This window comes from Paenibacillus sp. LHD-117, from assembly GCF_030929555.1.
In the GTDB taxonomy this organism is placed as follows: domain Bacteria; phylum Bacillota; class Bacilli; order Paenibacillales; family Paenibacillaceae; genus Pristimantibacillus.
In genome coordinates, this window is the sequence record NZ_JAVFVT010000010.1 from 57,672 (window position 1) to 115,342 (window position 57,671).

General features: G+C 52.9%; 50 protein-coding genes and 2 pseudogenes (1 of these 52 only partly in view). 7 read left to right on the forward strand and 45 right to left on the reverse strand.

The window, feature by feature from the left end; translation table 11 throughout:
- Positions 1–539: 539 nt before the first annotated feature.
- The 8 genes and pseudogenes from RB620_RS09675 to RB620_RS09710 form a co-directional block, all read right to left on the reverse strand.
- Positions 540–1,215: pseudogene (locus tag RB620_RS09675) on the reverse strand (Rpn family recombination-promoting nuclease/putative transposase).
- A 161-nt stretch (positions 1,216–1,376) separates the two neighbouring features.
- Complete coding sequence (locus tag RB620_RS09680; RefSeq protein ID WP_308093834.1) at positions 1,377–2,099, reverse strand: amino acid ABC transporter ATP-binding protein; 723 nt, start codon at positions 2,097–2,099, stop codon at positions 1,377–1,379.
- The gene (locus RB620_RS09685; protein ID WP_308093836.1) at positions 2,092–2,769 is read right to left on the reverse strand and encodes an amino acid ABC transporter permease; all 678 of its coding nucleotides are present in this window, start codon (positions 2,767–2,769) and stop codon (positions 2,092–2,094) included. The genes RB620_RS09680 and RB620_RS09685 overlap by 8 nt, the downstream gene beginning before the upstream one ends.
- Positions 2,770–2,794: 25 nt before the next feature.
- Positions 2,795–3,604 carry a transporter substrate-binding domain-containing protein gene (locus RB620_RS09690; protein ID WP_308093838.1) on the reverse strand — a complete coding sequence of 270 codons (810 nt, stop codon included), beginning with the start codon at positions 3,602–3,604 and terminating at the stop codon, positions 2,795–2,797.
- A 150-nt stretch (positions 3,605–3,754) separates the two neighbouring features.
- Positions 3,755–4,777, reverse strand: a complete 1,023-nt coding sequence (locus RB620_RS09695) for a glycoside hydrolase family 53 protein (RefSeq protein WP_374121391.1) — start codon at positions 4,775–4,777, stop codon at positions 3,755–3,757.
- Between the two features lie 240 nt (positions 4,778–5,017).
- Positions 5,018–5,257, reverse strand: coding sequence for a hypothetical protein (locus tag RB620_RS09700; protein WP_308093840.1), 240 nt, complete (start codon positions 5,255–5,257; stop codon positions 5,018–5,020).
- A gap of 141 nt (positions 5,258–5,398) precedes the next feature.
- Positions 5,399–6,256, reverse strand: coding sequence for a metallophosphoesterase (locus RB620_RS09705; protein ID WP_308093989.1), 858 nt, complete (start codon positions 6,254–6,256; stop codon positions 5,399–5,401).
- 19 nt (positions 6,257–6,275) lie between these two features.
- Positions 6,276–7,799, reverse strand: a complete 1,524-nt coding sequence (locus RB620_RS09710; protein ID WP_308093842.1) for a DUF4153 domain-containing protein — start codon at positions 7,797–7,799, stop codon at positions 6,276–6,278.
- Between the two features lie 376 nt (positions 7,800–8,175).
- Here RB620_RS09710 and RB620_RS09715 point away from each other — a divergent pair, with 376 nt between their 5' ends.
- The 3 genes and pseudogenes from RB620_RS09715 to RB620_RS09725 all read left to right on the forward strand — a co-directional run.
- Positions 8,176–10,014, forward strand: a complete 1,839-nt coding sequence (locus RB620_RS09715) for an ABC transporter substrate-binding protein (protein ID WP_308093844.1) — start codon at positions 8,176–8,178, stop codon at positions 10,012–10,014.
- 159 nt (positions 10,015–10,173) lie between these two features.
- On the forward strand, positions 10,174–10,575 hold the full coding sequence (locus tag RB620_RS09720; RefSeq protein WP_308093846.1) for a DUF2500 domain-containing protein: 402 nt from the start codon (positions 10,174–10,176) through the stop codon (positions 10,573–10,575).
- A 189-nt stretch (positions 10,576–10,764) separates the two neighbouring features.
- A pseudogene (locus RB620_RS09725) lies at positions 10,765–11,381 on the forward strand (IS256 family transposase); the annotation flags it as partial.
- A gap of 5 nt (positions 11,382–11,386) precedes the next feature.
- On the opposite strand, the gene RB620_RS09730 reads toward RB620_RS09725, so the two are convergent.
- The 20 genes from RB620_RS09730 to hisJ form a co-directional block, all read right to left on the reverse strand.
- On the reverse strand, positions 11,387–12,250 hold the full coding sequence (locus tag RB620_RS09730) for a fumarylacetoacetate hydrolase family protein (RefSeq protein ID WP_308093848.1): 864 nt from the start codon (positions 12,248–12,250) through the stop codon (positions 11,387–11,389).
- 29 nt (positions 12,251–12,279) lie between these two features.
- The gene (locus RB620_RS09735) at positions 12,280–13,608 is read right to left on the reverse strand and encodes a hypothetical protein (protein ID WP_308093850.1); all 1,329 of its coding nucleotides are present in this window, start codon (positions 13,606–13,608) and stop codon (positions 12,280–12,282) included.
- Between the two features lie 22 nt (positions 13,609–13,630).
- Positions 13,631–14,449 (reverse strand): sugar phosphate isomerase/epimerase family protein, encoded by an 819-nt coding sequence (locus tag RB620_RS09740; protein ID WP_308093853.1) that lies wholly within the window; start codon positions 14,447–14,449, stop codon positions 13,631–13,633.
- A gap of 96 nt (positions 14,450–14,545) precedes the next feature.
- The gene (locus tag RB620_RS09745) at positions 14,546–17,854 is read right to left on the reverse strand and encodes an Ig-like domain-containing protein (RefSeq protein WP_308093855.1); all 3,309 of its coding nucleotides are present in this window, start codon (positions 17,852–17,854) and stop codon (positions 14,546–14,548) included.
- A gap of 233 nt (positions 17,855–18,087) precedes the next feature.
- A complete protein-coding gene (locus RB620_RS09750) occupies positions 18,088–20,184 on the reverse strand; it encodes an alpha-L-fucosidase (protein WP_308093856.1) in 2,097 nt (698 codons plus the stop codon).
- Positions 20,185–20,218: 34 nt separating this feature from the next.
- Positions 20,219–21,286, reverse strand: a complete 1,068-nt coding sequence (locus RB620_RS09755) for a Gfo/Idh/MocA family protein (RefSeq protein ID WP_308093858.1) — start codon at positions 21,284–21,286, stop codon at positions 20,219–20,221.
- Between the two features lie 34 nt (positions 21,287–21,320).
- Complete coding sequence (locus RB620_RS09760) at positions 21,321–22,319, reverse strand: Gfo/Idh/MocA family protein (protein ID WP_308093859.1); 999 nt, start codon at positions 22,317–22,319, stop codon at positions 21,321–21,323.
- On the reverse strand, positions 22,312–23,355 hold the full coding sequence (locus RB620_RS09765; RefSeq protein WP_308093861.1) for a zinc-dependent alcohol dehydrogenase: 1,044 nt from the start codon (positions 23,353–23,355) through the stop codon (positions 22,312–22,314). Before RB620_RS09765 ends, RB620_RS09760 begins: the two co-directional genes overlap by 8 nt.
- Complete coding sequence (locus RB620_RS09770) at positions 23,352–24,500, reverse strand: aminotransferase class V-fold PLP-dependent enzyme (protein WP_308093862.1); 1,149 nt, start codon at positions 24,498–24,500, stop codon at positions 23,352–23,354. Before RB620_RS09770 ends, RB620_RS09765 begins: the two co-directional genes overlap by 4 nt.
- A 31-nt stretch (positions 24,501–24,531) precedes the next feature.
- Positions 24,532–25,272 carry an MBL fold metallo-hydrolase gene (locus RB620_RS09775; protein WP_308093864.1) on the reverse strand — a complete coding sequence of 247 codons (741 nt, stop codon included), beginning with the start codon at positions 25,270–25,272 and terminating at the stop codon, positions 24,532–24,534.
- A 12-nt stretch (positions 25,273–25,284) separates the two neighbouring features.
- Positions 25,285–25,671 (reverse strand): RidA family protein, encoded by a 387-nt coding sequence (locus tag RB620_RS09780; RefSeq protein WP_308093865.1) that lies wholly within the window; start codon positions 25,669–25,671, stop codon positions 25,285–25,287.
- A 33-nt stretch (positions 25,672–25,704) separates the two neighbouring features.
- Positions 25,705–26,880, reverse strand: a complete 1,176-nt coding sequence (locus tag RB620_RS09785; RefSeq protein ID WP_308093867.1) for a M20 family metallopeptidase — start codon at positions 26,878–26,880, stop codon at positions 25,705–25,707.
- Between the two features lie 21 nt (positions 26,881–26,901).
- The gene (locus RB620_RS09790; protein ID WP_308093869.1) at positions 26,902–27,783 is read right to left on the reverse strand and encodes a carbohydrate ABC transporter permease; all 882 of its coding nucleotides are present in this window, start codon (positions 27,781–27,783) and stop codon (positions 26,902–26,904) included.
- Positions 27,784–27,792: 9 nt separating this feature from the next.
- A complete protein-coding gene (locus RB620_RS09795; RefSeq protein WP_308093870.1) occupies positions 27,793–28,689 on the reverse strand; it encodes an ABC transporter permease in 897 nt (298 codons plus the stop codon).
- 86 nt (positions 28,690–28,775) lie between these two features.
- A complete protein-coding gene (locus tag RB620_RS09800) occupies positions 28,776–30,443 on the reverse strand; it encodes an extracellular solute-binding protein (protein ID WP_308093872.1) in 1,668 nt (555 codons plus the stop codon).
- 357 nt (positions 30,444–30,800) lie between these two features.
- Entirely contained in the window at positions 30,801–33,050 is a 2,250-nt protein-coding gene (locus tag RB620_RS09805; RefSeq protein ID WP_308093874.1) for a hypothetical protein, read from the reverse strand.
- Between the two features lie 28 nt (positions 33,051–33,078).
- Positions 33,079–33,774 (reverse strand): GntR family transcriptional regulator, encoded by a 696-nt coding sequence (locus RB620_RS09810; RefSeq protein WP_308093875.1) that lies wholly within the window; start codon positions 33,772–33,774, stop codon positions 33,079–33,081.
- Positions 33,775–33,855: 81 nt separating this feature from the next.
- Positions 33,856–33,999 (reverse strand): IS66 family insertion sequence element accessory protein TnpA, encoded by a 144-nt coding sequence (gene tnpA, locus RB620_RS09815; protein WP_308093877.1) that lies wholly within the window; start codon positions 33,997–33,999, stop codon positions 33,856–33,858.
- Between the two features lie 286 nt (positions 34,000–34,285).
- Positions 34,286–34,873, reverse strand: a complete 588-nt coding sequence (locus tag RB620_RS09820; protein WP_308093879.1) for a GNAT family N-acetyltransferase — start codon at positions 34,871–34,873, stop codon at positions 34,286–34,288.
- Positions 34,866–35,687, reverse strand: a complete 822-nt coding sequence (hisJ, locus tag RB620_RS09825; RefSeq protein ID WP_308093880.1) for a histidinol-phosphatase HisJ — start codon at positions 35,685–35,687, stop codon at positions 34,866–34,868. The genes RB620_RS09820 and hisJ overlap by 8 nt, the downstream gene beginning before the upstream one ends.
- Positions 35,688–35,957: 270 nt before the next feature.
- Here hisJ and RB620_RS09830 point away from each other — a divergent pair, with 270 nt between their 5' ends.
- Both RB620_RS09830 and RB620_RS09835 read left to right on the forward strand, forming a co-directional pair.
- Positions 35,958–36,947: a M23 family metallopeptidase gene (locus tag RB620_RS09830; RefSeq protein ID WP_308093881.1), complete on the forward strand. Its 990-nt coding sequence runs from the start codon at positions 35,958–35,960 to the stop codon at positions 36,945–36,947.
- A gap of 2 nt (positions 36,948–36,949) precedes the next feature.
- Positions 36,950–37,345 (forward strand): bactofilin family protein, encoded by a 396-nt coding sequence (locus RB620_RS09835; protein ID WP_308093883.1) that lies wholly within the window; start codon positions 36,950–36,952, stop codon positions 37,343–37,345.
- Between the two features lie 417 nt (positions 37,346–37,762).
- Here the strand turns inward: RB620_RS09835 and RB620_RS09840 are convergent, their stop codons facing one another.
- Positions 37,763–37,900: an RNA polymerase sigma factor gene (locus RB620_RS09840; RefSeq protein ID WP_308093885.1), complete on the reverse strand. Its 138-nt coding sequence runs from the start codon at positions 37,898–37,900 to the stop codon at positions 37,763–37,765.
- 159 nt (positions 37,901–38,059) lie between these two features.
- Positions 38,060–39,217 carry an RNA-guided endonuclease InsQ/TnpB family protein gene (locus RB620_RS09845; protein ID WP_308093886.1) on the reverse strand — a complete coding sequence of 386 codons (1,158 nt, stop codon included), beginning with the start codon at positions 39,215–39,217 and terminating at the stop codon, positions 38,060–38,062.
- A 363-nt stretch (positions 39,218–39,580) separates the two neighbouring features.
- Between RB620_RS09845 and RB620_RS09850 the strand changes: the two genes are divergently transcribed.
- The gene (locus RB620_RS09850) at positions 39,581–40,045 is read left to right on the forward strand and encodes a stalk domain-containing protein (protein WP_308093887.1); all 465 of its coding nucleotides are present in this window, start codon (positions 39,581–39,583) and stop codon (positions 40,043–40,045) included.
- Here RB620_RS09850 and RB620_RS09855 read toward each other — a convergent pair.
- The 12 genes from RB620_RS09855 to RB620_RS09910 all read right to left on the reverse strand — a co-directional run bounded on the left by RB620_RS09855 (position 40,042) and on the right by RB620_RS09910 (position 53,191).
- Entirely contained in the window at positions 40,042–40,848 is an 807-nt protein-coding gene (locus RB620_RS09855) for an AAC(3) family N-acetyltransferase (RefSeq protein WP_308093889.1), read from the reverse strand. The two genes, RB620_RS09850 and RB620_RS09855, sit on opposite strands and share 4 nt — an antisense overlap.
- 188 nt (positions 40,849–41,036) lie before the next feature.
- The gene (locus RB620_RS09860; RefSeq protein WP_308093890.1) at positions 41,037–41,210 is read right to left on the reverse strand and encodes a hypothetical protein; all 174 of its coding nucleotides are present in this window, start codon (positions 41,208–41,210) and stop codon (positions 41,037–41,039) included.
- Positions 41,211–41,346: 136 nt separating this feature from the next.
- On the reverse strand, positions 41,347–42,402 hold the full coding sequence (locus RB620_RS09865; protein WP_308093892.1) for a glycoside hydrolase family 76 protein: 1,056 nt from the start codon (positions 42,400–42,402) through the stop codon (positions 41,347–41,349).
- A gap of 251 nt (positions 42,403–42,653) precedes the next feature.
- Positions 42,654–43,814, reverse strand: a complete 1,161-nt coding sequence (locus tag RB620_RS09870) for a glycoside hydrolase family 76 protein (RefSeq protein ID WP_308093894.1) — start codon at positions 43,812–43,814, stop codon at positions 42,654–42,656.
- An 11-nt stretch (positions 43,815–43,825) separates the two neighbouring features.
- Entirely contained in the window at positions 43,826–45,364 is a 1,539-nt protein-coding gene (locus RB620_RS09875) for a glycoside hydrolase family 76 protein (RefSeq protein WP_308093896.1), read from the reverse strand.
- Positions 45,365–45,412: 48 nt separating this feature from the next.
- Complete coding sequence (locus RB620_RS09880; RefSeq protein ID WP_308093898.1) at positions 45,413–46,342, reverse strand: carbohydrate ABC transporter permease; 930 nt, start codon at positions 46,340–46,342, stop codon at positions 45,413–45,415.
- An 11-nt stretch (positions 46,343–46,353) separates the two neighbouring features.
- Entirely contained in the window at positions 46,354–47,202 is an 849-nt protein-coding gene (locus RB620_RS09885; RefSeq protein WP_308093990.1) for a carbohydrate ABC transporter permease, read from the reverse strand.
- A 126-nt stretch (positions 47,203–47,328) separates the two neighbouring features.
- Positions 47,329–48,663, reverse strand: coding sequence for an extracellular solute-binding protein (locus tag RB620_RS09890; RefSeq protein WP_308093991.1), 1,335 nt, complete (start codon positions 48,661–48,663; stop codon positions 47,329–47,331).
- Between the two features lie 357 nt (positions 48,664–49,020).
- Positions 49,021–50,184 carry a GntR family transcriptional regulator gene (locus RB620_RS09895; protein WP_308093900.1) on the reverse strand — a complete coding sequence of 388 codons (1,164 nt, stop codon included), beginning with the start codon at positions 50,182–50,184 and terminating at the stop codon, positions 49,021–49,023.
- A gap of 153 nt (positions 50,185–50,337) precedes the next feature.
- Positions 50,338–51,435 carry a mandelate racemase/muconate lactonizing enzyme family protein gene (locus RB620_RS09900; RefSeq protein ID WP_308093901.1) on the reverse strand — a complete coding sequence of 366 codons (1,098 nt, stop codon included), beginning with the start codon at positions 51,433–51,435 and terminating at the stop codon, positions 50,338–50,340.
- Between the two features lie 28 nt (positions 51,436–51,463).
- Entirely contained in the window at positions 51,464–52,225 is a 762-nt protein-coding gene (locus tag RB620_RS09905) for an SDR family NAD(P)-dependent oxidoreductase (RefSeq protein WP_308093903.1), read from the reverse strand.
- A 93-nt stretch (positions 52,226–52,318) separates the two neighbouring features.
- Positions 52,319–53,191, reverse strand: coding sequence for a helix-turn-helix domain-containing protein (locus RB620_RS09910; protein ID WP_308093905.1), 873 nt, complete (start codon positions 53,189–53,191; stop codon positions 52,319–52,321).
- Between the two features lie 141 nt (positions 53,192–53,332).
- Here RB620_RS09910 and RB620_RS09915 point away from each other — a divergent pair, with 141 nt between their 5' ends.
- Positions 53,333–54,826 (forward strand): HEAT repeat domain-containing protein, encoded by a 1,494-nt coding sequence (locus RB620_RS09915; RefSeq protein WP_308093907.1) that lies wholly within the window; start codon positions 53,333–53,335, stop codon positions 54,824–54,826.
- A gap of 100 nt (positions 54,827–54,926) precedes the next feature.
- Here RB620_RS09915 and RB620_RS09920 read toward each other — a convergent pair whose 3' ends face one another.
- The 3 genes from RB620_RS09920 to RB620_RS09930 form a co-directional block, all read right to left on the reverse strand.
- On the reverse strand, positions 54,927–55,628 hold the full coding sequence (locus tag RB620_RS09920; RefSeq protein ID WP_308093909.1) for a GntR family transcriptional regulator: 702 nt from the start codon (positions 55,626–55,628) through the stop codon (positions 54,927–54,929).
- Positions 55,629–55,765: 137 nt separating this feature from the next.
- Positions 55,766–57,199, reverse strand: coding sequence for an MBOAT family O-acyltransferase (locus RB620_RS09925; protein WP_308093910.1), 1,434 nt, complete (start codon positions 57,197–57,199; stop codon positions 55,766–55,768).
- A gap of 3 nt (positions 57,200–57,202) precedes the next feature.
- Positions 57,203–57,671 carry the 3' end of a hypothetical protein gene (locus tag RB620_RS09930; RefSeq protein ID WP_308093912.1) on the reverse strand. Its footprint extends 692 nt past the window's final position, so 469 of the gene's 1,161 nt are visible here — the last part of the coding sequence; its start codon lies beyond the right edge, outside the window; its stop codon occupies positions 57,203–57,205.

A 57,671-nucleotide genomic window follows, 5' to 3' on the forward strand; every position in this document is an offset into this window, starting at 1 on the left:
AGAAAGTGAATCAACGTTTCGTAAGAGCGGCTATTCAAAGCCAGATCAGCGATTTTATCCTTTCGTTGTGAGAGACTTAGGATACCATACAAATCGCCTGGCTGGGTTATTTTACTATGCAACTATGTTTCGACAAAAACTTTTGACTGTCCAGATTTTCAGTTAAAGAACTTTATTTTCTCTCACCAACAGTTTGCCGTTGGTAAAAAAAACCAATAATTTGTAATGGAACTGAAATATTTCTTTCATCCTTCTTTAATGAAGGCGGGCTATAATAGAACTCGACCCCCTTTTTAAATATAAACACTTTGACCCGTTGCCCGTTGCAACGGGTCCCTTTTTGTCCAAATAAAGAAAAACCCTCACGGCGTAAGGGTTCGCAGCGATTATGGACTTGGGAAAATGGTCGGCAAACCCGTTTTGGTCGGAATGAATATCCAAACTAAGTAGCAAGGATGCGCAAGGATGTCTAAGATCGATGTTTCGATGTGTAAACGAATTAAGGCAATGAGTCAATCCTCACGCAGCCTTGAGCCATTTTAATGTGTTCTACTCAGCGTTTCCAGTTGCTCGGCAGAAAGTCCAGTCAGCTCAGCTATGGTTGTTTTGTCCATGCCTTTAGCCAGCATGATTTGAGCCACTTCAATTTCCCCTTCTTCTCTTGCGCCTTCAAGCATCGAAGCCTCGTCATGAAGCGCCTTTTGCCGCATCTCATACTGACGCCTCGCTTCCGCATCCTGACTGAGGTATTCCAAAGCGGTCATTGCTTTGCCCAAAGCGGGTTCGTTCACTTTCAACACCTCCCAGTTGGTTGTATCTTCGCTTTTCAGGAACAACAGCCAGTTGAGTAAGCCGCTTTCATTTGGTATCTTCTGCGCATTCAACTTAGAGAGCTCCATGATGTGTATTTCAATGTCGTCAATCAGCGTAATGCCGCTGTGGTCTTCCCGCAAATGAATGACATTATGGTAACGGTCGTTAGACAGTATGGAGAAGTTAAGAATGTTGATCGTGACGCATTTCCTCAGCCGTTTGTAAGACTATGCGGCGAATCCTTATCCGTGTACGGATTCATGAGAATGATCTCGGTGAGCGGCGGCTCCCAGCCTCCAGAAAAGTTCTGTTTAGAAAGGCAAGCAATATATCCTTGCTCTCTTCGCTGCCGAAGATGGGCTTGAAGACGAAATCGTTCTTGGGATCAAGCAGATCATGCATCCGAATCAATTCCCATCCTTGTCAATATTATACCATAACAGGATCGTATTCCGCATACGCAAAAATGCCCGAAAATCCTGTATCCAGCAGGATTCCGAGCATTTAGTATGGATGGCCAATCTCGGCCTCGCGGACATTAACGTCGCGCGGGGCCGCCCTTGTTACAACACCTTGCTCAAAAAGTCTTTCGTGCGCGGATGCTGCGGGTTCGCGAGCACTTCTCGCGGCACGCCTTCCTCGACGATGACGCCGCCGTCCATGAACAGCAGCCGATCGCCGACCTCGCGGGCGAAGCCCATCTCGTGCGTGACGATAACCATCGTCATGCCTTGAGCGGCGAGCTTCTTCATAACGTCGAGCACCTCGCCGACCATCTCCGGATCGAGCGCCGAGGTCGGCTCGTCGAACAGCATGACCTCCGGCTCCATGGCCAGCGCCCGCGCGATGGCGATGCGCTGCTTCTGCCCGCCCGACAGCCTGTTCGGATAAGCATCGCGTTTATCTTCGAGTCCGACCGAACGCAGCAATTCCAGCGCGATTCGCTCAGATTCGACGCGACCGACATTCTTGAGCTTCGTCGGCGCCAGCAGCAGATTTTCCATGACCGTCATATGCGGGAACAGGTTGAACTGCTGGAACACCATGCCGAGCTTCTGCCGGATCCGGTTCAGCTCCGATTGCTTGCGCGTCACCTGCTTGTCCTTGAACCAGATTTCGCCGCCGGTCGGCTCCTCCAGCCTGTTCAAACAGCGCAGGAACGTGCTTTTGCCCGAGCCGCTCGGACCGATGACCACAACGACCTCACCCTGGCGGATGACGGTGTCGATGCCCTTCAAAATCTCGTTTTTGCCATACGCCTTGCGCAGACCCTGAACTTTAATCATCGGTACTCAGCTTCCTTTCCAATGCGCCCAGCAGCTTCGACAGCGTAAAGGTCATTACGAAATAGATCGCGGCCGCGACGAGCAAAGGCTCCAGCGGCTGGAACGTCACTCCGCGAATCGTCTGGGTGTTGTATAGAATCTCGGCGATCCCGATAGTGGATACGAGCGACGAATCCTTAATAATGACGATAAATTCGTTGCCGATGGCTGGCAGCATGTTGCGGAACGCCTGCGGAAGGACGACGTATCGCATCGCTTGCGCCCTGCTTAGTCCAAGCGATCGCGCCGCTTCCATCTGCCCCTTGTCGATCGCGGCGATCCCGGCGCGGAACACCTCCGCCATGTAAGCGGAGCTGTTGATGGTAAGCGCCAGAACCGCGGACATAAATGGCGGCAAGTTAATACCGAACTCGGTCAAGCCGTAGTAAATGATAATGATCTGCACCAGCATCGGCGTGCCCCGAATAATCTCGATGTAGGCCGACGCGATCACCCGCAGCAGCCAGAAATTCGAGATGCGCAGCAGCGCGAAAACGACGCCGAGGGCGGTGCCGAGAAGAACGCCGAAGAACGACAGCTGAAGCGTCATCCAGGCGCCTCTCAAGAAGGAAGGCCAGTGCTCCTCCAAGAAATTAAAATCCAATCCTAAGATCGTTAAATCCAAATCCATCCGCTAACTCCCGTCCGCTGTCGTCCTATTCGCCGACCAGCTCGTTGGCTTCGATGACGAAACGGTCGATGTCGCCGTTTGCTTTCAAACGCTCAAGCGTCGTATTGATGCTGTCCAGCAATTCCTGGTTGCCCTTCTTCACGGCAATGGCGGAACCTGCTTCTTCTTCGGATTGTTCGATCGTAATGCCTGTCATCACGACTTCTTCCTGCTTCGAATCGTATTGCTCGGCAACCGGCTTCTCGAGGATCAGCGCGTCGACGCGTCCGCTGTTCAGCTCAAGCACCAGCTCGGGAATTTTCGCCAAGGAAGTCAGCTTTGCGCCTTCGATCTCCTGCGCGATGCCTTCTTGGATCGAACCTTTCTGCACGCCGATCTTCTTGCCCTTCAAATCATCCAAGGACGAATAATTGCCTTCCTCGCCCGCTTTCACGAGCACGCCTTGTCCGGCCAGGTAATAAATATCGGTGAAATCGACCGCTTTTTTGCGCTCATCCGTAGGCGTCATGCCGGAGATGACAAAATCGACCTTGTCCGCGTTCAGCGCGAGCAGCAAGCCGTCGAAGTCCATGTCCTGGATTTCGAGCTCGGCGTTCATGTCTTTCGCGATTTCTTTGGCGATCTCGATGTCGAAGCCGACGATTTGGTCTTTGCCGTCGATCGTTTTGTGGAATTCGTATGGCGCGTAGTCCGCGCTTGTGCCAAGCACGATCTTCTTCTTCGGCGTGTCATCCCCCGCCGCCGCGCCGCCGTTCTCGTTTTTCGGATCCGCGCCACAAGCCGACAACGAAGCCGTCAAAAGGATAACCGCTAATGCCGTTACCATTTTTTTCATATTAAATTCCTCTCCTTTTCTGTATATGAACATGAACTATTATAATATGTAACTCGATAATAGCAATAGTATGCGTAAAGTAATGGATATTATTACCTATGAAAATGGAGAAAGGACTCGAATTCTCGAGTCCTCTGTCGTTTTAACACGTTAATTAATAAAACCATCAAGCGCAATTGTCGGACGGCCGTTCGATTGCCATGCTCCTTTGTTGTAGCCGCCGTTGTAACCTGGCGAAGCTTGCGGTTCCCAGTAAAATACGCCTAGTCCATTGCCGCCGGCAATATTGCGAATTTTCGTCTTAATATCCGTCACGAAGCTCTTCGCAGCGGTCGCCTGATTGTAGTCTAGCCCAATTTCGGTAATCATAACCTGCTTGCCGTAACGGGAGATCATATCGTTTGCGTTCGTGATCGTCTGGTTTACCTTCGTGGACCAATCCGATGCCGTCGGATACAACGACATGCCGATAATGTCGAACGTTGCTCCGTTCGCGATCAGCCCCCCGATATTCCATACGAATAACGCGTTGTCGTAACCGTTGGCCAGATGGACGATCGTCTTCGTGCCGCTGCTGACGGACTTGACCGCGTTGTTGCCCGTGTTCACGAGCCAAGCGTAATTTTTCATATTCACCGACGCCTTGCCATCTTCCCACAACATGCCGTTATTCGTTTCGTTGCCGATCTGCACCCAATCCGGCGTTACGCCTTTGGCTTGCATCGCGTACATGACGTCCCTGGTATGATTCCAGACGGCGTCCATCAGCTGCTGGAACGTATAGCTCTGCCAGGCGGCCGGCTTCGTTTGTTTCCCCGGATCCGCCCACGAATCGCTGTAATGCAGCGTCAGCATGATGCTCATCCCCGCGTTCTTGGCGCGCTGCGCGAGCGTGGCCGCGCGGTCTTTGTTCATATAGCCGTTGCCGTAATCATTCGAAGGATTCACGAATACCCGGATGCGCACGGAGTTGATCTGGTAGTCGTTTTTCAGAATATCGATGATGTCACGCGTGTTGCCGTTCTTATCCTTCCACGTATACCCCTGCGCCTCCATCCCTGGTACCCAGCTAATATCCGCCCCCTTTGCGAACGCCGGAGCCGCCTCCGCCTTCTCCGCACCGCTCCAAGGTCCGCCAAGTCCGAGGGTCAGAAGCATTGCGACAGCCAGCATTCCGCTAAACCATTTTCTCATCCTACCATCTCCCTTTTTCCGTTAAGCCTGACGAACATCTGCGCTATGGGATCGTTAGCGAGAATCGTTATGTATACGCTTTCAATTCGTGGCAACCTCATTATAGGCCCCCGCCAGCGTGCGGAAACAGGAGATTCTATCAACAAATCAGCAGTTTTGAAAAGGAGTTTGCTCACATTCATTCAAATCCGAATCAAAACGTACGTATTCCGCGCAGCCTTATTTCCGCTTCCGGCACTTCCCGGCCTTCTTCCTCCGCTTGCTTCTGGTCGAGCTGCTTTGGGCGCTTTCGGTTTCTTCTTCTTCTTCCGTGCTCTCGCCGGAGCCCGTATTCGATGTTTGATTGACGCTCGGCGAATTTTCCCAAATATGGCCGAATATAATCGTGCCATTATTTTTGACGATTATGACTTTGCCGTAATAACAGGGCATGGGATCATCATCCTTCGATTCAGTCATGTTCCATACCCTATTGTACGTGGCCTAGCTTGGCGGCGCATTGGCTCATCCATTAGGAACAAGCGCCTTTTGTTGACGCGCGCCGGATCCTAAGGCGAATTTCGGGATGTGTCTGCAGCCATGGCCGACCGCGAGCGGTTATCAGCCATTTGCCAAATCCACGGAGACGATCTCCGGACGATTGAACAATCGTTGCGGGAACGTGCTATTGCCAAGTCCACGGTTAATGATCAGCGTCGAACCGTCGTTTTCGTGTTTTCCTTCCGATAATTTCGGCCAGAAGCCTTGCTCTGGCGAATAGACGCCCCCCACGAACGGAATCCGAAATTGCCCGCCGTGCGCATGGCCGGCGAAGCTAAGGTCGATGCCATGCTCCGCGTACACCTCGAACAGCTCGGCCCTATGCGTGAGCAGGATCGTATACGCTTCCGGATGTCCGATGTTTTCGAACGCTTTCGCCAAGTGGTTGTTCATCTTATCGACGTCGCCATCCCCTGCCCGGTCGAAGATCGGGTCGTCTACCCCCGCAATGCGAATGAAGCCGTCCCCGAGCGGAATAACCTCATGTTCGTTGCGCAGTACGTGAATGCCAAGCTCCCGCAGCTCGTTCTCCAGCCCCGGATAACCTTCCGCCGCATACTCATGGTTCCCCGCCACAAAATAAACCGGGGCGATCTCGGCAATCCCCTTCATCATCGCCAAGCTGGCTTCGCCGTCGTAATGGTTGGCATCGACGAGATCTCCGGTAACGACGATGAGGTCCGGCTTCAGCTTCTCTACCTTGCTAACCAGCGGACGCTGATTGCGGCCGAAATCCTTGCTCTGCAGATCGGAAAGCTGGACGATCCGGTAACTGTCGAACCCTTGCGGCAGCTTCTCCGAGGATATCCGGTAGCTCGTCACCCCGATCGCGTTGTTCTCGAGATACAAAAACAAGAAAGCTGCTAGAATGATAGCGGGAATATAGATAAGAAACCACCGTTTCGTCCTGCTCAACATCACTTCCACCCTTCTCTCCCTACTCAGGCTTCAGCCGTTCGAACGCGGCGTTCCAGGATTGCCATTCTTTCCTGCCGGCCGCCTCCATGCGCATTTGCTTCAAAATGTCGCGAACTTCCGCAAGCTGCGGATGCCGCTCCTGCAGCTTCATGAGCGCCGGGGCCGCGTCCACGGACAACGTCGACAGGTAAGCCCAATCGATCCTGCCCGTTCGTTCGTACCGGTCCGCGTTGTTCTCGGCGATGCGCGCGTCAAGATTAGCATAGTTCATGATAACGTAGGCCACAATAGCGAGGGCGATGTTAACTTTGGCAAGCGAATATCTTCCGTACCAAATCCGGACGATCGCGGCCAGCATCATAACGGCAAGCAGCACCATGAAGCCGTGAACGAGCAACCGAAGCTCGGTGAAGCCATACGTTTCTTCATATAATGACAGGCGGCTGTAAGCGGATATCAGCATAATGACGGAACAGCCCATAAGCACCGTAAGCAACGTTTGCTTAAGCCTCTCGAGCAGCTTGCCCTCCAGCTTGACGAAATGCAGGCCTAAGAGCAGCAGCCCCATGTTGATGATCGCAATCGCGACGAGCTCGGCGAATCCCCTTCGAGCATATTCTGCATAAGCCGTGCCTTCCGGCAGCATTCCTTCCGCCGCTCCGAACAAATACGAGAATTGGATGGCCACGAATAAAACGTAGACGATATTGACGCAGACCAGAACGGTAGCGGCAATCGTCGGATCGATATAAGCGATCGACTGCCTCTTCTCTCCCGGGACGCCATGCGGTTCCTTCGGGAACGCGGCTTCCAGCGCATCGTCCGTCTTCGGCTTCCGGAAGAGCAGTCCCCATACATAACAGAAAACATAGAAGGCGATTCCCGCGCCGAACACGATTCTGCCGATGCCTTCCCCAATCGTCTCGTCGTCGATTAGATTCGGAATGCGTTCAATCCAAGATTCGAAGATTCCGTCCGCGGAAGCCAGAAGGGCGACGACGATCAGCATCAGCGGCGCGGCGACGAGCAGTCCGAGCGCCACCTTGCCGAGCTTGCCTCCCCGAGAGCGGAACGAGCCTTTCTCGAAGCCGAACCACCCGGCAAGGATCCCGAACGGGACGGTCAGATGGGTTAGCGGCGTTATCAGCCACTGAGCGAGCAGCTCGCCCAAGAAGCCCGGACGATGCCAAGGCTGCGAGCCGCCGCGCGTCAGCAGCATCGTCTGGGCGACCATCATGATCATGAGTGCCCCTAGATTCAGCACTCGGAACAGCTCGTTCGCAAACAGTCCGTATGTCAGCGCGATTGCGGCGATGGGACCGAATAACAGCCAACCCGTTTTGGATTGCCCCTTCCACTTATCAAAGCCGCCGAGCCGTCCTTGGACCGAATAAAAGAATAGGCTGTAGCAGCCGAGCACGAACAACGGAATGGAGATGCCGGGCTCGTTCTCCACGAATAAATATTGGCCCACGGCACCTAGAAGCAGAGCGATCATCCACATGCGGCTATATCGTTTTTGCCAAGGCGCAGGATCTCTCATACGCGTAATGCCCTCCCTTTGCTTTTTCCTCAGAGGTTGTTCATAAAGTCCACTTTTGATCACGGAGCATATCAGGATGCGTATTCGACTTCGAATCTTGAATTCAGCCGGAACAAGCGTATGCTTACGAAGTATGTTTCCTCCGGAAACATTTCAGGTGCTCACGTAGCTATCACTACGCTCCGCTCCTCATTTCCTAACTTCATCCAACCTTCTACAGCGTTTTTGAAAAAAACGCAGCATCGGAAGCATAAGCTCATGTGCTGAAAACTGGACTTTATGAACTTGCTATTTTTATTGTAACCTATAAAATAAGAACAAAAAGTGCAATTTCATTTCTCGTAATTTCATATTTTAGTGAGAAAGGTTGGCAGGCATGAAGATTCGACGCCATTATATCGCGCTAAGGCGTGCTTTTCCGTTCATAGCGGATGGCGAAGCGGCCATCGCGACAACATTCGAGTTGGCGGAAAAGCTCGATTGCACGACTCGCAACATGGTCATGATTTTGAAGCGGATGGTCGATGAAGGCTGGATCAGATGGGAGTCGAAGCGCGGCAGGGGCAACCGATCCGAGCTGATCTTCCTCGTGCCGCTCGACTTCATGCTGCTGGAAGAGGCCAAAGAGCTGGTCGGCCGGGGCGATCTGCAGGCCGGACTCGACACGCTGCAGTCGACGGACGGCGCTGCGGCAAGGGAAACCTTCCAAGACTGGCTCACTGGACAATTCGGCTTCCGCTCCCAGGTAGAAGGCAAACGCCGCACGGATACGCTTCGGTTCCCGCTGCCGGGCACGATCGCGAGTCTGGATCCTGCGAACATCCATTACTTCGGCGAATCCCATCTCGTCCACCAGCTCTTCGACGGCCTAGTCCGGATGGACAGCCGCGGAAGCGCGGTTCTCCCCCATCTCGCACATGCATGGGAGACGGACGAGACACGAGCCGAATGGACCTTCTATCTCCGCAAGGGCGTATTGTTCCACCATGGACGGGAGATGACCGCCGCGGATGCGGCTTATTCCATCGAACGTCTTCGACTTTGCGCGCCCGAGGGTTTGTATAGCTGGGCTTACCGCGACATCGCTTCGATCGAGACGCCCGACGACACGACGATCCGCTTCAAACTCAAGGAACGGAACGAGCTGTTCCTCCCGTTCCTGACGACGAACCGGGCTTCCATCGTGCCGCAGGATGTATGCGAAGCCGAAGGCGAACGGTTCGGCCGTGCCGCCCTGGGCGGGACCACCATCGGCACGGGCCCTTTCCTGCTGGCCTCCAGCGACCAGGGTATTCTGACCTTGGAGGCGAACCCGTCCTATTTTCAAGGCCGCGCGTTTCTCGACAGGGTCGAAGTATGGACGATGCCGCTGCCTGTCGACCAACCTTATCAGGATAGCCGCGAACTGAGGCAGTACCAAGTGATGCATAACGTTCGCATGGTCGAGGGCGAAGGCGGGCAATGGCAGCAAGTCAGGCAATCGGGCACGACCTGCAAATTTCTGACCGTGAACGAGTTGAAGGACGGGCCGCTGGCCGATCCTCGCCTCAGGAAGCTGTTGAATCTCGCGATCAACCGATCCGACCTGCTACGATTGTTGTCGGGCGACGTGATCGAAGGCGCATCGAGCTTCTGGCTGAGGGCGAGCGGCGGGGAGAAGCTTGAAGGTAACGGAAGGTCTCCTGCGACCGTGTTGGAGGAGCACGAACGACTTGAGCTGCTGACGAAGCTGAATCCGGCAACTGGCCGCTCAGGAGGAGGCGCGCTAACGCTTATGACCATCCCTCAATATGCCGCCGACGCTTCGTTGGTCGCGGAAGTGTTGAAGTCGCATGGCATCGCGCTCGACATCAAGCTGCTTCCGGCCGAACAGTTCAAGGGCGAAATGCGAATGGAAGCGGATCTGCTGCTGTTCGCCGTCATGCTCGACGAATATCGCGAGCTGCGGCTGATCGATCTGTACACGAGCATGCTCCAGCATATGGGCGAGACGGAAGGCAGCGCGCTGATCGGATTGCTTCGGGCGATCATGGCCGAATCCGATCCCGGAACTCGCGCGAAGCTATTTATTCGAATCGAGCAAGAGCTCACCCGTCGCCATAGCCTCTTCTTCCTCTACCGGAAACATTTGAAAACGGCTTTCCATCCATCCGTCCGGGGCATTACGCTGGAGTCGCTAAGCTGGGTGAGATTCAAGGATTTATGGTTCCGTTGAAACATCCTCGGCGCTATTTTGGGGACCAGTGGCCTGCTAATGTGCTTGATCGCGCCAAAAAATAGGTTAGATCCGTGCTGCCCGAGCCGAAACATTTTCCCGGGAAATGACGTATTACGTTCGAAAGACACTTATTTCCAATTGGAGGAGGATTACGGAATGAGCAGCAACTTCGGGCCGCCTGCGGGCTTCGACCTCATGTTTACCATCGTGCCGATCTTGGTGTTCCTAGGCTTCGTCGTCGTCATCGGAGGCATGATCTTCGCCGGCGTGAAATACGTTCGGAATTCGAGCGCCCCGCAAGAGAGCGCCTATGCCCAGGTCGTAGCGAAACGCATGGACGTGCGCCATCACACAAATCATCAGAATCATGACAACAATATCGGCCATACTTCTTCATCATCGCGGACGTATTATTACATTACGTTGCAATTCGACAACGGCAGCCGGAAGGAATTCCTCGACGTCAAAAATATATACGGCCTCGTCGTTGAAGGCGACACCGGCTTCGCGGCCACCAAAGGCGAGTGGATCGTCGGCTTCGAGCGCAGTGCGGGTTAACGCGATTCAACCGAATGGGGACATGCGAGTCATTTAGATTCGCCTCGCGTACTTAATTCAGCCGAATGGGCACATGCTTAGTTGAGTCCATATAATTGTGTAAAATAGTGAACTTCATAAAAGAAAGCCATGAAGCAAATACTCATCTAGAAAAGTTGCCTAGACCATTCCAGAGGAGAGTATTTGTTCATGGCTCAATATCAGGTTACACTAGATCACCAATTATTAAACCAACTGTTTATCGGAGAATCTCGGGATGCTAGAGTAGCAGCTTTGCTTGAGACGGTCTTAAACCAAGTGTTGAAGGCGCAGGCCACCGAGCAATTGGGTGCAATGGAGTACGAACGCACGGCAGAGCGTCAAGATGTGCGTAATGGCAGCTACAATCGTGGGCTTACAACACGTGTTGGTAGTATAACGCTGCAGATTCCACGATTTCGAGACGGCAAGTTTTCTACAGAACTGTTTCAGCGCTATCAACGAACAGAGCAGGCACTTGTGCTATCGCTTATGGAACTCGTCGTCAATGGAGTATCCACTCGAAAAGTTACTAAAGTGACAGAGGAGCTATGCGGTACACAATTCTCCAAATCCACAGTAAGCGAACTATGTAAGCAGCTGGATCCCGTTGTGCATGCGTGGAAACCCGGTCACTACACGAGGTCACTTATCCTTTTGTAACCGTAGACGCGATGTATGTGAAGGTACATGAAGACAGTCGAATTCGCTCCCGAGGTGTCTTTATTGGTTATGGAGTGAACTCAGATGGCAACCGTGAGATTCTTGGGCTTATGGTTGGGGACACACCGGGTTAGCCCCGGATCCGATTTTTCAAGCTGCCCAGTTTACTGATCTCAACGACGATTTCGTCCCCGTCCTTTAGCCATATGCGCTTCTCCGGCGGATAGCCGAAGATGACGCCTTGCGGCGTTCCGGTCAGGATGATGTCTCCAGGGTTCAAAGTGATATATTCGCTAATATAACTAACCAATTCGTCGCAATAAAAAATCATATCCGACGTATTGGATTGCTGTCGAATTTCTCCGTTCAATCGGCATCCGATCTCCAGACGGTTCGGGTCTCCGACTTCCTCTGCAGTAACCAAGTACGGGCCGATCGGACAGAAATGATCCAGGCTTTTTCCGAGCATCCATTGATTCGTTCTGAACTGCAAATCTCTGGATGAAAGGTCATTGGCGATGCAATATCCGAATACGTGCTCCAGCGCCTCGTCTCTGGAAACTTTGCTCGCCGTCTGGCCGATCACGATCACAAGCTCTACTTCGTAATCCCCTTCCTTCACGGAAGGAGGCAGCGGAATCGTCTGCCCATGGGCGGAGATAGAATTGTTAAATTTATTGAATAGAACTGGGAATTCCGGAATGCTCATGTTGGATTCCGCGGCATGCTCACGATAATTTAAGCCGACGCAAATGATTTTCCCTGGATTGGGAACACAAGGGCCGAATGTCAGATCTTCCTCTTGCAGCAGATTGCCGGATTCTATTGCACTCCGAAGATGCTCCTTCACTTGCTTGATCACCTTGTCACCCCCGGCGATCAAAGATTCCATCGTCCGAGGCCATCCGTCCTCCGCAGGAATTTCTACGACTCCTGATTCCGTCTTGACACCCAACCGCAAGCCTTCTTCCGTTGCAAACGTAAGCAATTTCATTTCTTATACACCCCGTTTCGGATTCATTCTTATTTGAACTCGATATCCTTGACTTGATCGTAAAAGTGCTGCCACCAATCCGGATCTTCCGCTGGGTAAGCCGGCCTGCCGTCCTCAAGTTTTTTCCATGCTTTCTTTGCCATATCTAGGGTTTCCTGAACGCCTCCGACATCTTTCACAATCCATTTTCTCCCAATTTGCGCATGAAGAACTTCATCTGCCCAATCGTGGTCGTGAAATGTTGTTGCCAGCGCATAACCGGCTTCTCTGGAGATATTCCATTCATACTTTTTACCGGTATCTCCGGGCATAAGTCCAAATTCAATGTCATATAAAATCGCATGCCTTTCCTGAGGTGTAAGCATCGTGTTCAACTCATACGAGAAGTTGATCCGAATGGGCAATTTCGTCCAATCTATTCCCATATGTTCAAAGGCGACTTGACCCATCATCGAATGTCTGGCTTCGTCCCAAATTTGTCTCCCCATATCGTGATAATATTCCCAAGGTTTTCCTTTCGTTTCAGCGACAATGGAGCATTGCATTTCGGGCACATCCATTTCTCTTAGTCTCTTGTACAGCAACGCCCAAACCCTCTCTTTTGCATCTCGCGATTTGTCCTGATAAAGTTCATCTGCGGATAACACACTGTTATAAATGTCAGTAAAGCGTTCATCTCTGCGCGGAACAAAGTCGGCCTCGAATGGTTTTATTGCACGCGGTGCGGGAAGTTCCACAGATTCAACATATACTTGTCTTCCCGTTATCCCTTCTGCATCCTGCAGATAAGCATGAACGTGATTCATCCATCGATTCATTTCGTCCAGTTGTTGATTCGTCTTTACCATTGCTTGAAGAGCTTGCTGTCCCCACTGAATCATATCCTCTTCATCCAGGGCTAGCATTTTCAGCATTCGACATGTCGGATAATCGACAAGTGGATTCGTCAATTGCAAGTGTTCTTTGTATGCCGCCAACAATGACGGACGGATCACACCATAAATTCCGGCTAGCAACTCAACCGTTGTACTGGAATAAATGAGTTCATTCATTAACGTTTCCAGCTTGGGATCAGGAATCTTGTCCAAGTAAAGCGGCGGTTCCCGCATTTCTGATACGCGTTTGCGTACTGAGGTGATATGTTCGGCGTCTAGCCAGATGTGCAGACTCATTGCTCCTTTAACTTCCCATTCCGGAGTTCGATTCATATGCTTCACCATAATGTCGTATAGTTTGGATTTGATATAATTAAACCGTTTCAAAATGCTAACATTATCATCTATTGGAAGACCGATGCGGCATGCCTCCTCCAGTTTGCACACACCGGCATACTTCGGAATCTCTATCGAATTATCCATTACATGCACTCTCCTTATATTATCAGCACTGCCTTATCCAAATTTTTAAATCCTCTATCGTTTTTATGATATCATTGATCTGCTCTTCCCCGCTTATTTCACGTTCGATAATCAATTCCCCGTTAAATCCACTTTGCATTAACTTAGAAATAAACCTGGGAAATTCAACCTTACCCAATCCCGGAGCAACCTCTCGTCCTAACTGGTCCCCTGTGGTTGGATAAAATCCATCTTTAACATGAACATTTTTAATGTACCCGCCAATAACATCCAGAGCGTCTATGGGATTTCCTTTACCATATAGAATGAGATTGGCAGGATCGAAATTGATACCGAGGTTGGATGTCCCTACTCTCTCTATCGTCCTTAGAAGTACAACAGGAGTTTCCTGTCCCGTCTCGAACCAAAATTCAATTCCTCTTTGTTCGCAATATTGTGCGACCTCGCGAATAGCTTCTACAACAGGCTCATAATTTGAATCCATCATATTTTCAGGTATAAACCCGCAATGGGTAATAATGGCTGGCGCTCCAATCCAGACAGCAAAGTCGGCCCATTTCTTTAATGCTTCCACACGAACCTGACGGTATTGTTCAGGGACAAGTCCCAATGTAGTCGGACCCTCACGGAAATTCCACTCCCCCGGACCGGGAACACCAGCCCACACCGCACTTACCCTTACATTCGCTGCTATTGATTGTTTCACTGTCTTCTCTGCTATTTCTCTGGTTGCCAGGTTCATATCCCAACTTCCCAACTGGCAAACGTTCAATCCAAAACGGGTTACGTGATCAAAACATTTCTCGGAATCATTCAACATATTAAAAATTCCAATTTCCATGCTTCTGTCGCCTCCTTCTACAACGTATTCTTTATCAGACGCACCACCGATGCATAGAGTTGCCATACAGTGGTACGTCTGATTAATCACTCTAAATCAATTAACAGTAATCGTATAAATCGGTCGTATTTGTCCTGGCACGCTGCTGATAACATTAATGGTAATATCATATTTGGGATAATTGAAACCAATATTCCCCTTAACCTTGGACTGGCCGGTCGAGGCCCCATACAAAGAAGCCCCTCCGCCCGTAATTTGTACGGAAGTTCCGCTGGATAAACTCCACGATTTCGTAACGGACGAAAACTGTGGTTTCGCAGTCACTGTAGGGGTTTGAGTCTGACCTACAGTCATTGTCGTATTGATGCCAATGGTCATTGGATCCATTTCTACTCTATTCACTTCCACCAAGATACGGGCCACTTTGTTATATTTGCCCGCAGTGATCACAGTGATTCCCGTAGCTACCGGAGTGATTACACCACTTGCAGAAACCGTGGCTACTGCAGGATTTAAAGAAGTATACGTTGAGGTTGAAGTCACGTCTGTCTCTACTACAAATTTATCGACTGCTTTCACGTTTAGAGCATAAGTGCCGCTTATCGAATCAAATCTTTTATACCCGCCATTCGAAAACCATATATCGCGAGGTATATTCGTAACCGTATCATTAATACTAATGCCGATCGCAGCTGTCTTTCCTAGATAAGTGGCAGTTACGGCCACAGCTCCATCGTAAACTCCTGTAATCACTCCTGATGCATTCACAGTAGCAATATTCGTGTTCTGAGAGGACCATGTTGCAGATGAGGAGCTTAATGTTGCCGCCCCCCCATTGATATAGACAACTTCTAAGGTTGGTGCATAAGTGGAACCCTTATTTATGGAATGCCCCGTTTCTGTAAATCTGATCGATTTAATCGTATTGGCCGCTACCACATTAACCGTTCTTGTGCCCGTCTTACCGCTATTCGAGGCGCGTATTGTCGTTGTTCCGACGGCAACCGCAGTAACAACCCCTGAGCTGTTAACCGTCGCAACACTTGCATTATCACTGCTCCAGGTGATGGTTTTCCCTTCCGTTACTTCAAAGTTTTCTGCAGTCATAATATCCGGGTCAATCTTAAAGGTTTGCGTCGGATACAATTGTAAATTTGCTGTTTCTCCTTTGGTCAGATCAATATGGTCAACTGTCGAAGAAGGAAGAACCGGTCTTACCATTCCCAGGCTAGCTCTTGTGCCATAATAAAACACATAAGTGCGCGGCAATGAAGCGCTCATCGTTAATTTGTTATTTGTAACCGTGTACTCTGTATCCGATATTACTTCATAGAATGTTCCGTTAATGGGAAACCAGATATCTTCTGTAGTTCCTCCACCGGGCATCGTAACAGCAAGAAATTTGTTGTTTGCATTAACAACGCGATCATTGTGGCTGTAAATGTGTATGCCGGCATCGGTAAGCATTCCCCTTAATAGCGCCGGGGTTAGCAGGGTAATGTCATCGGCAAAAAAAGAAAACCATGTGTTTTTATCTTGCCTAACTACGATGGCTTTTCCATCTGGGGAACTGACTAAAGTCTCGTTAGGAAACGCAACTGCAAAAGCATGTGGAGGGTTCGTATTGCTGAAGGAGCTATAAAAATTGGCTAGTGGCACTTCTGTCAAATTTCCGGTTGTCCCCATAGGGGCACTCGAACTAGCAAGCCTTATATCCATCCAGGTAATATCCTGCAATGTTGTGTAAGATGCGGCTTTCGTCGAGGGATCCAATATTCCCGACATGCCAATCCAGACAAAGGCCTTATCGCTATTTCTTAAATTGTTAATGGCGGTTCTTTGTGCGGATGTTAACGCATAGGAATTGGCAAATACATACATTCTATAATTATTTGCATATCCTGCAACGAGATCGTCCAATGAAATCACATCAAAAGGCACTCCCATTTTACCCATTTGTCTTCTGAATGGTTGTAATTTAGCATTTAAGGCGGATTGTGCGGGCGTCTGGTATAGCATGCTTTTTTCATCCACAATAAGCGCCACTTCTGTCCAATTTGTTTGCGTTACAGAATTTGCCGCTTCGGCTAACGAATTCATCATCGCTACCTGATGGATCAGTCCCGGGGTATTCACATTGCCGCTGCCGCTATTGTCATACCACCAATGGCCAAATCGTTTCGTTAATGCAGCCATAAAATTTTTCCACAGTATTGCGCTGCTTTCATTTTCATTCGTGGCAAATCTTATCCAATCATCTTCCGGGTCTAAGCTGACATGGGTTCGCGTATCGTCCTCGCTAATGATTAATTTCCCATGATTTCTTGCGGAATCGGCAAATCCATGCCAACCTGAGTACCCATCCACTTGTCTCGTATCGTAAGAAAGAATTTGACAAAAGTAATCTATTAAAGTGGAATTCAGCAGGTAGTTAAAACCAAGATGTCCGGAAATATTATTAAATTGGGCAGTCTCCATCGAATAGCCATAAGCAACACCGCAAATTCTTTTATTATTCGTTTCATCCTTAACGACTGAACACAGATATTCTATGCTTTTAGCTACATTCTGCGAATCGTATTCCATAAAATCGATAGTGGATTGGTATATATTAGGATCAATAAACGGACCGTTAGTAATTTTTGTTGGAATCCACGCTGTGTTTAATGTAACTGTTGGATGGTTCCACGCTGTTCTTAACGCTGCATCGGTTACATATTTTGTTTTAAGAAAATTGCGGAAATTCACATGATTTGACAGACTGCGGTCAAAATCCGTGTTGCCGAATATTTCAGGATCCATCCATTCCCCGGATAACCCCCCCGTTAACATATAACCGATGACACGATCCCTGTATGGACTGTAATTTATATCACGAACAAGTTGTCTTACCTTCAGACCGGCATTTTGTCTCCATTTCTCCGAACCTAATGAAACATGGTAAGGTGCCGTTGGATCGATATTCGGATCGTTAAGCGCATAGTTGGTAATTTCAAGCTCGGATGGAGTGGCAGTCCATATAAGAATATCAAAATATGCCTCGGGATCCTGCGCAATAATACTATCCAACAGCGGTTGTAAAGCTGCAACTGTACTTCCGACAATGGCTCTAACCTGATATAAATGGATGCCTGCATATTTGGCATCTCCTGCAAAATTTGGATACTTTGTAATCCAAGTGTCAGGAATGGCCGTTCCCCACTGCGTAAACATAATCGTCGGGGTTTTAACGTTGTTAATATAAAGTGCCGGCGCGCCGCTTGTTGAGTTTACTGTAACCGAATCCAGTCTCAGCAGCGGATCGTCGAATACGGAAGCGTTAGCGGCTGGGACAAGTAAACTCATAAGAAGTACAGTGGTTAACAGTATGATAAGTCTTGTTTTAAGATACGCTTTCAACATCATATTCATCTCCTAAATTTATTAGTGATCCCTTTCCCAAAACGATTCAGTACAATAGCAGGATGTGAAGTAGCTATGACTGGCGGGTTACTGATAGCCGAAGCAAATCAAGTCGGATCATTCGGATGAGTAAATGTCAAAACCCTCTTGTTGCTAACTCCTTTGTTCAAAAGGGTGTTTCTCTTGTTTGCATAAATATCGCCTCCTTTCCGAACCAAATCTTTGAACGCTGAAACTTAATAGGCCAGCTCCACCATCGCGAACGTCTCCAGAAGAGGTAGCCGGAAGGACACGTAACCGTCTCGGAACTCATATACCAAGGGCGTCCCTTCCTTCAAAAGGACGACGCTCTGCGGCGACGGACCTTGCCAACGCAGGCTGAAACCGATGTTCGCGACCGGTATGTTGGGCAACTGTTCCTGGAAATTAAGCACCCGGAGCGTATATCGTCGATCCGCTTTGTGATGAAACCATACCGCCTCCACAGATTTCGGTGCATCGCTCCCTGTGGACCATCCGTTAGGGGAAAGACTGCAGATCAACCGGACGAACAGATCGCGGTGGTCGTCCGAAGTCATCCTCTCGAGCTCTCCCGTGCAATAGACGCTACGGCCTTCACCAATGCGGTTCAGAACGAGGGCCGGACGTTCGGTAAAGACTCCCGGGGGATTGCTAATCGCGGAAGCGAAATGCTCCGCGTCACTCGGATTGACATAGGGCAGCGTCTGCGAGGCCGCGACTTCCGCTTCCAAGGCGCCGGAGAGCGTTACGATCGCCTGTGAACCGGAAATCATGACGGGGTACGCCGCCGAATGACGAGGAAACCACTCGCCGTAACGGTCCGTCGGCGATAGATAGGTGATCTCTTCCGCCGTCTCCCCCACGCGGGAGACGCCTATCACGTCTGCAAGCCCGAAGTCCTGACGTCGGCTGCCGTCCTTGTCGAACAACGCAGCGTCCTTGCTAGAGTACAAACCGCCGCCGCTCCGGACGAAATCGCGTAACGCCTTGATTTCCTCGTCATCAAGAACCGAAGGATTCGGTAGCACGATGACAGAGAATCGAGCCAGTTCAGGAAGGTTCTTCTTGGTAACGACGCCGTACGGAACGTTCGCGTTCATGAGAGATTGGGCCGCATTCATCGCTGACTGAATAACAGGCTTCTCGAGTCCGCCGGCCATAACCGGTCGGCCGTTGTCCCTGAAATCGATTTGCGATTCGAAGTTTAAATAGATGGCGACATCCTGCACGATTTCCGCGTCCGGATCGAAGTAAGGCTCGTAGGCTTCGATTTCCCCGTACACCTCACCCATCAGCCGATATACAGAAGGATCCAGCGTACCTTCGGGATCTATCGCATCGATGAACAGGAACGCGCCGCCGTTGGTGACGGCAGAGAAGGCCTGGGCCCGGAGCATGGCCTTCGATTTGGTCGTCGTGTGCTCGGTGAGATCGGGACAGCGCGACGTCATGAATTCGAACGGCTTGTTTTCCGTCAAATGGTGCAGCGCCTTGCAGATGAACGTCTGCTGCAGAGCGTTTCCATAGAAGTCGCCGCTTGCATAATCGGTCTGCTTGAAGAAATCGGCGGTCAAGCCGTTCTGCCAGCCGACCGACCACGAGGAGCTCTGCTGCCCGACCGTGGCGCCCGGCTTCTTCTCCTTGATCTGCTTTGTCATCTCGGCTGCATACTCGGCCAGCCACGCTTCCCGCTTCCGCTGGAAGCGGATCCATGCCGGATCTGACCAATCGACCGTCCGCGGAATTTCACATCCCGTTTCCCTCAAATATCTCGCTATGCAAGCCCCGCAGTAACAGGGCGAATACGGCCAATGGATCATATCGATCCACATGCCTTCGAAATCGTACCGTTCGCACAGATCTTCGATTTGCGACAGCATGAAGGCACGGTAAGGCGTATTGAAACAGCACACCCCGAATCGCCCGCGGTCCCACAGGTACTCCGCCGTGTTCCTTCCTTCGTCCGAGACGAACCGCCAATCAGGATAGGTGTCATACGCCCATTTGCTCCAGAAATTCACATACACGATGACGCGGATACCAGCTTCCCGGCATGCGGAGGTTACTTCGCCGATCAGGTCTCTTCCTCCCAATCCTGTGTGCATGTGGCCATATGGCGTAGGCCAATAACAAATGCCAAGACAGGAGCTGGCGTATACCATGGCCGTATCGACGCGGGCCGTCTTCAACAGCTCCACGTAACGGGCCGTATCGAATTTGCTCATAAACCGCTCATCCCAGTCTGGAATATGCATGTCGACGAGATTTCTCCGGTAGCTGTTCCGGTACCACGGCAACGTGTCTTTATCCATTTCGAATACCCCTCTCATCTCTCTTTCCCCCGCACTACCGCCCGATTTTTACCCATTCCCCGCCGCGAACAGCGGACAGTCGCTCCGCTTCAGCGATCCGAATCGTGCCTAGTGTATCCGCGGGAAGTGATCGCTCGACGGGTTCTCCTGCAGCTATGCGTTCGGCAAAGTAGCGGATTTCCCGATAGAAGCCGAGATTCTCATCCAGCTCTGGCTTGAAGCCCGTTCCTTCCGCAGGATGATCAGTCAGCACGCCTTTTTCGAATATGAGGTTGCCCCGCTCGAAATTAACGCGGAAGCTCATCTCAAAGCCGAAATCGCCCTGCAGCGTCCCGTCACTCTGCGCAAGGATAACCTTGCCGTCTGGGTAACTGTAGTGGGTGGAGACGATGTCGAAGCCGCTGCCCGGATAAACATTCCTTCCCATGCAGGAGACGCTGTCCGGCAACCCGAAAAGCCAATTAATCATATCCACATCGTGAACGTGCAGGTCGAGCAGGATGCCGCCGCTCCTCTCTTCGTTTAACATCCAGTTGCCGTGCGACCAAACCGGCGGGGAGCAGCCCCGAAAGAACGTCCCCGCCAAGGGAGCACCGTACCGTTCCTCCGCGACGCACGCTTTCAAATATTCGTAAACCGGCCAGAAACGCAGGCACTGAGCGATCATCAGTGTAAGGCCGGCTTGTTCGGCGGCTTCTAACATCCGATGGGCGCCCGTGGCGTTGAGCGCCATCGGCTTCTCACAGAGCACGTGAAGCCCCCGTTTAAGCGCGCGGACCGACACGTCGGCATGTAGGTCGGTCGGCAGCGCGATATCGACGAAATCCAGCTCCTCCGAAGCTAGCATCTCGTCGATGTCTCCGTAGAGTCGATAAGGTGAGAAGTCAATATTCTCGATCGATTCGTTCAAATTCCCTTCCACGAACACGTTGTGGAATTTCCGCTGGTCGATATCGCACACGGCCGTCAGCCGAATCGGGTATCCTTCCTTCTCCAGTCTCGAATATTGGGCCAAATGAACCCTGCCCATGAAGCCGATGCCGATCAGCCCTGCTTTGAGAACTCTCTGTTCCTTTGCATTATCGCCAATATTCATGCTCATGACTAAACTCCTCCTATAACGTCGGGTTGCGGGCTTACAGGCGAATTTCTTGTCCGGACGAGCAAGCATGAACGATCGCGTCTGCAATCTCCACCCCGTGAACAGCGTCGGCGAACGACAAATAATCAAAGCCCTGTCCGCCGCCGCGAATGCAGTCGGCTACGAAGCTGAGCTGATCTCGTAAGGCGCCATAAGTTTGCCCGTTCAGCTCGTGGTGAATGTTGAACTCCGTCGTCCGCCGCCCTTGGCCGCTCCAAACCTGCAGCCCTGAACCCGCCGTTTCGAAGTGCGCGATACCGCCCGTTCCGATCACTTCCACTTGGTCGGCGATGGCGATGCCGGCTTCGTCCGGCGTCATCCAGTTGCTATGAAGGATGGCGAGCGTACCGTTCTCGAACTGCAGCGTCGCCCACAGCACTTCCGGAGCCGCAGCCCCGGTCAGAAACCGTCCTTGCGCCCGCACGGAGATGACCCTGCTCGATGCAAACCAGACGGCCAAGTCGAGATCGTGAATCGAAAGCTCGTAAACGGTGTGCGTCCGTTTATACGTTTCGAACAATGAACGCTGACGAGACCTTTTGAAGTACATGCTGACAGGCGCCCCAAGCTGCCCTTCGCGCAGCGAACGGTAAATTTCCGCGTAGCGCGGATCGAACCGCAGCAGATGGCCAGGCAGCACCTGACGGCCTGCTTCGCGAGCGGCCTCCAGCATCGCGCGAGCCTCGTCCAGCCGGGTGGATATGGGCTTCTCAACGAGCACATGTTTGCCCGTCTGCAGCGCCTGCAGCGTCGGAGCTAGGTGCTCCTTCTCGTAAGTGACGACGCTGACGAGATCGATATCGTCCCTTCGCAGCAACTCCTCGTAGGACTCGTAACGGTCAGCCGTCCCGCATTTCTCTCCCATCGCCCTCAGGCGATCCGGGCGGTTATCGCATATGGCGACGAGCTCGACCTGCGGCAGGGAGCGGTAAGCTTCCAGGTGGCTTTCTCCCCAACTGCCAAGGCCGATGACGGCCGCTCTTACTTTATCCATGGTCATGCTCCTCCTTAACGGGCTGCAAGAAAATTTTCCCGCTGCTGACCTTGCCTTGAACGAGATTCCGGAAGGCGGCGTCGGCTTCGTCCAGCGGCCGGATTTCCGTCCAGCCTTCTTCTGTGATCTTCCCCTGCTCGAGCAGTTCGACTGCGTCGGCGAAATCGCGGGCCGTATAGCAGAAAGAGCCGAGCAGCTCAATCTCGCTGCGGATCAAATAATTGATCGGCAACTCTGTCTCATCGATGCCGAGCCCGATGTTCATGAACGTGCCGCCCGGATTGACGAGTCGAATGGCGGTTTCCCGTGTCGGCTGGAACCCAGCGGCATCTACGACGACATCGGTGCCTTTGCCGTTGAAAGCAGCCCGTACGACCGATTCGAGCGACTCCTCCCTCGGGTTCGCGGTTAGCCGAAACCCGAGGCGGCGGACCATTTCCAGCCTCTCGGTGTTCGTATCTGCGATCAGCACTTCTGACGCCCCGAGTATCCGAGCCGCCATCGCGCACAGCATGCCGATGCCTCCGGCTCCGAAAACGACGACCGCCGCGAGCGGATGGCGGACCATCGCCCGACGCGTCGCCCTCAGCGAGCAGGCGAGCGGCTCTGCCAAGCTGGCCCGGAAAGGATTCAGCTCCGCGGACACCGCGACCAAAGCACCTTCAGGTACGACTGCGAATTCAGCGAACGCGCCCGGCCGGTGGACACCGATGATTTGTCTTTTCTCGCACAGTTGCGTATAGCCGTTACGGCAACTCCGGCATAATCCGCAGTACAGCAGTGGGTTGACGACAGCCTTCTGTCCGGGGACGTAACGGTCTGCTCCGGCACCGTTACGCTCCACGATGCCGCAAGTCTCATGGCCCATCACGAGAGGAGGCACTCGAAGGCTGTTGTGGCCGAGATAGCCCTCCAGCTCCGATCCGCAAATTCCGACCGACTGAATGCGAAGTAGCACCTCGCCCGGCCCCGGTTCCGGGATGTCGCGCTCTTCGATCCGAATGTGCTCCGGGGCGCTCCATACTGCCGTTTTCATAACTTTTCGACCTCCTTCGCCTGGCCGACGAAGCCTTCCGACAAGCAATCGATCAGGCGGTCCACGTCTGCGCTGTCGTTAAACAAATGAATCGACGCTCGGAACCGGCCGTCGCCGCCCCACAAATAGATCCGCTGCATCTGCAGCAGCTCGGAAATCTCATCGCCCCGTTCGGAAATGACGCAGATGTTGCCGGCCCTCCTGAGCGGGTCCTTCGGCGTCATGATCTCGAAGCCGAGCCCTTCCAGCTTGCCGATCAGCTCGTCGCCGAGCCTCAGGATATGGTTTTCGATCCGGTCTATTCCCGTATCTAGCAGCAACTTGGTGGAATGATTGAGCGCATACACCGTCGGATAGCTCGGATACCCTGTTTCGAACCGCTGGGCGTTCTTATGGAATTCGTAGCTGCTGTGGCGAATCGGGCTAAACATATCAACCACGCTTCGCCAGCCGACCGAACGCGGCATGAAATCCGCCAGCCGCTCCGGGTTGATGCCGAGAATGCCGAGGCCATGAATACCCAACAGCCATTTGTATGAGCTGCACACGAGAAAATCGGTTTCATTCATGTCGACCGGAACGGCGCCGAGCGATTGCGTGGCATCCAGCAGAAGCAGCGCTTCCGTTCGTTTCAACCGATCGTACAATCCGCGGTAGTCGAGTCGAGTACCCGACAAATAACTGACATGGCTCGTCATGACGAGCCGGGTTCGCTCATCTACGCATTCCAGTATATTATCTGGCGTAATTTGCCAATTCGTATGCTCCACGAACCGGACCTCCACGCCTCTGTCCTGCAGCACGAGCCAAGGTAGAATGCCTGACGGGAATTCCAGCCGGTTGACGACGACGTTGTCGCCGGGGCGGAAAGCGAGAGAGCCCGCGATCATGGAGATGATTTCCGAAGAGTTGGACAACAGGCTGATATTTTCCGGTTTTCCGCCGAGCAGGAGAGCGAGGTTCGATTTGCACGACGCTTCGATCGCTGCGTTGTTCTCCCTGCCTCCAGGCCCCTCGCTACGAAGGTTCATATAATCGTTGACGGCTTCCAAGCTTCCCTTGAGAGGTGGGGTTTCGGCGCCGCTGTAAAACCATGTGTTGTCCTCCATGCCGATAAACAATTGTTTGTTCAATAAAGCTTCCATAGGCTCTCACTCCTCGTATTTCAATCCGTCCTTATAGGTTGGGGGGAATATTCAGCCTCCGAAAATGGTTCAGTGCTTTTTCGATGTGTTTGCTGGCGGATGACAGAAGAAAAGGTCCATGGCCGGGATACATCCTTTCGATCGCGAGTCCACGCAGCTTCTTCAAGGTTGCGGCGTAGTCAGGGATGCTGCAATCCCATATGTTTTGCAGCACTGTCTTCCCGCCCGCGAAGACGGTGTCTCCCGAGAATAACGAACGTGCTCCGTCAGCTTCTTCCATGAAGTAGCTGACATGTCCTCGCGCGTGGCCGGGCGTATCAATAACCCTCAGCGTTCGGCGGCCGATGCGAATCCGGCTGCCTTCCCGGACAGTCTCATCGACAGGGCAAGGTGGAAACACGAAGTTAGTCGGGTACACGCCTGCTTCGATTGCCGGGCCTATACTTGTTTTGACCGGATCGGCCGTTTCCACCCACGGAGCCGCCTCTTCCGAGGCGATGACCCGTAAGCCGAATGCCCGCCGAAAGTAAGCCGCCCCGGCCGCATGGTCCGCGTGTGCGTGCGTCAGAAGCAATTGTGTAACATACTTCATCGCAACGCCCGCAGCTTCGACTTTTCGCTCGATGCGCTCCGGTTCGACCCCGCCGCCAGCATCGATCAGAGCATACTCGTCGCCGTCTCCTACCAGATACACGCTGCAGTCAAGCGTGTGGCTCATCTCGAAGCCATGCTGTCCGCTGCCAACCAGCCATACGCCTTCCCCAAGCCGCATAACGCTCATCTCCTATGGAATGAATGCGATGCATTCGATTTCGACTTTCATGCCGGGCGGGAACTTGACGATCTCCACCGTGCTTCTTGCAGGAGGCGTCTCCCGGAAATAGGAAACATAGGTTTCGTTGTAGACTGTAAAATCGTTCAAATCCTCGAGAAATGACGTAACCTTAACCACATGCTCCAGGGAGGTCCCTGCCGCCAGCAGAATTTCATCGATGTACGTCAGCACGATCGCCGTTTGTTCGGCTGCGTTGCCGGGAGATAGCACCGCGCCCGTCGTAAGGTCGAACGGACACGTCCCGGACACGTAAACCAAATCTCCCAACTTGATCGCTTGGGAATATGCCCCGCTCGGCTTCGGTGCCTTATCGGTATAAATGATTTCTTTGCGCATCGCTTCGTTCAAGCCCCTCTCGACAACGCCGGTTCAGCTTATGCCCGCCAGCGCAATATAAAATTCGGCGGCACGGATGACATCCATAGCCTCCACCCATTCCTCACGGGAATGGGCCTGTGCAATCGAGCCCGGACCGAATACAATGCTCGGGATGCCCCCCAATTGCTGAAGCTTGCTTGCGTCGGTGCCGTAAGGAACCCCGATCACCTCCGGGTTTATCCCGAGCAAAACGGCGGCTTCCTGGGCATGCCGCACGACCTCGGCATCCGGCGAAGTATCCAGCGCCCAATCGGACAGAAGCTCCCTGCACTCGAACCGCACGCGGGTCAAATCGAGCGAACGCTCCAAATCCGCTACGAGTCGTCCCCTTACTTCGTCGGGTCGCTCGCCTGGGATAATCCGGCGGTCTACCTGAATTTCGCAACTTTCCGGTACGATGTTGATCTGGCCGCCGCTTTCGATAGTGCCGACTGAAATCGTTGGCCGACCGCACAGCGGGTGAGACAAACCGCTCAGCTCCGGTTCCGCATGGTTTCGTATGAAAGTTAAAATGTCCATCATCTGATAGATGGCGTTGTCGCCTTCGTGAGGAACGGAGCTGTGCGCGGCTTTTCCTTTCGTGCGGATCGCGAAACGAGCGCAGCCCTTCGTCGCGGTGACTATGCGCAGCCCAGTTGGTTCCCCGACGACGGCTCCGGCAACGGCGACCGGCTCTTCCAACCAGCGGAGCACACCGCGATAAGCCGCTTCTTCGTCGACGACGGCGCACAACACAAGATCGCGCGGCAGCCGGTCACGGTTCGCGGCCCAATATTCCATCGCGTGAACCATACTGGCGAGTGAGCTCTTCGTGTCGCAGGCGCCCCGCCCGTACAACCGGCCGTCCCGGTAAATCGGTTCCAGAGCGTTGTCCATGCTGCCGAGCGGAACGGTGTCCATGTGTGATTCGAACAGCAGCGCCCCTTCCGGCCGACCGACTCTCAGCTCTGCGATCAGATTGTCGCGACCCTCGAACACCCGCTGCCTTCGGACCGCAAGCCCAGCCCTCGTCAGCCGTTCCTCCAAATAGTCCGCTACCTTCGCCTCTCCCTGGGCGTTCGCGTCGAAGTGCGGATTGACGCTCTCGATGCGGATCAGATCTTCCAGCAGCAGCAGTACGGGATGCCGGCTGGCATTCGCCTGTGTCCTAATTTGTTCAGTTCCCACGGATAGTCCCCCTAACGCCGCTCAATCTTTGACGCTGCCCAAAGTCATGCCAGTTACGAAGTATTTTTGCAGGAACGGATAGACGAGCAGTATCGGCAGCGACCCGAGGAAAATTTGTGCCGACTTGATCGTCCGATCCGAAATTAGCCGCATGTTTTTCAAATCCTGTTCAGTCATGTTGGTGAAATCCTGCTTTATGACGATCGTCTGGAGGTAGCTCTGAAGCGGATACCTGTCCGGCGAATTCATGAAAATCAATCCGTCGAACCAGGCGTTCCAATGGCTGACGACTGTCAGCAGTGTAATGGTGGCAAGTGCGGGCAAGGATAGCGGCACGAACACCCGGAACAGTGTACTCAGATGGCCGGCACCGTCTATGAATGCCGCCTCTTCCATCTCACGGGGAAGCCCGCGAAAGAAGTTGAGCAACAAAATAATATTGAATACGGGAACCGCGCCCGGCAAAATCAACGCCCAGATCGAGCCCATAATTCCTGTCTCCCGGACGACCATGAAGAGCGGAATAAGCCCGCCGCTGAATAGAATCGTCACCATAAAGAACCAGGCGTACAACGTACGCGGTTTGAACCGTTCGCTTTCTTTAGATAACGGATACGCCGTGATCAGCGTCAGCAGCATATTGATGCCACCGCCGAGCGCCACGCGCTCAAGCGTCACGACGAGGGATTTCAGGAAACGGTCCGAGCTCATGACGAACTCGTATGACTTCCAGTTGAAGCCGACCGGCCAGAACTTGACGAGTCCCCCCGTGGCCGCAGCGTTTGAACTGAACGATACCGCCAAAACATGAATGAGCGGCAAGATGCACAGAAGCCCGAGGAAGCCGAGCAGGACATAGTTGAACCATTGGAAAACTTGTCTGGACCAAGATCGATTCTGCATGCCGCCCCCCTAAAAGATCCTGTATTTGGCCAGTTTGTAGGCCAAATAATAGGTCGTGGAAATAAGCACCAGTGAAACGACGGATTTGAACAGTCCGATAGCCGTTGCAGGCCCGTATTGCGCGGATATAAGCCCCATCCGGTATACATAGGTGTCGATAATGTCACCGCTGTCGTACACTTGAGCGCTGTACAGGTTGAACACTTGCTCGAACCCGGCGTTAAGCACATTGCCGAGGCTGAGCGTCAGTAGGAGAACGATGATCGGCCGGATACCGGGCAGCGTAATGTGCCACGTTTGCCGAAGCCGTCCTGCCCCGTCCATGAAGGAAGCTTCGTATAGCGCCGGATTGATGCCAGTGAGCGCCGCCAGATACAAGATCGTGCTGAAACCGAATTCCTTCCATATGTCAGAGACGACGAGCACGTACGGAAACCAGCGGTTTTCACCGAGGAAATAAATCGGTTCGATACCGAACAAGCCGAGAAAAGTGTTCACGATTCCGGTGGAGGGAGAGAGAATGTCGATCAGCACACCCCCTAAGATGACCCAGGACAGAAAATGCGGCAAATAAATAAGAGACTGGACGCTTCGTTTGAAGACGCGGTGCCGGACTTCGTTGAGAAGCAAGGATACCGTAAGCGGTACGATTACACCCGCAATGATTTTCATGACCGAGATGAACACCGTGTTCCGCAGCACTTCCATCGTGTCGGACAAGCTCAGTATGTAGTGGAAGTGCTTCAAGCCGACCCATTCCGACCGGAAGAAGCCTTTGGTTGGCATGTATTTCTCGAAAGCGATGACGATACCGAGCATCGGGCCGTAGCTGTAAATCAGGACCAGAATGACCGCCGGTAGGAGTAGCAGATGCAAAGGAAAATTCGAGACGGCTGAGCGCTTCATGGCTGGTCTCCTTTCCTGGGTTCGAGAGTGGGTGAACAGGGGAAGCTTGTGCGCTTCCCCGCAGTTCCGTCACCCGAAGCGGTTAGTTACCGGCTTGCGTACCATGCGTTAACTTCTTCCGTTACGGCGTCGCCGCCACGTGTTTTCCATTCGGTCACGAACTTGTCGAACTCGTCGATCGAAGCAGCGCCGAAAATAATTTTCGTGAATGTCTCCAGCTGAACCTTTGTCAGATCCGCGCTTCTTTCCGTCATGATCGGCAACGGTGAAGTAATGAATTCATCGTTCACATATTGATCGTTCTGGCGATATTTGTCCGTCACAGCCATCGAGCCGTCCTTGCCGAAGATGGCGTTCCAGCCCCACAGCTTGCGGTCGCCGCCTTGGAAGGACTTGATTTTGTCGAACACACCTTTGTCGTCGCCAGTAAGCTCCGAGGTGTCGCCCGAATCAAGCGCCTTTGTCACCTTGATGCGTTGATCGGCGTTTTTGAACGCACGGTAGGATGCGATCTTGTTCATTTGCCAGATTTCGGTGTTGCCGTCATTGATGAACTGCTTGTTGATCGCGTCGTCTTTATTCTCATAGAACAGTTCGACCCACATATCGAGCATCGAGAACAAAGCTTCCGGGTGCTCGACGCCTTTCTTAACGACCCAGTAGCCGAGCGTGCCGAGCGCGGCCTGGTTTTTGGCGGGTTCGGAGTCGACCGACACGATTGGGAAAGCATTCCATTCGGCGTTCGGATCCTGGTCAATATTTTGCTGGAGTGGCCATAGGCCGGCATACGGGCTGTTAAACAGGACGCCGACTTTGCTGCTGACGATCGTCTCAACTACCTTGCCTAAATCCTTGGAGCCGAACTCCGGATCGATCTGCTTTTTCTTGAACATATTCTGGAGCGCTTGCAGCGCGTTTTTCATTTCCGGCTGCACACTGCTGTATTGCAGCTTGCCGTCCGCGTCTTTGAGCCATATGTTGTTATAAGCGTGGAAGCCGTTGAAGAAGCCGGTCAGCGTCGATAAATTCATGTCCACGGCCAGCCCGAATGTATCGTTCTTGTTGTTACCGTCCGGATCTTTCGTCGTGAACGCGTCGATGATATTGAGCAGGTCGTCCATCGTTTTCGGCTCGGACAGACTCAGCTTCTTCAGCCAATCGGTACGGATCCAGACCATTTGGGCGCCTTCCTTCGGCGTACCGGTGAACGGAATAGCGAGCAGCTTGCCGTCCACCTTCGCCGATTCGAGAGCATTCGCCCCCCCTTCGGTTAGGATGTTTTTCGCTCTCTCGGGAGCACTTTCATATGCTGCAGTCAAGTCCTCGAGCAAACCTGCTTCAGCTAGCTGCTTGAACTGCGTCGCCGAAGCCCTGAAGAAGTCGGGAATGTCCCCTGTGGAGATCATCAGGTTCGTCTTCTGCTCCCACTGGCTTTCGTCGACAGTCCACACCGTTTTGATTTTAACGCCGTAGCGACTCTCGTATTCCCGGGTCCACGGATTGTTGTCGACATCGTCACCGGCGGCGTATTTGAGCGTTGGAGCGAGCGTGCCGACCGTCGTCAACGTGATGGGCGGATCAAATTTTCCGTCAGACGGAGCAGGCGTTTCGTCGCTGTTGGAAGCGGATGGCGCAACGCTGGCTTCGCTGGTCGCACTCGAGGAAGGCTCTACCTTGTTTTTGCCGTTGCATGCGGACATCGTCGCCGCTGCGATAAGAACCAAAATCAAAACCCAACTGAACTTGCGTCTCATGTTTATTCCTCCCAATTCGGTATAAGTGTATTTTAGGAATTCCGCTTCTGTGAGGGGGTTGATTTCTGGTCTCTTCTCTAAGACAATAGAGTTGAGAGCTTACCCACGCCAAGTGATCTGCTCTTGCAACTCCCGGTTGGACGAATATGCATGACACGCCATTCGCTGAAGTTGCCACTTCGCTTGTGGCACATGCCGTATTCTTTTCTCCGGGTTTTTTGCTTTTCTTGTGAACGAAAGACTATCCCCTTCTTCCCTCCTTCGCCTAACTTGTAATCTATTTAAATTTTCCGTTGCAGCCACATTGCCCCTCGCACCCGTCTTGCGCAGGTGAGCACGCAATCGGAAAAATTCAAATCATGCGGATCCTTCCAATCGCTTCCTTGCCTTGTTCAGGCTAGTCAGCTTGGCTTCAATCATAGTCAGGGAAGAAGGGAAGTTCCCGTCGTTGCGCCGTGAGAGATCGAGCCAAGGAGCTTCATTCAGAAGTCGGGCGGCCGCTCTCGTATTGTCCTCTTCAAGAATAGCGATTCGCGTCATTTCGGCTTCTTCGCCCCGTTCTTTTGCGAGCAGGAACCGGTATGTATGCAGCGCCGTCTGTAGCGTCCGGTATACAAATTCGATCAATAGCCGCTCTTCAGTCGCAATTGCCGCCAGCTGCGGGTCTGCCAGAAGAGCCAGATGTGCGACTTCTTCGAAGGCGCGGCGCGCATGCGTACACGCAATCGAATATTCGGTTATCAAAATTTCGGATAACTCGCGACCGTCTTCGGATTTCATCACGCTCTCCATATGACGGTAAGGCATCGAGACCAGCACGAGGGAGTGCTTTACCTTGTTCACCACGGTGGAGAACGTCTCTTCATTTTCCTGCAAATAGTAAAGCAGCGCCTCGTAAGTTTCCTTGTTCTCGGGCTCGTCGCCGAATATGAGCGGATGAGCCGGACCGATAAACTCCGGACCGGTGAAATATTGCGGGATGTAAGGAAGCCGGGCAGCCGCTTCGCCAAGCTCCGACCATGCGCGAATGTAGGCCGGCGCGTCGGATCCAAAATCACGTTGCGCCATTAGGCGGATCGTCTCTTCCGTGGATTGATTTGGAAACCAGGATGCCCACCAGCCGAGCTCTTCCGCCCGTGATCCCCACATTCCGAAAAACATCCAAGATTGAAGAACGCCGGTTGGCTTCATGTTGGCCGTTTGGCGCCATTTGTCGGCGAGCCTGCCGAGTGATGGTAGATATGGAATATGGATGCATTCCAGACCGATTGCGGTTTCTGTTTTGATATACAGCGGGATGTCCTTCCTCCGGACAATCTCCGCTTGTTGAATTAGGTTCGATGCCGGACCGGTATAATCGACCGAATAGTCCCAAATCAGCTTCCGGTAACCGTCTTTTTTCACCCATTCATCCTTTTCTATGGTGTTCAACAAAGCAACTCCGGGGGCCATACCGCTCAGCAATTCCAACTGCGTCGGATCGCTCGACCAGACGAACGCGCTGTATGGCCAAGCCATCACAGGCGCATCCGGCTTTACCTTATGTACCGCGTCGGCCGTTGCTTGCAGGAGGGCATTGACAGCTTCCTCCGGTCGCTTGACCTGACAGCGCTTACAATTCGTCCGTGCATCCGATTCGATATCGGTAAGATCGGGTCGCATGAAGCAGTGATAATACGATTCACCACCGATGATCAGAATCAAACCACCAAGATCCGGCACTTCCCGGAACAGACCGGCCATCGTCTCTGCATGGAAGGCGAGACTCTGCGGATCGGAGGAGCACAGGTTGTAGATGCTTTTGCCATTCTCCTTGAGACCAGGTGATATCTTTGCACCTCTTGCTGAGGGAACTCTTTCAAACAATGGATGGTGACCGTCCAGCTTCGGACTGACCGGTACGAAATAGAGGGACACGCCATACTTCTTCGCACGCGCCGCAGCGCGCTTCAGAACTTGTATACTGTGTATGTAATCGGGGTGGTTCAACTCGGGAAAAATGCTGCTGCTAACATAGAAGAGCCAGTCTCCGTATAAGGTCATGCCCGTCACGCCGTAATGAATCATGAGACGGAAGGCATCGTCCGAAAGGAATTCCTCGTCCAAATCCGGCACCAGGTAGTTGGCGCCGTACGGAGCTTGCCCGATCTGAACGTCCCAGGCGGGCGACCGATCGATCTTCCCCCGCCGGATCGCTGGCGCGCCGCGCGTTGACAGCTCTTTCTCCAAGTATACGATCCCGGCCCATATCCCGCCGATGTCCGAAGCAGAGACCACGATCCGATCGGTATCCACTTCGCGTCTGAAGCTCCCTGCGTCAAGTGGGGCATCGCTCCTAAGAACAATCGTCCGGGGCGAGCGGTCAGTTACACGGATGCCGGATCGATCGAGATAGTCGGCCAAATCGGCGGCCGCCTCCTCCATGCCGGGAAAGTCCGCTTCGATTCGAATCTCCCATTCTCCGTCCAACCTGAGCTCTTCCCTTCCTATTACATTGCAACTGTCTAACGGAACGACGTTCCGGTGCGGATCCCTCCGATCGCGGCTGATCTTGTCTTCGTTCGCTTGCCGCAGACGGTCAGCGATTAGCAAAGAATTGTGCATCATAAGTGTTAATCCCTCCTCGATTGACTGCTCAAAACCATGCACTGTCGTCAAACGACGAATTGTCAATCTCCTTCATATCCGCGAACTCCCGATAGGAACGGTGGATATGGGCCCTCATGATCCCTTCCGCATAATCGGCATCTCTGCGATTCAGCGCATCAATCAATTCCCAATGCTGCTCGACTTCCTTCTGTTTGGTCGATGTGCTTCCCAGCATTCGGTTAACAAGAGCGATTTGAAACGAAATCGTCTTGTACATGTGAATCAACCTCTCATGTCGGGACAGACTGATAATCGATTGATGGATGTACAACGAATCTTTAAGCAAGGACGGCACCGAGTTGTCATTGAGTTTGGCTTCCATCGATTCATAGAACTCCTGCAGGTGCCGAATATCTTCATCCGATGCATTTTTTACGGCCAGACGAATTGCCAGCCCTTCGTAAACCGCCCGTAACGAATAGACCTCGAACACGTCCTTCATATGGAACGCGCGAACCAAAGGACCTTTGTTCGGAACGATCGTGACGATACCCTCTCCAGACAATAGGCGAATCGCTTCCCGCACCGGCGTCTGGCTTATGCCGAGGTCTTTGGCGAATTTCGTCTCGATGATCCGGTCTCCCGGATTTAATTCCCCGTCCAAAATTTGCTGTTTAATCAATTGCACTAGATCTTCGCTAATATTTTGTTTTTCCAAAATGATCTGTTTCGTGATATTCACGGCGCATTCTCCTTATATATAATGGATTATATATAATATATTCTACACTAAAAAAAATTGCAATAGTTAATTTTCAATTTGCTATCCGTCCAGCTTCTTTATCCAAGAGTAGAGCTGACGACGATTGACCTGATTCGCTTTGCACCAATGGGTTGCCTTTTCGCCACTTGCGTGAAATGCCGCGATACGCGCTTCCCATTTCATTCGAATCTCTTCTCTAGCCATAGAAAAACCCTCCTCTGATTGACTTCTGAGGAGGATTATCTCATAGCGTATTCGCGATTCGCTTGTACATGGACATGAATGAATACCATGAGTGGCGCGACAAAAACAAGTAACCATTTACGGGCAGCGAGATGAGATTTCACACATTAATATGGACTTGACCCATGCTTTGCTTACAGGTACGCAAAACGGACCTGCAGCGCGCCAGCACGACTATCAAAACAAAATACCGCTTCCCATTCGAAGAGGCCGAGCGCGGCTACGAAGGGTAAGCGGTATTTTTTTGTTACCGGCTGATTCGTTTCTCCATGCAGTAGCTGGAGTCGCAATCTACATATTCACCGAAACGTTCGATTTCGTAAAAGCCTTGCTTCCGGTAGAAGCCTATCGATTCGTACTGGGGCTCGCCCGTCTCGAGACGGAGGATCGTATGCCCCATCTCCGCAGCGCGATGCTCCAAGTACCCGTACACTTTGCCCGCAATGCCGGCCCTGCGCACGTCCGGCTCTACATAAAATCGCTTCAGCTCCGCGGTTCCGTCGTCGAGCCCTCGAATTCCGCCGCAGCCGACCGGCCGGTTCCCCAAAAAAGCGACGGCGAAAACCATCTCCCGCGTCGCCGGCGCCGACAAGTCGACGCCGAATATTTCGTCGGCCGGATACAGACTCGACAAATAATGATCCAGCTTCGCGATTAGCGCAAGAAGTCCTTCGTCGTCGCAAGGCACCTCCCTAACCGTTATCATTTGCTCCGGAGTAACCGAGTCTGATTCGGTTGCAACGGCCCTCTTCCCGACGGTTTCGAAACTTGCTCCGTCAAGCCTACTCCCATTGACATTCGCTGTCGGCTCCGTCATGTTCTTCGCCTTATCCACGTCTCATCCGCTCCTCGAACCAGTCGTAACCGAACCCGACCTGCTCCGGCTTATGCGAATCCGAACCGTAGACGCAAGCGATGCCTCGCCGCAAACATTCCTCGAGGAACCACTCCGGCACGTACGGCTTGCCGCAGGTCGGCACGCGAAGTCCCGCCGTATTGACATCGATGCCGACCCCGGTCGATTCCAGCAGAGGCAAGATCCCTTCTAAGCGGCGACGGATCAGCGTCTCTTCGATCGGTGGAAGCTCCTTGCTGAACTTCTCGATCAGGTTGATATGACCGATCCGCTTGCGCATCGGGAGCTTCGCCGCTAACTTAATCGCCTCTTCTACATGGTCGTGATATTCGTTCGCCACCCGATCCATCGTCCCGTAATGCGCCAGCAGATTCTTCCGGAAGTCTTCCGGCGTGAAGTCGATGCATCGCATGCCGCCGATGCCCGGCAAATAATGGACCGAATAAACGACATCCTCCAGCTCGCCGCCCCACCGTTCGAGCAGTTGTTCCGTGAACTCGGGAGCCCCCGGCAAATAGTCGATCTCGAGGCCGACGGCGATTTCGATTCGCCCCTCGTAGCGGCGCTTCATCTCTTTGGCGTACGCCAAATACTCCGGCATCTCTTCCATCGGCATGGCAAGCTCGTCCATCAGCTTCCGGTCGTCGATCCATCCCGCCGGCAGCGGAGGATGTTCGCTGATCGTGTAACGTTCGAATCCGAGCTCAATCGCGCGTTCGATATACAGTTCCTGCTCCGCGTCGCTTCCGTGATAACAGAAGCGCGTGTGCGTATGTCCATCCCATTTCAACATGTCTCGCAGCTCCTTCGCCATAATACTTCTCTCTACTATACTCTTATGCCTAAGCGTACCACGTGTCCGCCCCCCGGGTAAATTCCGTTTTCGCGACGATCGCCTTGAACGCGACAGCAATCGACGATCAAAATTCGACAGCATCGCGAAATCGACGGCGGAGGCTGTCAGCGCGAATGCAGGAATATTTTGCCGATGAAAAGGATTTCCGCGCGAGGATGTCGAATGTTCAGGGTTGAGCATGAATAGGTACTTAGTAGGAGGCCCCCGATGAATTGGTTATCCAAACAATTTACGTTCGTCATCATTCCCGATGCTAACCAGTCCGTTCAGCGGTTCCGGTTAAACGGGTTCATTCTTGTGCTTGTGCCGTCCGTTATCGCGCTGCTCGCCGTATGTTCCGCTCTGTTCATCATATTATTCGGCGGTAACATGTCGGAGATTAGGCATCTCAAAAAACAGCTTGCGGCATCCGAGTCCGGTTACGCGGAGACGCTGCAGGACAAAGAGAACCATATCTCATCGCTGGAAGCCGATCTGACCGCATTGTCTGCGCAGGCCGAGCAGATCGAAACCAAGATGAGCGAGATTACGGAGCTTGAGCTTCAATTGAAGAAAATCGCCGGCATCAAAGAGCCGGACGTACATATCTCTTCGGCGACGATCGAAGATGGCGAGGAAGGCGGCCAAGGCGGGGAAGAAATCGAACTTCCGGCGTCGGCCGAGCCGACCTCGCTAGCGAGCCAGACGGAGCAGGAATTCGTAGCTCTATCCTCCCGGATGGAAGCGTTAAGGCCCAGCCTCGAAGCGACAAAATCGGCTATGCTGAAATATAAGCAAATACTGGACATTACCCCTACGATTTGGCCCGCCGATAATCGGAAAATCACGTCAACCTTCGGCGTGAGGCGGGATCCCTTCTCCCGGCGTTCCGCTCTGCACGCAGGTCTCGATATCGGAGGCAACCGCGGCGATCCGATCTATGCGGCCGCGGACGGCGTCGTCACCTTATCCGAACGCGCATACCCGCAAGGCAATAACATTATTATCAATCATGGGCGAGGCATTGAAACCAGGTACATGCATTTGAACGAACGATTGGTGAAAGTCGGCGACAAAGTGAAGAAAGGCCAGCTGATCGGCGAGCTTGGCAATACCGGCCGCAGCACGGGACCGCATTTGCACTACGAGGTCATCGTGAACGGAACGCAGGTCGACCCCATGCCCTATATCCAAGAAGATAGAAAGGAACGTGAATAAACATGTTCAAGAATAAACCCGGCACAGGCAAAATCAATCCGGATACGACGGACACGCTCATCGGGGAAGGAACGATCTTCGAGGGCAAAATCAGATCCGAAGCAAGCATTCGCATCGAAGGCAGCATTATGGGGGACATCATGTCGAGCGGCGATGTCATTATCGGAGAAAACGGCGTCGCCAACTCCAACATCAATGCCAGGGACTTGATTCTGGCCGGCCAGCTGAACGGGGACGCCGACGTGCGCGGCAAGCTGACGATCAACTCGACCGGCGTGCTGAACGGCAACATCTCGGCCTCGTCGCTGATTATCGAATCCGGAGGCGTGTTCAACGGCAGCAGCAAGATGACGGCCGCCAAGCCCGAAGCCGTGCAGCCGATCAAAGCTTCGTCTTAAGCTGCGGAAGATAAGAAAACAAACTCTTAGATACCTTGATTTCAAAAAAAGCAAGCCGCCTCTTGATAAGGCAGCTTGCTTTTATTTAAGTTAACCCTTATTGCTTAAAACTTATAAGTTGTTGTAAATTCTGAGCGCGGTCACTTTACCGCTGGATACGTCATCCGAGGTAAAGCCGGAAACCGTGTTGCCTACTTTGAACTCTTTGCTCACGAGTTGTTCGGAGGCATCCTTCGTAATAATGCAAGTGAATCGGGATCCGGTATTTCCGATCCAGGGACAACACCGCCTGCAGGACCGTGTATTCCTCCCTCGTCAGATCGGACAGATTATCCGGCAGCGGGATTCGGTTTCGGAACCATCCCGCCTTCAGTCGGTTTTTGCTTTTATTAATCGCCGTTCGAATCAACCCAGCCTCTAGTGTTCGTCGCTTGCGAAGTCGGGAGAGGATTGCAAATAGGCCAGGAATACGTCCTGCGCCACTTCTTCCGCATCCGCGATGTTTTTGAGATAAGAGAACGCGATCTTGATCAAATTGTCCGAATAGTTGATCACGGCTTTGCGAACGGATTCATTGAGCTCAGGTCAATGACTCCCGCTTAACTATCATTTGAAGTGGGAGCTTGTAACTACCCGATCGTGCTATCGTCTTTAGCGACTCCGATCTTTTGTCGTTCAGAAGAACGTGGTGTTACATCCACGATAAGCATACGCCTACCGATGGGCAGATTGACAACTGCCCTGCAAGTCTAGCCATGCTAAACCTGCACCTTGAAGAAGGTACTCTTTTCCCTTCAAACACAGATTCATCGCGCCTACGCGGTCATCATTGCTTTCATAACCGCATGTCCGGCAACGAAAACGATGCTTTCGTTTTTCCCTGTTTTCTTTTGAGATATGACCACATAACGGACACGTCTGCGAGGTATACTTCGGATCGACTGCAATTGCTTTTGAGCCAGCAAGCGGCGCCTTATACTCTATCATTTTACGAAGTTGATAGAAGGCCCACGATACCGTCACATAACGATCCTTGAGCTTCGTCTTTTCTGTTGCGCGGCGGACACCTGTCAAATCCTCCAGCACGAACAACGTATTTGCTCCATACCTGGTAACGAGTGCCTTGCTGACCTGATGGTTTACGTCGGTCATCCAACGGTTTTCTCGTTCTCCGATTTTCTTCAGTCTGCGACGGGATGACGGCGTTTGTTTGCGCTGCAGCTCCGAACGCAACCGTTTGTAGTTTACTCGTTTTCGTTTCAGTGCCCTCCCCCGATAGAAAACCGTTTTGCCGTCGCTCCCATACGCCGTTGCGATAAAGTTGATGCCGAGATCAATCCCTGCCACCTGTTTGATGTCCTTGAGCTCAGGAACCTCCGTGTTCTTCGTCACCGGAATATGCAGAAACCACTTTCGCTTTTTGTACACCAGCTTGGCAGTGCCGAATGTCCAGGAACCGTCGAGATAGACTTCCATGCCTTTCGCTTCGAAGGGGATCTTGATCCGGCCTTGTAGCGTGTTGACGGAGAACAGCTGCGCCTTCAGCGAATAGTCCCTGTTCCAGACAAGATCATATTCCGGCTTTTTGAAGCGCACGAGCGCCCAAGCATACCCGTTGCTCCGAATCGCCTTGTATTTAGCAATGACGGTTTTCATCACCGACTGCGCCATTTGGGAGCGCAGGCCAATCATGCTTCGAAGGGTTTGATACGACATTCGGTGCAGGGCAGGCTGATTGAGTTCGCTCGTATCAAACACAAGGGCAGAGACGAGATTGCAGCCCTGGCGATAAGCAATCATAGTTTGGTGCAGCGCTTCTACTTGACTTTCCGTCGGTTTGATTTTTATTTTTGCAGTGACGGTTAAGATCATATGTTCGCCTCCATTTCTATGCTTAGTATAGCATATCGTGGAGGGCAAGAACATTCGAAAAATCGTTCAGGCTAGCGCCTGACGCCCATTCCTCCCCCGCTTGAAGAAGCGGGAGTATCCTGTGCGATTTTGATGAATCGTGCTGCACTTCATGTCCCCCTTTCACTATGAATACAACTAGGGAGCCCATTATTTTTCACGGGTCAAAAAAACTTTATCAGAAACCCGCCAAGGTCATCCTTGGCGGGCGAAACGCGATTTTAACAAAACTTTATATTCCTCTGACATTGCCAGTACACTTGGCGGGTACACTGGATTCTAACAAGGGCATGATCCCCGATCCATTCTAAGGAGGCAACCGCCATGAATCTTGTTTTTCGGAACGCGTTAGTCGTCTTGCTTGCTTCCGCAACCTTGCTCGGAGGCCTCTTCAATCCGCCTTACGTGGAGCCTGCCGAGGCGATTGCCGTACCGAGCATCGAGAAACTCGGCACAGGCGGCACCACTCAACAGATCGAGCCTCAACGCGCCGAGACGATTGCCTATTCGACAGACGGCGACACGATCGAGCGCGATGGGAAAACTTATGTCGCGCTCCGCGGCTACGTGGAGAACCTCGGCGGGCGGCTAACCTATAACCGCGAGACATCGTCCATCGATATAACCGTTGGCGTCGTTTCTTATTCTCTTCTTCTGGCAGAAGGCACGATCATGACGAACGGATACGAGCTGGAAGGCGACTATTTCGTCGAGAACGGCACTGCTTTCATCCATATCGAAACGGCCTTCGCCCTGCAAAATCATCAGCTTCCCCGCTCCCAAGCCTAACTCCTGTTGCGTTCCATCCACTTTACGCCGTAATCGACAAGCTCGCGCACCGGCATCAATCGAATATCCGCATCCCCCAGCTTACCGTGCTTAACCGCATCGAGCTCCTTCTCGAACGTTTCTCCGATGGAATAAAAATCTCCCGAATCATAGCCAACCTCATCGTACATGATCCATTGCCTATCGCCGTCCACGAGAATCGGCGCTCCTTGCTGACCGATTTCTTTGCTTGCATAATTAGCCCGATGCTCGGACAAGTGCAGCGACGTGTTGCGATTATGGCCAACCCCAAGCAAAAGCACCCAGCCGTCCAGCTCGTACAGCCTTGCCAGCGGCGACGCCTCTCCGAGTCCATGCTCCAAGGAATGATTCGCCGTAATCCAATTCGCATGTTTGCCGCGCGCGGCGAACGACAGCTGGGGATGGTTGCTGCGCAACGCTCCCGACTGCTTGCGGAAACATTCCGGTATGGCGCCCATCCCGCTTGTCGGCGTCAAGTCTGGCATGAACGGCGGCATCTCCTCGCGTATGACGGGCCACCACGATTCCGGCACCGGAGGATGCTGCCAGAGCGACGGCTCCGACAGATCCGAAGTATGCGTCGGCATGACGAGTGTCCCGTCGGCGCCCAATGCTTCCTCCAATCCCATAATAACGGCCGTCTCGCCGCCTACGATCCAGCGGTTCATCGACTTGAGCGAGGAATGAAGAAGCACGGTCATTCCTTTTTCTATGCCGATTATGGTCAATTGCTTCGCAATGACGGCTGCCGTTAATGGCATTTCGTTTGTATTTATGGACATGGCATTAATTCCCCTTTAATTGCATATACTACGTTTCACCTTATCATGCTCCGCCGACAACCGGAAGGTATTAATCGGTTTACAAAAAAACCATAGGTCCCCGCTCACTCGGGAAATACCTATGGTTTCGATTCGGAACGTCTATCGTTCCACGTTTCTATATGTAAGGCAGGGTACCGGCAGCCCGATTACAGCTGATCCGCGTTCTTCAAGGCATGCTCCCAGCTTGGGAAGTAGAACAGCGCGTTCCTCATAAGTTCGGGATCGCTTTGCTTCACTTGCTTCTTGCTCACTGATCCACCGGAAGTTTGCAAATGCTTGATCCGGCGAACGACTTCATCCGCGCCAAGTGTGAATTCCATGTCTCCACTCCTTTCCAAAGTTGGTCCCCGCTAACTAGTCTTTCTGTAATGGCATGTAATATACCCTAACACGCGAAAAAAAGCTCATTCCTTCCGCCCTCGCGGTCAGATCGGAATGAGCTTTTTGGTGCGCGGATTAGGCGGATTTCGCTTTCAGCAGCCCGCTCCGCTCAAGCTCCGCCGCCCTCTCCAGCAGCATGATTGCGCTAAGCTGCGTGCTGAGCGTTACACGTTCCGGAGGCGGCGAGCCCCAGTCGGTATGGAACAGCTGCCGGCCGGCGTCCCGGCCCTGATCCCACAGGCTGGTCGCGTTGGCGAGCAGCATCTCCTCGGCTGCCGAACGACCCGGCGCTTCCTTGGCCAGCTCCCCCAAATACCGCACGAGAATGCCCTTGAACAAGCCGCCGTCGCCATCGCCTTCGTCGGGAAGAAGTCCCGTCGCGGCATCCGTCAGCTCGGCTCGCGCGGCGTCGGCGGTCCGGATCGCGTCGCGAAGGTAACCTTCGTCCTTCGTAATCCGGAATAGCTCCACGCTCGCGCCAATGTACACGCCTTGGCAATACGTAAACTTCCAATCTTTGTCGATCGAGCCGTCGCCGGTCCGATTCATGCCGTCCCAGACGAAGCCGCTGTCCGGATCGACCAGCTTTTCCTTCTGCCATTCATAGATTCGAAGCGCCCACGATAGGTCTTCTTCCCTGCCGAATTGTCGGTAGAGCCTTGCCGCCAGGATGACGGCCGGCGCGTTGGCCGGCGTATTCTTGTAGTCCAGCTGCGACTTCTGCCAGGCAATGCCGCCGCCCATATGATCGTTCCAGCCCGTCCGTATGTCTTCCCACAAGATCAGCGCGGCTTCCTTGAACCGATTGATGCCCGTGGCCCCGTAAGCGCGCAGCCAAGCGATAGCCATCCATTCCATATCGTCGTACAGCTCGTTCGGGAACGCCCCCCCGTTCCTCTTCAGCAAACCGTCATACAATTGCTCCAATCGGTAGACGTAACCTTTGTCGCGCGTGCGGAGATAGCCGTCCGCCAGCGCGTCGACCGCATGCGCCATCCACCAATAGTGGAAAATCGTATTGCATTCCCCGTTCGGGCAAGGCGTCTCGATATTGTACAAGTTGATTTGGCCGTTCCAAAATTCAATGTCTAGCGCTGTTTGGGCAATTCCTGCCCGATTGCTCCATTCCATGTCTCCCACTCCCTTGCTCCTGCTCTATTACATCTTCTATAAGAGGTAGTTCAAAAAGTCCAATTTTGATCACGAGGTATCTCAAGAAGCCTATTCGACATCGAATCTTGAACTCAGCCGGAACTTCCGGTGCTCACGTAGCTTCTAGCTACGCTCCGCTCCTCATTTCCTAGCTTCTTCCAATCTTCTCGGTGCTGAAAACCGGACTTTTTGAACATCTACTATAAGAAATGCCATCAAACCCACGCTTGTTACTTCGTCGAACCTACGCTTTCCAGCCGCGCCAATTGCTCCAGCAGCATCATCCCGCTAAGCTGCGTGCTGAGCTGGACGACCTCGTCGGGCGTCTGCGCCCACGAGTTGCTGAACAGCGCCGCGTCCGCGCCCTTGCCGTATTCCCATAGACTGTCGCCGTTCGTCTCCAGCATCTCCGCCAGCTTCTTCGAGACGGCGTCGTCCGGATCCAAGGCAATCAACTCGCCCATGTACCGTACGAGCACGCCTTTGAACAGCGCCCCGTCGCCTTCCCCTTCGGACGGAAGCATGCCCGTCGCCGGACTGGTGAACGCCTCCCCGAGATGAGCGGCCGTCTTGCGGGCATCGGCTAGGTAAGCTTCGTCCTTCGTCGCCTTGTACATCTCCGCTCCCGCTCCGATATAGACGCCTTGGCCGTAAGTGAACTTCCAATCCTTGTCGATCGAGCCGTCGCCTGTGCGATTCATGCCATCCCAGACGAGCCCCGTCTCCGGATCGACGAGATGATCCTTCTGCCAGCGGTATATTTTCTCCGCCCATGCCAGATCGTTCGGAGCCCCGAACCGCTGGTATAACCTCGCCGCGAGAATGGCGGCAGGGGCATTGGCCGGCGTATTCTTGTAATCGAGCTGCGTCTTGCGCCAGGCGATGCCGCCGCCCATCTCCTCGTTCCAACCGGTTTGAATATCTTCCCACAGCACGAGTGCCGCTTCCTTGTACCGCTCGTCTTCCGTGGCGTCGTAAGCGCGCAGCCAGGCGAGCGCCATCCACTCCATGTCGTCGTAATACTCGTTCGGGAAGACGCCAGCGTTGCGGTCCAAAATCCCTTGGTACAGCTTCCCTAGCTGGTCTGCGTACTTTTTGTCGCCTGTCCGCTCGTAGCCGTCAACCAGTACGTCGACCGCGTGCGCCAGCCACCAGTAGTTGAACGGGTCGGTGCATAGCTGCAGCATGCAAGGCGATGCGTTATTGTAGAGCCCTCTGCCGTCGTCCCAGAACGACGTTTGGAATTGCGATTGCGCTTCTTCGGCCCGCTCGGCCCAGATGCCGGATTCCTCCCCGAACGTCTGGCGAAGGAGACCGCTCTGCCAAACCGCCAGAACGGCGACGGCCGCGATCGCGGCCGCAGCGATGAGCTTGATCCGATTTGTTTTCATTCGTCCTCCAATTAAAGTCCGGAAATGCGGTCCAGATTCAAATAGTTGTTATTCCCTTTGGCGCTGTCGTAGCCGATGACGATCGTGTTATGGCCGGCGTTCAAGCTCACGTTCAGCGTAACGGTATTCCAGCTCCCCCATCCTCCGGTTCCGCCGAAAGCAAGATTGTTCGCCACGACCGTTCCGTTCACCGATACATACCTGCCCGCGTTGCCTGCGCCCGCAGCGTAGCGGATCGTGACCGTCCGCGTGCTGGCCGAATTCTGGTTCACATGGAACGTCACGTACGAACCGCTGCTGTTCCACCCCGCCAAGTAACCTCTCGCGCTAAATCCCGCATGCGTGCTTTCGGAGATGATCGCGCCAGTCTTGCGCGCGTTCTCCGCCTCGTACGTCCCGTTGCCCGCGATGTTGCCCGTGTAATTGTCAGCCGGCGTAAACTGCAGGATCGAAGCGCCCGCTGCCGCCGCAAGACTCTGCACGTAACCCGATCCCGTCGGCGCCGTCCAGTCGCTGCCGATGACGTTATCCGACGTCCTGCGGTGGTTGAATGCCTGCGTTGCATTCTGCTGCAGGAAATTCAGGTAGGAGGCATTGCCCGTCGCGATGCGCAGCTTATTCAAGTTTCGCGCGAAAATCATTTTGAAACCGGCCGCGTCGTTCTCTCCTTCATATAAGAGCGAATAGGACAACGTCATGTTCGAGATGACGTAATTCGCCGCGTTGTTCGCGTCCGTCAAGTAGCTCGCCGTTCCGGTCGCTTGATGCATCGCGAGTGCCGCGCCGAGGAAGGTGCCGTAGTTGTAGGTGAAATCCCAATCCACCACCGTGCCGCTGCCGGTGCCTTCCACGTGGTCGTTCACTTTGCTGCCCGAGATCAGCCGGCTTTTGATCCAGTTATAGATATTCTGCGCCTTGGTCAAATACGTATTGTCGCCCGTCGCGTTTTTCAGCTTGATGGCCGTCATGACCATCGGCGCGTTCGTCGCGATGTTCTTCTGAGGCGATGTGCCGTCCCGCTTCCACCAGATGCCGCCGCCGTACGTACTGTCATAGTAGTTGTAAATCTCGTTGAACAGAAACCACGCCCGGTTGCGGTATTCGTCCGTCCCCGTCAGCTCGTAGGCCCTCATGCAAGCGAGCGCCCACCAGCCCAGATCGTCGTTGAAGTCATTGGCGAGCATGTCCGGATACTTTGCGTTAAAGCCGGCGTACACATCGTCGATCATCGTCCGGTACGTCGCGCTGCCCGTTCGTTCGTATGCATCCATGACCGTCTCCCACAACTGCGATTCCCACCAGAAATCAGTGTACAATCCGCCGTTCGGACCGTGCGCATGCTCCGGATGGACGAGATGGTCGCTATTCGTATAAAAATATTTGGCCGACGCGTCGTAAAAGGTATTAATGAAACCGTTCATCGCCGTATCGGCGTTCGCGGACGTAAAGGCTTCAGCCTTGTTGCCGCCCGCCGCCAATCCCGGCAAGGCCAGCGACACGGCGATCAGAACGGCCAGCCACCTCTTCCCCTGTTTCCATTGCTTCTTCATTACATGCACCCCTTCGCCAAACGAAATGGTGAAGCACTTGCCGTTCGTCTACCCCTTCACGCCGGTAAACGCGATGCCTTGGACAAAATATTTCTGCAGCAGCAGGAACAGCACCAGAATCGGCAAAATCGCGATCAACGCGCCCGCCATCATCGGTCCGTAATCCGTCTGGTAGTTATACGAGAACGCCTGCAGGCCCATCTGGATGGTAGCTTTCTCAGGATCGTTCAGGACGATCATCGGCCACAGGAAGCTGTTCCACCCCGCCTGGAACGTGAAGATGCCGAGCGTCGCCAGCGCGGGTTTCGTCAGCGGCAGGTAGATGTTCCAGAAGATGCGGAACTCCTTGCAGCCTTCAATCCTGGCCATCTCCATCATGTCCGAGGGCAGCGTCAAGAAAAATTGCCGCATGAAGAATACCGCAAACGATCCCGACGCCCCCGGCAAAATAATGCCCCAGAACGAGTTCAGCAAGCCGTTGCCGCCGCCTCCGAGCAGATCGTTGCCGCCGATAAGCGGGAAATGCTTCAGCACGTAGAAGCTCGGAATCATCGTGACGATGCCCGGAATCATCATGGCCGCGAGAAGAACCCGGAACATCGCCTTATTGCCCCGGAAATTCAGCTTCGCGAACGCGTAGCCGCTAATCGAGCCGAAGAACAGGTTTGCCAGTACGCCTGCTACGGCAAGTACAAGCGAATTCCAGAAGTAGAGCCCGAACGGCACCGTCGTGAACGCCTTCCGGTAATGCTCCAGCGTCACTTCCGACGGCAGCCAGCGGATCGGGATCGAAAAAATTTCGTCGCTGGGCTTCAGCGAAGTCATAAGACTCCAGAAGAAGGGCAGGAACATAAACACCGCGATCAGGATGCTCACCGCGTAGAACAGGATCTTCCCCGTCAAGACGCGGGCCGGATAGGAAATGACCGGGGATGCGGATAAAGCGGTCGCGCTTCGGTTCGATGGTTGTGTCTTCATGCCGTCCCCTCCTATACGATCGGTTCTTCCGATTTGTTAATGCGCATGTTGATGAACGAGAAGATGAGAATGGCCACGGCCAGGATGAACGCCTGCGCGGAAGCGTACCCCATCTGCAATTGGTTGAAGCCTTGCTGGTAGATGAGGTAGACCGGCGTCTTCGTCACGTTGCCCGGTCCGCCCTGCGTCAGGACGAACGCCTGGTCGAATAGCTGCAGCGCCCCGATGATCGACATCGTGCTCACGAGGAAGGTCGTCGGCCGAAGCTGCGGCCATGTAATGTAGCGGAAGCGGTCAAAGGCGGTTGCCCCGTCCAGCTTCGCCGATTCGTACAAGTACTCCGGAATACCTTGCAAGCCGGCGATATAGATGATCATGTTGGAGCCGACCGACTGCCAGAGCGTGACAAGGATGATCGACAGCATCGCCGTCTCCGTCTGAGCGAGCCAAGCCGGCCCGATGATGCCGAAGTAGCTCAAGATGCCGTTGACCAAGCCGAATTCGGGATGCAGCAGCCAGATCCATACCGTGGCGGCGGCTACGGCGGACGTCAGCGTAGGCAAATAGTTCATCGTGCGGAACAGCTTGACGCCGATTCGCTTGAAGTTCATGAGCATGCCGAGCAAGAGCGAAATCATGATGTTGAGCGGTACAAAAATGATCGAGTAGTAGAACACGTTTTTGAACGTCTGCCAGAACAACGCATCGTCGACGAGGCGCTTGTAGTTGTCGACGCCGACGAAGTCCATTCGGCTGACCACGTCGTAATTGGTGAAGCTGAGGTACAGCGCCATGACGACGGGCACGATCGTAAACGCGAGAAATAGCAGCATCGTCGGAGTAATGAACAGATATGCCATCTTCTCTTGATGGCGGTTTAATTTGCCGATGGAAGCCAAGCCGGTTCCCTCCTTGCGGTTGCTAGGAACGGGGCAAGGGAGGTTGCCCTCCCTCGCCGCGTCCGATTCGTATTCGATTCGTGCCGGTTACTTCACTTCCGCATTGTCCGCCAGCAGCTTGTCGCCTTGCGTCTGCGCCTTGCTAAGCGTGTCTTCCAGGCTTTGTTCGCCTTGCTGGAACAGCTGGAGATTCGGGATCAGGCCGTCGTTCTCCATGACGGAGTAGCCGGGATGCGCCGGACGGATCTTCGCGAATTCGAGCGTCTCCATGAACGGCTGCCAGAACGGATCGTCCTTGAAGAACGGATCCTCAAGCGCTTCCTTCAGACCCGGCATGTTAAGGCTTGTTTTCGCCCAGAGCAGCGCGTTGTCCTTGTTCGCCGTCCACCACTTGATGAACTCCCAAGCCTCTTCCTTATGTTTCGCACCTTCCGGAATGACGAGGCCGAAGCCGCCCATGACGCTGCCCTTGTCGCCGTTGGGACCTGCCGGCGGCGGAACGATGCCGAAATCGAGGTCCTTGCCGTATTTCTTGTACGTGCTGAGCATCCACGGTCCCGTATACTGCATCGCCAGCTTGCCGGTGACGAAGGCGTCCGTGCCTTCGCCGAGGCCTTGCTCGAAGCCGACTTTATACACTTTATCCTCGTTCAGAAGCTTGTTCCAGAACTGCAGCACCGACTTGCCTTGCTCGCTGTTGAAGCCCGTTTTCGTGCCGTCCTCGGACAACATCGAGCCTTCCGCCTGCTGCAGATACATATTGAATAGTCCGTTGTCGCCCAGCGAGAAGCCGGCCACAAGATAATCGTACGTGCAGGCATCGTCGCTTGGCCTGAAGCCCGACCAGGTCATGCCGGTGTAGGCGGTAGGGCTGCCTTTGCCCGCTCGCGGCAGCGTATCCGTCTCCGGACAATTCAGCCGCTCGAACGTGTAGGGAGAATTCGATTCGTGATGCTGCTCGGTGCGCCATAGTTCCAAGATCGCCGCCGCAGCAGCGCGGAACGTTTCGTCGAAATGCGACGTTCTGCAGGTGTTCCTCCATAGCAGATAGCTGAGCTGAATCGGATAACATAAGGAATCGATCTCGTATTTCCGCTCCCATAACCAAGGGCTCATCTCGGTCAGATCCCCTTGATGTCCATTGCCGCTCGGAGAGTCGTTGAACGCGTTCGCGTACGGATCGATCAGGATGCAATCGAGCTGTCGCCGCGCGAGTCCGGCGATCATTTCGGCCAAGTCCTCGTCGACCGCGGCCGGCACAAGATACGGTCTCACCTGCGCCGCGGAGTCCCTAAGCCACATGGCCGGAATGTCCCCCGTGATAACGAAGGTCGTGCCGTCCTCCTTTCGTTCGATCGTCGTCTGCAGCGTATTGATATAACAATTTTCGAACATCCCCGCGATTTTGTTTTCATGACCCAATTGCTCCGATACGTTCTGGATAATGGATAAAATGGAAAAGGGCGTTTGTGGAGACGTTTGTTTCAAGCTGCCACCTCCGTGATGGTGATGAATTGCTTTCGATTTCGTCTTGCGGCTTCGGATATAAACCGCTTACATTCCCGATTATATGGGCATGCAACTAATATGTCAATATGTAATTTGTAAATATACATATACCAATATGTCTATTAAACTAATTGATATAATATTATATGACAAAATTCGCGTTTCTGGCCTGCACCAGTTGGCGTGACGGACTCAATCGTCTATGCTCGATAAAAAAAAATAAACGATGGCCTCGAAATCATCGTGCCATCGTTTATATAACCCGCCTTGCTAATTCGCGCGTACCTTGGCCTTCGCCGTCGAATTCCCGATGATCAGCTCGGCATCAAGCAGGACCCGATTCGGCATCGTTTCGCCGTCTCGCAGCTTCAGCACATGCTCGAACGCGAGGCGCCCCATCTCCTCTTGATTTTGCCGAAGATGCGTGAACGGCTGAAGCCCGTTCCGATACGGGCTGTCGAAACAAATGATGGAGATGTCATCCGGCACGGATAACCCCATTTGTTTCACCGCTTCCGCAGCAAGCAGCGCCATGTTGTATTCGGTGGCGAACAACGCCGTAATATGCGGGTGCCGGCTCAAATGTTCTTTCATTTTCTCGATATCCTTGCGTTTGTTCTCTTCCACGTATGCGGTCGGCAGCGTCGACGTGATGTCCTGGATCCAAATATCCCGGTCGACGACGATGCCCATCTCCGCGTGCGCCTGAACGAATCCTTCGATCCGATCCTCGATCGCGGTCGTATCCATCGGCGGAGGCGTAAGGAACGCGATATGTTTATGCCCAAGGTCGAAGAGATGATTCGTCCCTTTAACCGCTCCCGCTACGTTGTCCGAGCAGATCGAACCCGCAGACAACCCCTTCAAGTGCCGATCGACGAGCACGAAAGGGAATTTGTCGATGACGAGCTTCAAAATTTCGGCGTTAAAATACTCGCCCTGCGCGGGGAATATGATCAGCCCGTCGACGCCGAGCTCCAGCAGCCCTTTGATCGATTCCTCTTCGTTCGCCGGAATGCCGAACGATCTCCGAAGGACGAGGTAGGAATCGTGCTCGCGGGAAGCTTGTTCCATCCCGTACACGAGTCCGGTACCGTAAGCGTCTCCGAAATCGGTCATGACGAGCCCGATCAACCTTCTGCTTGCCGTCCGGCGCTGCTTCGGCAGAGACGCGGCGGCGTTCGAAGCCAGCGCTCCCGCGCGGCCTGGCTCCGCAACAAATGATCCCCTACCGGGCTGCCGCACGATATAGCCGTCCATCGCGAGCAGCTCCAGCGCCTTCTTGCTTGTAATCCGGCTTACCCCAAACTCGTCGCCGAGCTCCTTCTCCGAAGGCACACGATCCCCAACGGCATACTTGCCTGCTTTAATTTGATCGCGCAGCGCTTCGAATATTTGTTCATACATCGGCTTCGACCCCGAATCGTTCGCCATCCGGTACTCCTCCTCGTCCAATCGCCATATCTGATTTATATACTAATATATCATGATATATATAGTTTGTGAATAGCGCGCATCGAACGTACACTTCGGCTCATATAAAAAAGCGCGGCTTCTCATAAGAGAAACCGCGTTCGATATCGCCTACTACTTAATCCGATATTCGTTGAACAGCTCCGGAATGATTTCCGTCGAAGCGCCGGGCATTTCCGGAAGCACGTAGTACCCATTTTTGACGGTAGCCGGCTCCACGAAAATATGCCTGATCCATGGGATATACTCCAGCATGATGGCTCCTTGCGTAGACGCGACCAGATGCTGGTGAATCTGTCCCATATCTCCGACATGCGGACAGATCGGCACGTCGTAAGACGCGGCAAGTCCGGCGACTTGAAGCCATTCCGTAATGCCGGCGACCCGCGTCACGTCGACTTGGCAATATTCGATCGCGCCTTGATGGATATAGTCTCTAAAGGCGTATTTATTGTAGACATGCTCGCCTAACGCGATCGGGACGTTCAACTCGTCGGCCAGCTTCTTATGTCCCATAATATCGTCCGGATTGAGCGGCTCCTCCAGCCAGAACAGGTCGAATTCCTCCAGCTTCTTTCCCCATGTCATAGCCGTATTGATGTTCCATTGCTGATTGACGTCGATCATGAAGATCACGTCGTCGCCGATGGCTTGGCGAACCGCCTTGCATCGGTCGTAATCCTCTCGCGGGTCGGTCTTGCCGACTTTGATCTTAACGCCGGTGAAGCCTTGCTCCACAATTTCCGTAACGTCCTTGATCAACCGTTCTTTGCTCCAGTTCAACCATCCGCCGTTCGTGTTGTAGGCTTTGATTCCCTTTGATTTGGCCCCGCCGAGATATTGCCAGAGCGGCTTGTTCGATGCTTTCGCCATGATGTCCCATAACGCGATATCAACCGCGGCGAGCGCCATATGCGTAACGCCCGCCCTGCCAATCCAATGCATTTTGCCGAAACGCATCTCGTTCCATAGTTCTTTGACCATAAACGGATCTTTCCCGATCAATAGCGGAGCATAATACTTCTCGATCGTATCGACGATCATATCGTCGCCTTCCGCGCAGGTACCCGTGTAGCCGTAACCTACGAAGCCTTCATCCGTGTAAATGCGTACGCCGGCAAGCCCCCAGTGGGTAGCTGCGTTAATCGCATCGGTAATCGGGGGCGTAATCGGGACATGCAGGACAAATGTTTCTACTTTTGTAATTTTCATGAGTTCCAGCTCCTTAACGTTGTATGTATTAGTAACCTAGCGAAGCTCCGCCGTCGACGGGAAGCGCTACGCCCGTAATGAAACCGGATTCATTTCCTGCCAGGAACAACACGGCTTGCGCCACTTCTTCGGCGGTCGCAGGCCTGCCCAATGCGTGCATGTCGTTCAAGATCTGCACCGTTGCTGCCGGATCTTCCTGTTCCTGAGTCCATTGCTGAAGCAGCGGCGTACTAACGCCCGCGGGACAAATGCAGTTGACGCGAACGCCGTACGGCGCGTAATCCAAGGCAAGCGACTTTGTCATAGCGACGATTCCGCCCTTCGTTGCCGCGTACACGGGATTCATCCTTTGACCGACGAGGCCGTTCAGCGAAGCCATATTCACGATTGTTCCGCGCGTATGTTTTAGCTCCTGGATCGAATGTTTAGTCATTAGAAATACGCTTTTTAAATTCACATTGATAATCCGATCCCATTCTTCCTCTTGAAACTCTTCCAGAAATTTGGGCATGATCGCTGCCGCATTGTTTACAACGATATCGATTCTGCCGAATCGTTCCGTTGTCTTTTGGATGAGTCCGCGAACCGCCTCTTCCTTGGATACGTCGGCCGCAATAGCGACGATGTTGGCTCCTGTCGATTGCAATTGTTCTACAAGCCGCGCAGCTGCTTCCTCATTCACATCCGCAATAACGACATTCGCCCCTTGCGAGGCGAATAGGCGGACAATCGCTTCGCCTATCCCCGATCCGCCTCCTGTAACGATAGCCGTTTTCCCGACAAAACGCATGTCGCACACCTCTATCCATTATCGTGAATCATACACGATTTATGATAACAAACGACCTTCAAGCTGGCAATATCTTTTTTGGGTCAATTTCACTTACCGGCCCTTTCTATTCTCTTCGCGGTATTCCCGCGGGGAAAGTCCGGTTAGCTTTCGGAATAGCTTCGAGAAGTAGTGCAAGGACGAGAAGCCGTGTTTGTCCGCGATTTCGGTAATCGATAAATCCGTAAGCCTGAGATCCTCTTTCGATCGATTGATTCTGAACTGGATGACGTATTGGGCGGGCGATATGCCGGTCGCTTGTTTGAACAGATCAAAAAAATAACCGCGGCTGATGCCCAAGTCGTTATAGTAGGCTCCTAGCGGTTGAACCGCTCCTTGTAATAAATCGAAATCCAATCGCTCGATCATCTTGGACATGCGAGGATTCGGGATATGTTCTTCCTTCAGAGCAAACGTTAGGAAAAATTCGATAAAAGCCTGAAAGCTGCTTTGGATTTTCAAACTTCGCATATACGTTTTCTCGTCTGTAAAGCGATTATCCGTATAAAATTTTTCGAAATGATCGATCCAAAGTTTCGGCTTATCTACTTTGAGATGCACGGGGATTTCATACGGAAATGCCGGGCCGATCAAACCAGGTACCAGCGTTGCTTCATCAAAACAAATATGGCTAGGATGATTGAAGTAATCCTGGCGATCGAAGAAGGACCAATCGAAATAACAGCAGACGTGGACCATCGGATCCCCGGCGTCCGCAACCCAATGATGCAGTTGCCCCGCAGGCATGTAGACAAGGGAGCCCATCGTCGTTTCGTAAGATTGACCGCATGTGCGCAGCATGCCTTTCCCCTCGCTGATTAAATAGAGGGAGGAAGCATAACAGATTCGATTGTTGCTAACCTGCCCTCTGGAGAACGGATAGCGGGTTGCATAATAAAGATACGGGTGCATGTTTGCGAAGTTCATCTATAGCGACCGCCTTATATCGAAATATTTTCACACATGATATGACGATTGTACAAATAAATGACGATTCTGCAAATACAAAAAAAGCCCGCTGTTGTACGATCAGATTGTGATGAACTCGATTTTGAAGGAGGATTTGCGATGATCGACAGCAACTACTTATTGACGGATGAACAAATGGTTCAATTTATTACCAAAGGTTATCTTGTCCTGCACAACGAATTGCCTGGGCAGCTTCATCAAGGCATCATGAATCAAATCCACCATGTTATGCATAACGAAGGGAATCCCGGCAACAACATTCTGCCACGCGTACCGGATATCCAACAAGTGTTTGATACACCGGTCGTCAAGGGAGCCCTGAGCAGCGTACTCGGCCCGGATTACTACATGCATCCTCATCGTCATTGCCATTACAATCAACCGGGTAATGGATCGCCGGGCGGCGGACAATGGCACAAGGACGGCTACTGGTCTTCCATGCGCAGCCATCGTCCTTGGTGGGTCATGCTCTTCTACTATACCCATGATATTACCGAAGAGTTAGGTCCGACTGCAATCATGCCGGGGACTCAATACTACGAGAAGTTTATCGGCAAACGAGGGGAGACGCTGCTGCCTACCGGCAAAGCGGGAACAATGGTGCTCGTCCATTTCGACTTATGGCATAAAGCTTCGCTTAACGTATCGCAGTTAGATCGTTATATGCTCAAATTCCAATTCGTCAGATTAAGCGCGCCTGAATTCCCTAGCTGGAATCATCAAAACAAAGAGATGATCGTGCCGGACGGCACGCCCGCCCTTCATTTGAATTTATGGCAAGATGTTTGGAATTGGCTGCGGGGAGAACGTTCCTCGAACCAAGATCACGACACTGCCGCGATGGATGAACGTATATCTGCATCGGCGCTAGGCGATCAATTAAATGATCCAGTGGAAACGACCGCGTTAAATGCAGCCTACGCGCTTGGTCAGCTTGGTGATGAAGGCATCGCAATTCTGATCAAACATATCAAAGGTGGATCCAACCAAACGGCGGAAAGGGCGGCATATGGCCTGCAGAGCGCCGGTATTGAAGCGATTCCGGAGCTTCTTCACTGTTTGACGCATATAGACGAGAGACGCAGGGCGCTCGCGATTTTCGTGCTTGGCATGATCGGATCACCTGAAGGCGGTGTCATGTCCGCACTAATCTCAAGCCTGAATGATGAGAGCGAATGGGTGTGCCGGAATGCAATTGAGGCATTGGGGCAGCTCAGGAATCCCGATCGTCAGGCTGTATCGGCGCTAGCCAAATGCTTGAAAGAATCGGTTCTAAGCGAATCCGGCGATGCTTCCGAATTGTCTGCGCCGAACGAATCCAATAAGACCTTCGCCAATCATCAACCTTATATTATGAATAAAATCGGTTATACCGCTGCGCTTTCGCTGCTGCGCATCGGCAAAGCTGGAGATATGCTGGAAGTGGTCAACTCGCTCGAGACCGCTTTGTTTAACAGCAAGGACCGTTATGTCAGAGCTTATGCAGCGGAAGCACTCACGCATCTGCGCTCCAAGGAAGCGGTTGATCTGCTGATTCGCTATTACCGTTCCTCCCGTTGGTGTCCGGATACAAGCAAGGCCAGCACCTTCTAACGTACCGCCAATAATCAATTTTCAACATCATAGCCGAAAAACAAAAGGCAGCCGCTAAGTTCAGCGAGCTGCTTTTTTTTCAATGGATCCCCATTCGCATTTATGAAAATAAACTTCGGGTTCGCAAATGTGAACGATCCAAATGGTTCAGCAAGGCATGTTCCGCGTCCTGAACATTTTTGGATGCCAAACAACGAACAACCTCCATATGCTCCTTCCATTCCTCTTCCAAAACGCGTTGATTCATCTCCTGATGAACCGCCAATAAATATCTCTGGATTCTTTGGATGTAGGCTTGAATCAGTTCTTTTAGGGATTGGTTTTCGCAATAGTCAAGAATGAGACCATGCAAGTTTTGATTCATTTCTGCAATAAACTCGATGCTTCCAACCAGATCAGTCGTATGTTTTCCAGACAGCATGCTCATTTCGGATTCCAATTTGCTTAACAATGAATCGGGAATGCGCAAGGCGGCTTTCCGAATGGCTAAACACTCAAGTTCCTTCCTGATCTCGAATATTTCGTCAAGCTCCTGCAAAGTCATTTCCATTGCGTACATGCCTTTGAAGGGCACGACGCTTACCAATCGCTCGGAAGCTAATCTGGACAAGGCTTCACGGATGGGAATATTGCTAACCTCAAATTCACGGGCCAATTGATCGATATTGATTTTTTCTCCGGGGGCGATCTGATGATTCAAAATTTGTTCCTTTAAGAGCGAATAGATTTCATCAGTCAATACATAACGGTTTAACCCTTTTTTCAAGATCTTCTCATCTCCATCGATCATATAATCGTGCACGATTTATCCTTCTATTCTACGCGAGCAGAGTGGATTCCTACAAGAAGATGCTGGGATAATCAAAATCTGAATAGAACGCTAGTATGAAAAAAAGGCACGGTCCTCTTCATTTTGGATGGACGGTGCCTTCTTTCAAATTAGAACGCGAAGTAGATAAACGTGCTCGCTTCTCCGTTCATGAGCAGCATGAGCAGCCCGATCGCGATAGCGGCGTAGACCGCGCCGCGGACAATTGATGGCACGGTCATCTCCCAGGCGAGCGACCAACGCTTGAAATGTTTCACCGCGACGGACTCCACGATGTGGAGCAAATACAAGCCTGCCGCGACGGCAAGCAGCATCAGCGTCTCTTTCGTAAACGTCACGCCGCCGAGCAGCGTCATCTGCTTCAGCATGTGGACAGCGTCGGCCCAGCTGTTTGCCCGGAAGAATACCCAGCCGATGACGGTGAGGTGGAAGAACACCGCGATGGCCAGCACCTTGTACAGCCAGTTGCGCTGCAGCTTCTGCCAGCCGAGCTTCTTGATGCCTTTGCCGTACATTCGGTGCGCCGCCGACAACAAGCCGTGATAGAAGCCCCAAATAATAAATGTCCAAGCGGCGCCGTGCCATATGCCGGAGATCGTCATGGCGGCGATCAGGTTGACGTAAATGCGCCAGTTCTTGACTCGCGAACCCCCGAGCGGAATGAAGACATAGTCGCGAATCCATTGCGACAGCGTAATATGCCACCGCCGCCAGAATTCCGTCGAGCTTCCGCTCAGGTACGGCGTCTTGAAGTTCAAGTCGAGCCGCAGGCCGAGCAGGAAGCCGATGCCGACCGCCATTTCGCTGTAGGCCGAGAAGTCGAAGTAAATCTGGAATGCGAACAAGTACGACGCAACCCACGATTCTACGCCGTTCAGCGTCTGCGCGTTGTTGAAGTACTCGTTGACGTACGGCGCGATCTTCTCAACGATGACGACCTTCTTGACGAGGCCGAGCAAGATAAACGCCAGACCTAGCTTCACGCGCGGCGTACGGAAATGAATAGACGCAATGTTCCGAAGCTGCGGCAGGAAGTCGCCGCCCCGCAGGATCGGACCCGCCGCGGAATGCGCGAACAGGGAGATGAACACCCAGAACTCGAACAGCGAGCGGCTTGGCTTCAGCTTGCCCTTATACACGTCCACGAGGTATGCGATCAGCTGGAAAGAGTAAAACGAGATGCCGATCGGCAGCGCGATCATCCGGTCGTCGAACGCCGTCCCTTGCAGCGACAACGTAAACCCGAGCATCCGCTCGATATTTTCAAGCAAGAACATGGAATATTTGAAAAAGACCAAATTGCCAAGTACGACGACCAGCCCCGCGACAAGCGCCAGCTTGCCGTTCCTGCCCCCAAGAAACTTCGAAATCCCGTACACGGCAGCAACGATTACGCCGAACAGCAGGAAATAGCCAACCCCCGCGTAAGCGTAGAACGCCGCGTTCGCGATGGCGAGCACAAGCATGCGGCCGCGCGGGAATAAATAATAAAGCGTGAATACCGCGATCAGAAACAACAAAAACGTCGGTGAATTAAATAACATGCGCTAAGCCCCCTTACCCGTCCAGGTGTCCCATACGAAACGGGCAAGCAGCTCATTGCCTTCTTTCGTCAAATGCACGTGATCGGTAAATAAATTCGGATCGATCTTATCCTGCATGATCAAGTAAGGAGAGCCGAGTCCTTGCAGATACGTCTCGATCTTCTCCGTGTTGTCCACGTAACCGGGATCCGTCACTTCCTTCTTCGACAACTCGCCGTTGCCGCCGGACACGAAGACAAGCAGGCGCTTGCCTTGCTGGTGCTCGGAGATCTTGTTCATGAAATAGACGCCCCAGTTGCTCTCGTCCATCACGAACGGCGTCGGATCGAAGAAGCTGAGATAAGACGGATCGGTCAGCCATTTCTCCGAAAATTGTTTCTCGTTCCACGTGCGTGGATCGCCGAGCAGGTCCGTCCCTGCCTTCTTCTGCTCCCAATACGCCGGAATCACTTCCTTGTACATCACGACAGGA

Bases quoted from the DNA above. Each gene is read 5' to 3' on its own strand.
- RB620_RS09705 (WP_308093989.1), bottom strand. From the start codon at position 6,256: ATGTTGAGCAGGACGAAACGGTGGTTTCTTATCTATATTCCCGCTATC.
- RB620_RS09700 (WP_308093840.1), bottom strand. From the start codon at position 5,257: ATGACTGAATCGAAGGATGATGATCCCATGCCCTGTTATTACGGCAAA.
- RB620_RS09860 (WP_308093890.1), bottom strand. From the start codon at position 41,210: ATGGAATTCACACTTGGCGCGGATGAAGTCGTTCGCCGGATCAAGCAT.
- tnpA (WP_308093877.1), bottom strand. From the start codon at position 33,999: ATGGCTAGAGAAGAGATTCGAATGAAATGGGAAGCGCGTATCGCGGCA.
- RB620_RS09885 (WP_308093990.1), bottom strand. From the start codon at position 47,202: ATGGCATATCTGTTCATTACTCCGACGATGCTGCTATTTCTCGCGTTT.
- RB620_RS09790 (WP_308093869.1), bottom strand. From the start codon at position 27,783: ATGCAGAATCGATCTTGGTCCAGACAAGTTTTCCAATGGTTCAACTAT.
- hisJ (WP_308093880.1), bottom strand. From the start codon at position 35,687: ATGTTGAAATGGGATGGACATACGCACACGCGCTTCTGTTATCACGGA.
- RB620_RS09880 (WP_308093898.1), bottom strand. From the start codon at position 46,342: ATGAAGACACAACCATCGAACCGAAGCGCGACCGCTTTATCCGCATCC.
- RB620_RS09895 (WP_308093900.1), bottom strand. From the start codon at position 50,184: ATGGCGAACGATTCGGGGTCGAAGCCGATGTATGAACAAATATTCGAA.
- RB620_RS09690 (WP_308093838.1), bottom strand. From the start codon at position 3,604: ATGAAAAAAATGGTAACGGCATTAGCGGTTATCCTTTTGACGGCTTCG.
- RB620_RS09835 (WP_308093883.1), top strand. From the start codon at position 36,950: ATGTTCAAGAATAAACCCGGCACAGGCAAAATCAATCCGGATACGACG.
- RB620_RS09680 (WP_308093834.1), bottom strand. From the start codon at position 2,099: ATGATTAAAGTTCAGGGTCTGCGCAAGGCGTATGGCAAAAACGAGATT.
- RB620_RS09695 (WP_374121391.1), bottom strand. From the start codon at position 4,777: ATGCTGGCTGTCGCAATGCTTCTGACCCTCGGACTTGGCGGACCTTGG.
- RB620_RS09770 (WP_308093862.1), bottom strand. From the start codon at position 24,500: ATGGAAGCTTTATTGAACAAACAATTGTTTATCGGCATGGAGGACAAC.
- RB620_RS09855 (WP_308093889.1), bottom strand. From the start codon at position 40,848: ATGTCCATAAATACAAACGAAATGCCATTAACGGCAGCCGTCATTGCG.
- RB620_RS09925 (WP_308093910.1), bottom strand. From the start codon at position 57,199: ATGTTATTTAATTCACCGACGTTTTTGTTGTTTCTGATCGCGGTATTC.
- RB620_RS09830 (WP_308093881.1), top strand. From the start codon at position 35,958: ATGAATTGGTTATCCAAACAATTTACGTTCGTCATCATTCCCGATGCT.
- RB620_RS09905 (WP_308093903.1), bottom strand. From the start codon at position 52,225: ATGCGTTTTGTCGGGAAAACGGCTATCGTTACAGGAGGCGGATCGGGG.
- RB620_RS09755 (WP_308093858.1), bottom strand. From the start codon at position 21,286: ATGAGCATGAATATTGGCGATAATGCAAAGGAACAGAGAGTTCTCAAA.
- RB620_RS09730 (WP_308093848.1), bottom strand. From the start codon at position 12,250: ATGAAATTGCTTACGTTTGCAACGGAAGAAGGCTTGCGGTTGGGTGTC.
- RB620_RS09915 (WP_308093907.1), top strand. From the start codon at position 53,333: ATGATCGACAGCAACTACTTATTGACGGATGAACAAATGGTTCAATTT.
- RB620_RS09740 (WP_308093853.1), bottom strand. From the start codon at position 14,449: ATGGAAATTGGAATTTTTAATATGTTGAATGATTCCGAGAAATGTTTT.
- RB620_RS09800 (WP_308093872.1), bottom strand. From the start codon at position 30,443: ATGAGACGCAAGTTCAGTTGGGTTTTGATTTTGGTTCTTATCGCAGCG.
- RB620_RS09805 (WP_308093874.1), bottom strand. From the start codon at position 33,050: ATGATGCACAATTCTTTGCTAATCGCTGACCGTCTGCGGCAAGCGAAC.
- RB620_RS09870 (WP_308093894.1), bottom strand. From the start codon at position 43,814: ATGAAAACAAATCGGATCAAGCTCATCGCTGCGGCCGCGATCGCGGCC.
- RB620_RS09710 (WP_308093842.1), bottom strand. From the start codon at position 7,799: ATGAGAGATCCTGCGCCTTGGCAAAAACGATATAGCCGCATGTGGATG.
- RB620_RS09775 (WP_308093864.1), bottom strand. From the start codon at position 25,272: ATGCGGCTTGGGGAAGGCGTATGGCTGGTTGGCAGCGGACAGCATGGC.
- RB620_RS09900 (WP_308093901.1), bottom strand. From the start codon at position 51,435: ATGAAAATTACAAAAGTAGAAACATTTGTCCTGCATGTCCCGATTACG.
- RB620_RS09795 (WP_308093870.1), bottom strand. From the start codon at position 28,689: ATGAAGCGCTCAGCCGTCTCGAATTTTCCTTTGCATCTGCTACTCCTA.
- RB620_RS09865 (WP_308093892.1), bottom strand. From the start codon at position 42,402: ATGGAATGGAGCAATCGGGCAGGAATTGCCCAAACAGCGCTAGACATT.
- RB620_RS09750 (WP_308093856.1), bottom strand. From the start codon at position 20,184: ATGGATAAAGACACGTTGCCGTGGTACCGGAACAGCTACCGGAGAAAT.
- RB620_RS09845 (WP_308093886.1), bottom strand. From the start codon at position 39,217: ATGATCTTAACCGTCACTGCAAAAATAAAAATCAAACCGACGGAAAGT.
- RB620_RS09875 (WP_308093896.1), bottom strand. From the start codon at position 45,364: ATGAAGAAGCAATGGAAACAGGGGAAGAGGTGGCTGGCCGTTCTGATC.
- RB620_RS09765 (WP_308093861.1), bottom strand. From the start codon at position 23,355: ATGAAAACGGCAGTATGGAGCGCCCCGGAGCACATTCGGATCGAAGAG.
- RB620_RS09780 (WP_308093865.1), bottom strand. From the start codon at position 25,671: ATGCGCAAAGAAATCATTTATACCGATAAGGCACCGAAGCCGAGCGGG.
- RB620_RS09760 (WP_308093859.1), bottom strand. From the start codon at position 22,319: ATGGATAAAGTAAGAGCGGCCGTCATCGGCCTTGGCAGTTGGGGAGAA.
- RB620_RS09720 (WP_308093846.1), top strand. From the start codon at position 10,174: ATGAGCAGCAACTTCGGGCCGCCTGCGGGCTTCGACCTCATGTTTACC.
- RB620_RS09910 (WP_308093905.1), bottom strand. From the start codon at position 53,191: ATGAACTTCGCAAACATGCACCCGTATCTTTATTATGCAACCCGCTAT.
- RB620_RS09735 (WP_308093850.1), bottom strand. From the start codon at position 13,608: ATGGATAATTCGATAGAGATTCCGAAGTATGCCGGTGTGTGCAAACTG.
- RB620_RS09745 (WP_308093855.1), bottom strand. From the start codon at position 17,854: ATGATGTTGAAAGCGTATCTTAAAACAAGACTTATCATACTGTTAACC.
- RB620_RS09850 (WP_308093887.1), top strand. From the start codon at position 39,581: ATGAATCTTGTTTTTCGGAACGCGTTAGTCGTCTTGCTTGCTTCCGCA.
- RB620_RS09715 (WP_308093844.1), top strand. From the start codon at position 8,176: ATGAAGATTCGACGCCATTATATCGCGCTAAGGCGTGCTTTTCCGTTC.
- RB620_RS09685 (WP_308093836.1), bottom strand. From the start codon at position 2,769: ATGGATTTGGATTTAACGATCTTAGGATTGGATTTTAATTTCTTGGAG.